55 protein-coding genes, 1 tRNA gene and 1 pseudogene (1 of these 57 only partly in view) are annotated in these 55,374 nt (G+C 72.3%); 28 read left to right on the plus strand and 29 right to left on the minus strand.

Going from position 1 to position 55,374, the window contains the following annotated elements:
- The first annotated feature begins 214 nt into the window (after positions 1–214).
- The 4 genes from ADK52_RS04070 to ADK52_RS04085 all read left to right on the plus strand — a co-directional run bounded on the left by ADK52_RS04070 (position 215) and on the right by ADK52_RS04085 (position 4,183).
- Positions 215–859: an HNH endonuclease family protein gene (locus ADK52_RS04070; RefSeq protein WP_107089969.1), complete on the plus strand. Its 645-nt coding sequence runs from the start codon at positions 215–217 to the stop codon at positions 857–859.
- A gap of 104 nt (positions 860–963) precedes the next feature.
- Positions 964–2,658 (plus strand): alkaline phosphatase D family protein, encoded by a 1,695-nt coding sequence (locus tag ADK52_RS04075; RefSeq protein ID WP_053688405.1) that lies wholly within the window; start codon positions 964–966, stop codon positions 2,656–2,658.
- 220 nt (positions 2,659–2,878) lie between these two features.
- On the plus strand, positions 2,879–3,508 hold the full coding sequence (locus ADK52_RS04080) for a DedA family protein (RefSeq protein ID WP_199828444.1): 630 nt from the start codon (positions 2,879–2,881) through the stop codon (positions 3,506–3,508).
- A gap of 165 nt (positions 3,509–3,673) precedes the next feature.
- Positions 3,674–4,183, plus strand: coding sequence for a hypothetical protein (locus tag ADK52_RS04085; RefSeq protein ID WP_053688406.1), 510 nt, complete (start codon positions 3,674–3,676; stop codon positions 4,181–4,183).
- A 24-nt stretch (positions 4,184–4,207) separates the two neighbouring features.
- Here ADK52_RS04085 and ADK52_RS04090 read toward each other — a convergent pair whose 3' ends face one another.
- Positions 4,208–4,435, minus strand: coding sequence for a DUF2277 domain-containing protein (locus tag ADK52_RS04090; protein WP_053688407.1), 228 nt, complete (start codon positions 4,433–4,435; stop codon positions 4,208–4,210).
- 15 nt (positions 4,436–4,450) lie between these two features.
- Entirely contained in the window at positions 4,451–5,083 is a 633-nt protein-coding gene (locus ADK52_RS04095; RefSeq protein WP_234343344.1) for a TRADD-N-associated membrane domain-containing protein, read from the minus strand.
- Between the two features lie 331 nt (positions 5,084–5,414).
- Between ADK52_RS04095 and ADK52_RS43315 the strand changes: the two are divergent.
- Positions 5,415–5,790, plus strand: a pseudogene (locus ADK52_RS43315) (tyrosine-type recombinase/integrase); the annotation flags it as partial.
- A gap of 63 nt (positions 5,791–5,853) precedes the next feature.
- Here the strand turns inward: ADK52_RS43315 and ADK52_RS04105 are convergent.
- Positions 5,854–5,928, minus strand: a tRNA-Val gene (locus tag ADK52_RS04105).
- A gap of 105 nt (positions 5,929–6,033) precedes the next feature.
- Between ADK52_RS04105 and ADK52_RS04110 the strand changes: the two genes are divergently transcribed.
- From ADK52_RS04110 to ADK52_RS04120, 3 genes are all read left to right on the plus strand, one after another.
- A complete protein-coding gene (locus ADK52_RS04110) occupies positions 6,034–7,278 on the plus strand; it encodes a hypothetical protein (protein ID WP_234343347.1) in 1,245 nt (414 codons plus the stop codon).
- Between the two features lie 296 nt (positions 7,279–7,574).
- The gene (locus tag ADK52_RS04115; protein ID WP_053688496.1) at positions 7,575–8,108 is read left to right on the plus strand and encodes a DUF4383 domain-containing protein; all 534 of its coding nucleotides are present in this window, start codon (positions 7,575–7,577) and stop codon (positions 8,106–8,108) included.
- 51 nt (positions 8,109–8,159) lie between these two features.
- On the plus strand, positions 8,160–8,363 hold the full coding sequence (locus ADK52_RS04120; protein WP_030160452.1) for an FmdB family zinc ribbon protein: 204 nt from the start codon (positions 8,160–8,162) through the stop codon (positions 8,361–8,363).
- A 131-nt stretch (positions 8,364–8,494) separates the two neighbouring features.
- On the opposite strand, the gene ADK52_RS04125 is transcribed toward ADK52_RS04120, so the two are convergent.
- The 4 genes from ADK52_RS04125 to ADK52_RS04140 are packed head-to-tail and all read right to left on the minus strand — an operon-like array spanning position 8,495 to position 13,798.
- Positions 8,495–9,154 (minus strand): O-methyltransferase, encoded by a 660-nt coding sequence (locus ADK52_RS04125; protein ID WP_053688408.1) that lies wholly within the window; start codon positions 9,152–9,154, stop codon positions 8,495–8,497.
- The gene (locus ADK52_RS04130; RefSeq protein WP_053688409.1) at positions 9,151–10,005 is read right to left on the minus strand and encodes a hypothetical protein; all 855 of its coding nucleotides are present in this window, start codon (positions 10,003–10,005) and stop codon (positions 9,151–9,153) included. Before ADK52_RS04130 ends, ADK52_RS04125 begins: the two co-directional genes overlap by 4 nt.
- On the minus strand, positions 10,002–12,635 hold the full coding sequence (locus ADK52_RS04135) for a phosphoribosyltransferase (RefSeq protein WP_078987937.1): 2,634 nt from the start codon (positions 12,633–12,635) through the stop codon (positions 10,002–10,004). Before ADK52_RS04135 ends, ADK52_RS04130 begins: the two co-directional genes overlap by 4 nt.
- Complete coding sequence (locus ADK52_RS04140; RefSeq protein ID WP_053688411.1) at positions 12,632–13,798, minus strand: HpcH/HpaI aldolase/citrate lyase family protein; 1,167 nt, start codon at positions 13,796–13,798, stop codon at positions 12,632–12,634. The genes ADK52_RS04135 and ADK52_RS04140 overlap by 4 nt, the downstream gene beginning before the upstream one ends.
- Before the next feature lie 194 nt (positions 13,799–13,992).
- Here ADK52_RS04140 and ADK52_RS04145 point away from each other — a divergent pair, with 194 nt between their 5' ends.
- The gene (locus ADK52_RS04145; protein ID WP_053688412.1) at positions 13,993–14,787 is read left to right on the plus strand and encodes a TerD family protein; all 795 of its coding nucleotides are present in this window, start codon (positions 13,993–13,995) and stop codon (positions 14,785–14,787) included.
- An 89-nt stretch (positions 14,788–14,876) separates the two neighbouring features.
- On the opposite strand, the gene ADK52_RS04150 is transcribed toward ADK52_RS04145, so the two are convergent.
- The 6 genes from ADK52_RS04150 to ADK52_RS04175 all read right to left on the minus strand — a co-directional run bounded on the left by ADK52_RS04150 (position 14,877) and on the right by ADK52_RS04175 (position 19,464).
- Positions 14,877–15,617 carry a Tellurium resistance gene (locus tag ADK52_RS04150; RefSeq protein ID WP_053688413.1) on the minus strand — a complete coding sequence of 247 codons (741 nt, stop codon included), beginning with the start codon at positions 15,615–15,617 and terminating at the stop codon, positions 14,877–14,879.
- 118 nt (positions 15,618–15,735) lie between these two features.
- A complete protein-coding gene (locus tag ADK52_RS04155; RefSeq protein ID WP_030160467.1) occupies positions 15,736–16,851 on the minus strand; it encodes a DUF475 domain-containing protein in 1,116 nt (371 codons plus the stop codon).
- A gap of 25 nt (positions 16,852–16,876) precedes the next feature.
- Positions 16,877–17,452: a TerD family protein gene (locus ADK52_RS04160; protein WP_053688414.1), complete on the minus strand. Its 576-nt coding sequence runs from the start codon at positions 17,450–17,452 to the stop codon at positions 16,877–16,879.
- Positions 17,453–17,609: 157 nt separating this feature from the next.
- Entirely contained in the window at positions 17,610–18,185 is a 576-nt protein-coding gene (locus ADK52_RS04165; protein ID WP_030160471.1) for a TerD family protein, read from the minus strand.
- A 238-nt stretch (positions 18,186–18,423) separates the two neighbouring features.
- On the minus strand, positions 18,424–18,882 hold the full coding sequence (locus ADK52_RS04170; protein WP_053688415.1) for a peroxiredoxin: 459 nt from the start codon (positions 18,880–18,882) through the stop codon (positions 18,424–18,426).
- 150 nt (positions 18,883–19,032) lie between these two features.
- Entirely contained in the window at positions 19,033–19,464 is a 432-nt protein-coding gene (locus tag ADK52_RS04175) for a DUF3052 domain-containing protein (RefSeq protein ID WP_053688416.1), read from the minus strand.
- 445 nt (positions 19,465–19,909) lie between these two features.
- On the opposite strand from ADK52_RS04175, the gene aceE reads away from it, so the two are divergent.
- Together aceE and ADK52_RS04185 are read left to right on the plus strand one after the other, a co-directional pair.
- Positions 19,910–22,642, plus strand: a complete 2,733-nt coding sequence (aceE, locus tag ADK52_RS04180; protein WP_053688417.1) for a pyruvate dehydrogenase (acetyl-transferring), homodimeric type — start codon at positions 19,910–19,912, stop codon at positions 22,640–22,642.
- A gap of 112 nt (positions 22,643–22,754) precedes the next feature.
- The gene (locus ADK52_RS04185) at positions 22,755–23,582 is read left to right on the plus strand and encodes a potassium channel family protein (protein WP_078987943.1); all 828 of its coding nucleotides are present in this window, start codon (positions 22,755–22,757) and stop codon (positions 23,580–23,582) included.
- On the opposite strand, the gene ADK52_RS04190 is transcribed toward ADK52_RS04185, so the two are convergent.
- Together ADK52_RS04190 and ADK52_RS04195 are read right to left on the minus strand one after the other, a co-directional pair.
- The gene (locus ADK52_RS04190; RefSeq protein WP_053688418.1) at positions 23,563–23,964 is read right to left on the minus strand and encodes a peptidase inhibitor family I36 protein; all 402 of its coding nucleotides are present in this window, start codon (positions 23,962–23,964) and stop codon (positions 23,563–23,565) included. The genes ADK52_RS04185 and ADK52_RS04190 overlap by 20 nt on opposite strands.
- Before the next feature lie 210 nt (positions 23,965–24,174).
- The gene (locus ADK52_RS04195) at positions 24,175–25,767 is read right to left on the minus strand and encodes a DHA2 family efflux MFS transporter permease subunit (protein ID WP_053688419.1); all 1,593 of its coding nucleotides are present in this window, start codon (positions 25,765–25,767) and stop codon (positions 24,175–24,177) included.
- A gap of 141 nt (positions 25,768–25,908) precedes the next feature.
- Between ADK52_RS04195 and ADK52_RS04200 the strand changes: the two genes are divergently transcribed.
- The 3 genes from ADK52_RS04200 (at position 25,909) to ADK52_RS04210 (ending at position 28,807) form a co-directional block, all read left to right on the plus strand.
- Positions 25,909–26,559, plus strand: a complete 651-nt coding sequence (locus ADK52_RS04200) for a TetR/AcrR family transcriptional regulator (RefSeq protein ID WP_053688420.1) — start codon at positions 25,909–25,911, stop codon at positions 26,557–26,559.
- Between the two features lie 168 nt (positions 26,560–26,727).
- Positions 26,728–27,879: an alpha/beta hydrolase gene (locus ADK52_RS04205; protein ID WP_053688497.1), complete on the plus strand. Its 1,152-nt coding sequence runs from the start codon at positions 26,728–26,730 to the stop codon at positions 27,877–27,879.
- A 76-nt stretch (positions 27,880–27,955) separates the two neighbouring features.
- Complete coding sequence (locus ADK52_RS04210; RefSeq protein ID WP_053688421.1) at positions 27,956–28,807, plus strand: DUF4429 domain-containing protein; 852 nt, start codon at positions 27,956–27,958, stop codon at positions 28,805–28,807.
- Between the two features lie 135 nt (positions 28,808–28,942).
- On the opposite strand, the gene ADK52_RS04215 is transcribed toward ADK52_RS04210, so the two are convergent.
- Both ADK52_RS04215 and ADK52_RS04220 read right to left on the minus strand, forming a co-directional pair.
- Positions 28,943–29,962 (minus strand): aldo/keto reductase, encoded by a 1,020-nt coding sequence (locus ADK52_RS04215; protein ID WP_053688422.1) that lies wholly within the window; start codon positions 29,960–29,962, stop codon positions 28,943–28,945.
- Positions 29,959–30,354: a MerR family transcriptional regulator gene (locus tag ADK52_RS04220; RefSeq protein ID WP_234343360.1), complete on the minus strand. Its 396-nt coding sequence runs from the start codon at positions 30,352–30,354 to the stop codon at positions 29,959–29,961. The genes ADK52_RS04215 and ADK52_RS04220 overlap by 4 nt, the downstream gene beginning before the upstream one ends.
- A 70-nt stretch (positions 30,355–30,424) precedes the next feature.
- On the opposite strand from ADK52_RS04220, the gene ADK52_RS04225 reads away from it, so the two are divergent.
- Positions 30,425–31,243 carry a serine hydrolase domain-containing protein gene (locus ADK52_RS04225; protein WP_053688498.1) on the plus strand — a complete coding sequence of 273 codons (819 nt, stop codon included), beginning with the start codon at positions 30,425–30,427 and terminating at the stop codon, positions 31,241–31,243.
- Between the two features lie 9 nt (positions 31,244–31,252).
- Here the strand turns inward: ADK52_RS04225 and ADK52_RS04230 are convergent, their stop codons facing one another.
- Positions 31,253–31,906 carry a pirin family protein gene (locus ADK52_RS04230; RefSeq protein ID WP_053688424.1) on the minus strand — a complete coding sequence of 218 codons (654 nt, stop codon included), beginning with the start codon at positions 31,904–31,906 and terminating at the stop codon, positions 31,253–31,255.
- A gap of 81 nt (positions 31,907–31,987) precedes the next feature.
- Between ADK52_RS04230 and ADK52_RS04235 the strand changes: the two genes are divergently transcribed.
- The 5 genes from ADK52_RS04235 (at position 31,988) to fabF (ending at position 36,891) form a co-directional block, all read left to right on the plus strand.
- A complete protein-coding gene (locus tag ADK52_RS04235; RefSeq protein WP_030160498.1) occupies positions 31,988–33,193 on the plus strand; it encodes a PucR family transcriptional regulator in 1,206 nt (401 codons plus the stop codon).
- Positions 33,194–33,282: 89 nt separating this feature from the next.
- The gene (locus ADK52_RS04240) at positions 33,283–34,215 is read left to right on the plus strand and encodes an ACP S-malonyltransferase (RefSeq protein WP_053688425.1); all 933 of its coding nucleotides are present in this window, start codon (positions 33,283–33,285) and stop codon (positions 34,213–34,215) included.
- A gap of 19 nt (positions 34,216–34,234) precedes the next feature.
- Positions 34,235–35,239, plus strand: coding sequence for a ketoacyl-ACP synthase III (locus ADK52_RS04245; protein WP_053688426.1), 1,005 nt, complete (start codon positions 34,235–34,237; stop codon positions 35,237–35,239).
- A 58-nt stretch (positions 35,240–35,297) separates the two neighbouring features.
- On the plus strand, positions 35,298–35,546 hold the full coding sequence (locus tag ADK52_RS04250; protein ID WP_053688427.1) for an acyl carrier protein: 249 nt from the start codon (positions 35,298–35,300) through the stop codon (positions 35,544–35,546).
- Between the two features lie 79 nt (positions 35,547–35,625).
- Positions 35,626–36,891 carry a beta-ketoacyl-ACP synthase II gene (gene fabF, locus ADK52_RS04255; protein WP_053688428.1) on the plus strand — a complete coding sequence of 422 codons (1,266 nt, stop codon included), beginning with the start codon at positions 35,626–35,628 and terminating at the stop codon, positions 36,889–36,891.
- A gap of 77 nt (positions 36,892–36,968) precedes the next feature.
- Here the strand turns inward: fabF and ADK52_RS04260 are convergent, their stop codons facing one another.
- Positions 36,969–37,463 carry a DUF3145 domain-containing protein gene (locus ADK52_RS04260; RefSeq protein ID WP_053688429.1) on the minus strand — a complete coding sequence of 165 codons (495 nt, stop codon included), beginning with the start codon at positions 37,461–37,463 and terminating at the stop codon, positions 36,969–36,971.
- A 250-nt stretch (positions 37,464–37,713) separates the two neighbouring features.
- On the opposite strand from ADK52_RS04260, the gene ADK52_RS04265 reads away from it, so the two are divergent.
- A complete protein-coding gene (locus ADK52_RS04265) occupies positions 37,714–38,622 on the plus strand; it encodes an SGNH/GDSL hydrolase family protein (RefSeq protein WP_053688430.1) in 909 nt (302 codons plus the stop codon).
- 84 nt (positions 38,623–38,706) lie between these two features.
- Here the strand turns inward: ADK52_RS04265 and ADK52_RS04270 are convergent, their stop codons facing one another.
- Positions 38,707–41,184, minus strand: coding sequence for a beta-glucosidase family protein (locus ADK52_RS04270; RefSeq protein WP_053688431.1), 2,478 nt, complete (start codon positions 41,182–41,184; stop codon positions 38,707–38,709).
- Between the two features lie 207 nt (positions 41,185–41,391).
- On the opposite strand from ADK52_RS04270, the gene ADK52_RS04275 reads away from it, so the two are divergent.
- Positions 41,392–41,970 (plus strand): TetR/AcrR family transcriptional regulator, encoded by a 579-nt coding sequence (locus ADK52_RS04275; RefSeq protein WP_053688432.1) that lies wholly within the window; start codon positions 41,392–41,394, stop codon positions 41,968–41,970.
- Here ADK52_RS04275 and ADK52_RS04280 read toward each other — a convergent pair.
- Positions 41,967–42,632, minus strand: a complete 666-nt coding sequence (locus ADK52_RS04280; protein WP_053688433.1) for a hypothetical protein — start codon at positions 42,630–42,632, stop codon at positions 41,967–41,969. The two genes, ADK52_RS04275 and ADK52_RS04280, sit on opposite strands and share 4 nt — an antisense overlap.
- A gap of 119 nt (positions 42,633–42,751) precedes the next feature.
- Here ADK52_RS04280 and ADK52_RS04285 point away from each other — a divergent pair, with 119 nt between their 5' ends.
- Positions 42,752–43,510, plus strand: coding sequence for a carbon-nitrogen hydrolase family protein (locus ADK52_RS04285; protein WP_053688434.1), 759 nt, complete (start codon positions 42,752–42,754; stop codon positions 43,508–43,510).
- 61 nt (positions 43,511–43,571) lie between these two features.
- Here the strand turns inward: ADK52_RS04285 and ADK52_RS04290 are convergent, their stop codons facing one another.
- From ADK52_RS04290 to ADK52_RS04300, 3 genes are all read right to left on the minus strand, one after another.
- The gene (locus ADK52_RS04290) at positions 43,572–45,164 is read right to left on the minus strand and encodes a DUF2142 domain-containing protein (protein WP_053688435.1); all 1,593 of its coding nucleotides are present in this window, start codon (positions 45,162–45,164) and stop codon (positions 43,572–43,574) included.
- 13 nt (positions 45,165–45,177) lie between these two features.
- Positions 45,178–46,893, minus strand: coding sequence for a hypothetical protein (locus ADK52_RS04295; protein ID WP_147420054.1), 1,716 nt, complete (start codon positions 46,891–46,893; stop codon positions 45,178–45,180).
- 249 nt (positions 46,894–47,142) lie between these two features.
- Positions 47,143–47,739 (minus strand): DUF1707 and DUF4190 domain-containing protein, encoded by a 597-nt coding sequence (locus ADK52_RS04300; RefSeq protein WP_234343363.1) that lies wholly within the window; start codon positions 47,737–47,739, stop codon positions 47,143–47,145.
- Between the two features lie 133 nt (positions 47,740–47,872).
- Here ADK52_RS04300 and ADK52_RS04305 point away from each other — a divergent pair, with 133 nt between their 5' ends.
- Positions 47,873–48,598 (plus strand): hotdog fold domain-containing protein, encoded by a 726-nt coding sequence (locus ADK52_RS04305; protein ID WP_053688437.1) that lies wholly within the window; start codon positions 47,873–47,875, stop codon positions 48,596–48,598.
- A gap of 53 nt (positions 48,599–48,651) precedes the next feature.
- Here ADK52_RS04305 and ADK52_RS04310 read toward each other — a convergent pair whose 3' ends face one another.
- The 3 genes from ADK52_RS04310 to ADK52_RS04320 form a co-directional block, all read right to left on the minus strand.
- Positions 48,652–49,578, minus strand: coding sequence for an EI24 domain-containing protein (locus ADK52_RS04310; RefSeq protein ID WP_078987947.1), 927 nt, complete (start codon positions 49,576–49,578; stop codon positions 48,652–48,654).
- An 85-nt stretch (positions 49,579–49,663) separates the two neighbouring features.
- Positions 49,664–50,086 carry an organic hydroperoxide resistance protein gene (locus tag ADK52_RS04315; RefSeq protein WP_053688438.1) on the minus strand — a complete coding sequence of 141 codons (423 nt, stop codon included), beginning with the start codon at positions 50,084–50,086 and terminating at the stop codon, positions 49,664–49,666.
- 64 nt (positions 50,087–50,150) lie between these two features.
- Positions 50,151–51,170, minus strand: coding sequence for an NADP-dependent oxidoreductase (locus ADK52_RS04320; RefSeq protein ID WP_053688439.1), 1,020 nt, complete (start codon positions 51,168–51,170; stop codon positions 50,151–50,153).
- 99 nt (positions 51,171–51,269) lie between these two features.
- Here ADK52_RS04320 and ADK52_RS04325 point away from each other — a divergent pair, with 99 nt between their 5' ends.
- Positions 51,270–51,692, plus strand: a complete 423-nt coding sequence (locus ADK52_RS04325) for a MarR family winged helix-turn-helix transcriptional regulator (RefSeq protein WP_053688440.1) — start codon at positions 51,270–51,272, stop codon at positions 51,690–51,692.
- A gap of 16 nt (positions 51,693–51,708) precedes the next feature.
- On the opposite strand, the gene ADK52_RS04330 is transcribed toward ADK52_RS04325, so the two are convergent.
- A complete protein-coding gene (locus ADK52_RS04330; protein WP_053688441.1) occupies positions 51,709–52,437 on the minus strand; it encodes an SCO2400 family protein in 729 nt (242 codons plus the stop codon).
- Positions 52,438–52,515: 78 nt separating this feature from the next.
- Here ADK52_RS04330 and ADK52_RS04335 point away from each other — a divergent pair, with 78 nt between their 5' ends.
- Entirely contained in the window at positions 52,516–53,109 is a 594-nt protein-coding gene (locus ADK52_RS04335; protein ID WP_053688442.1) for a hypothetical protein, read from the plus strand.
- A gap of 10 nt (positions 53,110–53,119) precedes the next feature.
- Here ADK52_RS04335 and ADK52_RS04340 read toward each other — a convergent pair whose 3' ends face one another.
- Positions 53,120–53,806, minus strand: a complete 687-nt coding sequence (locus ADK52_RS04340; RefSeq protein WP_053688443.1) for an esterase/lipase family protein — start codon at positions 53,804–53,806, stop codon at positions 53,120–53,122.
- 219 nt (positions 53,807–54,025) lie between these two features.
- Here ADK52_RS04340 and ADK52_RS04345 point away from each other — a divergent pair, with 219 nt between their 5' ends.
- Positions 54,026–55,063, plus strand: coding sequence for a rod shape-determining protein (locus ADK52_RS04345; protein WP_053688444.1), 1,038 nt, complete (start codon positions 54,026–54,028; stop codon positions 55,061–55,063).
- Positions 55,060–55,374 carry the 5' portion of a GAF domain-containing protein gene (locus ADK52_RS04350; protein WP_053688445.1) on the plus strand. 1,257 nt of this gene lie beyond the right edge of the window, so the window shows 315 of its 1,572 coding nt (coding positions 1–315); the start codon lies at positions 55,060–55,062; its stop codon lies beyond the right edge, outside the window. Before ADK52_RS04345 ends, ADK52_RS04350 begins: the two co-directional genes overlap by 4 nt.

The raw sequence follows: 55,374 nt of genomic DNA on the forward strand, positions 1-55,374 counted from the left end.
CCCCCCCTCCTCCCTCCCCCTCCCGGAAGCACAACCTCCGCTTAATGCAGGGAAGTTGCCCCGCCCCACACGTGACGTGCTCATGTCGCAAGCCTGTAACCTTGCGCCCGCCGCCACGCAATCTGGCGCCGCCACCATGGCCGCGCCCCTCCGGGGCTGACCGGCCACAAACCCCCCGCATTCAGGGAGCCCCCTCATGGCCCTCAAGACCCTCATACCCGCTGTCTACGCGCGTCGAATTGGCGTGCTCGCGTCAGCGGCGACCCTCGCCGCCCTCACCTCCCTCGTGAACGCGCCCGTCGCCCAGGCCGCCCCGCCCACCCCCATCAGCGCCGCGGCCGCCCGCTCCTACCTCGCCACCGTCACGCCGAAGACGGAGGGGTCCCTCAGCGGATACAGCCGCAGCCTCTTCCCGCACTGGAGCACCGTCTCCGGCAGCTGCAACACCCGCGAGACCGTCCTGAAGCGCGACGGCGTCAGCGTCGTCACCGATTCCTCCTGCGCCGCCGTGAGCGGCAGCTGGTACTCCGAGTACGACGGCGCCACCTGGACCAACGCCGCCGACCTCGACATCGACCACGTCGTTCCGCTCGCCGAGGCCTGGCGCTCCGGGGCCAGCGCGTGGACCACGTCCAAGCGCCAGCAGTTCGCCAACGACCTCACCCGCCCGCAGCTCATCGCGGTGACGGACAACGTCAACCAGGCCAAGGGCGACCTCGACCCGGGCAAGTGGCTGCCGTCGCGGACCGCCTACCGCTGTACGTACGCCCGGATGTGGGTCGAAGTGAAGCAGTACTGGGGTCTGAGCATGGACTCCGGCGAGAAGTCGGCCCTGGTGGGCATCCTCAACGGCTGCTGACACCGGCCCGACCGTTCACCCGGCCTCTCCCCCGCCAGGGGGAGGCCACGGCCCCCTTCCCCGTCGTACCGTGATCGAAGGGGCTACGGAGGAGGGGGAGTTGCATGGCCGGATTGCGTCTGGGGCCGCTGCTTCGCTACGTCGACTGGGACACGGGCGGTTCGGCCACGATATGGGTCGAGGCCGACCGCCCGTGTACGGCCGAAGTGAGGTGCGCCGACGGGGCCGGCGGCAGCGTGCGCACCTTCCAGATCGCCGGGCACCATTACGCGCTCGTGCCGGTGACCGGTCTGGCCCCGGGGAGCACGACGGCGTACGAGGTACTGCTCGACGGCATGCGCGTCTGGCCACTGCCGGGCACCGCCTTCCCGCCGAGCACGATCACCACCCCCGCCGTGGCCGCGGCCGGTCGGCCGGCCCCGGGGCTGCGCCTGACGTTCGGGTCGTGCCGGCAGGCCGCGCCGCCGGCCGGCCGGCACGGGCCGCACGGTGCGGACGCCCTCGACACGCTCGCGGCGCGGCTGGCCGCCGATCCGGATGAGGTGCGGCCGGACGTGCTCCTCCTGCTGGGCGACCAGGTGTACGCGGACCAGCTGTCGCAGGAGACCAGACGGTGGCTCGCGGCCCGGCGGGATCTGCGGGAGGCTCCCGGCGCCCAGGTCGCGGACTACGAGGAGTACACGCGGCTGTATGACGAGTCCTGGCTCGACCCGGAGATCCGCTGGCTGCTGTCCACCGTCCCCAGCCTGCAGATATTCGACGACCACGACGTCGTGGACGACTGGAACACGAGCGCGGCGTGGCTGGCGGAGATGCGGGCGACTCCGTGGTGGCAGGAGCGCGTGCTCAGCGGGCTGATGTCGTACTGGGTGTACCAGCACCTGGGCAATCTCTCGCCGGCCGAGCTCGCGGCCGACCCGCTGTACGAGGCCGTACGGGCGACCCCGGACGGTACGGATGCGCTGCGGGCCTTCGCCGCCGCGGCCGACGCCGATCCGGGCTCGGTGCGCTGGAGCTACCGGCGCGACTTCGGGCGGTCGCGGCTGCTGATGGTGGACACGCGGGCGGCGCGGGTGCTCGCCGAGGACGGGCGGGCGATGCTGGACCCCGCAGAGCAGCAGTGGCTCCGCGACAACGCCCTCGCCGGGCACGGCGGTTACGACCACCTCCTCATCGGGTCGTCGCTGCCGTGGCTGATGCCGCCGCTGATCCACGACGCGGAGGTGTGGAACGCCGCTCTGTGCCGCGGCGAGCGGGGGGAGCGGTGGGCGCGGATCGGGGAGGATCTGCGGCGGCGCAGCGATCTGGAGCACTGGGCGGCGTTCCCGGCTTCGTTCGCGGCGTTGAGCGATCTGATCGAGGAGGTGGGGACGGGGCCGCGGGCGCCTGCGACGGTGTGCGTGCTGTCCGGGGACGTGCATCATGCGTACGTGGCCGAGCCTCGAATACCCAGTACGTCCCGGGTGTTCCAGTTGACGTGCTCGCCGGTGCACAACTCGATCCACACGGCGGTGAAGTGGGGCTTCCGGCTGGGCTGGTCGCGCACGGGGCGGTGGCTGGGGCGCGGGTTCTCGCGGCACGGGCGGACGGGTCGGCCGCCGCTGAGCTGGCGGCGTACGGGCGGCCCGTGGTTCGGGAACCAGCTGATGACGCTGGCGTTGGCGGGCCGTTCGGCCCGGCTTCGTCTCGACCAGGCGCACAAGGGACGGAAGGGGCAGGCGGGCCAGTCGGGCAAGGCGGGCCAGAGGGCTGCCCGGCTGGTGACGGTCCTGGACCGGGAGCTGACGTCGGCGGACTGAACACCGCGGACGGAACCCGGCGGACGGAATACGAGGGTTCGGGCGGTACGAAGGGAGCCGACGGCGCGAGCTGACAGACTATGGGCCCGGGCAGCCCCCGGGCATACGGCGCACCAACGCCAGGCGTACGCTGTATGGCTGTCAAGCCGCTCCTGCCGCTCCCCCGCGACGTCGCGGCGCTTCATGCCGCAGCACGTCAACCGGACTGGGGAGTCCCGCCTTGTTTGAGACTCTGGGGTCGCTGACCGCGAGCCCATGGATCTACGCCGTGGTGGCGGTGTCCGTCGTGCTCGACGTCTTCCTGCCAGTGCTGCCGAGCGGGGTTCTGGTGATCACGGCCGCTGCGGCCGCGGCTGCCGCCGGTGCGGCCGGTCCGGTGGCGGTTCCGGCGCAGGTGCCCGACATCCTCGCGCTGCTGGTGATCGCCACGACATCGTCGGTACTGGGTGACATGGCCGCGTTCCGGCTGGCCCGGCACGGCGGGGCCCGGCTGGACCGGGCGATCGCCCGGTCCCGTCGGCTGACCCGCGCCCACGAGCGCCTGGGTACGGCCCTGGCCCGCGGCGGCGGCGCCCTGGTGGTGATCGCCCGCTTCGCCCCGGCCGGCCGCTCGGTGGTCTCGCTCGGCGCGGGCAAGACCCACCGCAAGGTCATGGAGTTCCTGCCCTGGTCGGTGCTGGCGGGCATGGCCTGGGCCGGGTACAGCGTGGCGCTGGGGTACTTCGGCACCCAGTGGCTCGGCGCGACCTGGCTCGGCACGGCGGTCTCCGTGATCGCCCTCTTCGCCGCGGGCGCCCTGGCGGCCTTCGTCATCCGCCGCCCCGCGTCGACCGCGGCCCCGGCGGCGTAGCGACCGCCCGGATCCCTCGGGTGGAGCAGCGGCTCACCCGTTCACCCGGCCCCGATCGCCGCCCCGGGCCCGGGCTCCTAGCGTCCACAGCACGGCGCGCAACCGAATCCGCGTCACATCCGTGCCCTGGCCGCGCCGTTTCGAGGAGCCCGAGGAGTTCTCTCCATGCCCGCCACGCCGCTCGCCCAGCCGCCGTACCGCCGTCTTCTGGCAAGGGTCGCGGCCGCGACCCTCGTCCTCGCCGCGGCCACTCCCGTCACGGTCACCCACGCCGCCTCCCCCTCCGCCGGCGTCTCCCCCACCACGGTCGCACCGGGGAGCCGGGTCAGCCTGAACGTCACCGGCTGCGGGACCAAGACCGGCACGGCCTCGTCCAGCGCCTTCGGCGACGTCCGCCTGACCCCCGGCAACCTGGAGGCCACCAACCTCTTCGGCAGCGCCACCGTCTTCAGCAACGCCAACTCCGGGACGCACACCGTCACCTTCGAATGCGGCGGCTCCGGCGGGCAGCGCGTCACCGTCCCCCTCCAGGTCACCTCCGGCGCGGCCCGCGGCGGGCTGGGCGGCAGCATCGGCGAGATGAGCCCCGGCCAGGTCGCCCTGGGCGGCGCACTGGCCGCCGGCGCCCTGGGCACCGGCATCTGGATCCTCCGCCGCCGCGCCCGCCTGACCTGAGGCACAGGAACAGGAACAGGACGCCTAGGCGGTGACGGACACCGCGCCTCTGACCTGCAAACCGTCCAGCAGGTCCCGCGTCGCCTCGGCGATCGCCTCGACGGCGGCCTCGAAGACCTCCTGATTGTGCGCGGCGGGCGCCCGGAACCCGGACACCTTCCGTACGTACTGCAACGCGGCGGCGCGGATCTCCTCCTCCGTGGCCTTCTCGGGGATGGCGGGCGGGCGCAGGGTCTTAATGGAACGGCACATACACCCACTATCCCGCTACTGGGGCAGCTCGGCGCCGGACAGTTTCATGATCAAACCTGCCTGCAGCCGCGCCCGCAGCACCGGATCCGTGACCTCCTGCAGCAGCTCGGCGGCCTGCTGCAGGGCGGCGGCGGCCCGCCGGTCCTCGCGCAGGGAGGCGGTCTGGTCGGCCATGTGCCGCAGGGCGATGTCGGCCCGCCGGTGGAAGAGCTGCCCGACGAGCGTGATGACGAGTCCCACCGAGCTGGTGACCACCCCGAGGTACAGCTCCCCGCTGGTCTCGGCCTTCCACACCGCGAGCGCCACCCCGAGCAGCAGGATGGCGGCCCCCGCCCCCGCGAACCGCTGGCTGGTGACGAAGCTGCTGCGCGCCTGCGTCAGCCCGTACGCGTAGTACTCGACCAGCACGGACGTGAACTCGGCGTCCCCGTGTCCACCCCGCCGGGCCTCCGGCAACCCCCCGACGTCGGCGTACTTCGGATCCCCCGCGACGCCCTCGGTCTCCGCCACCTGAGCCAGCAACCGCGCCCGCTCGGCATCCCGCCGCCGCTCGAACCCCTCCCTGGCCACCCGGTCCAACACGACGTACGCCACGCCGCCGGCCACGACCGCCAGCAGCCCGACACCCCCCACCACCCACTCACCCATCCCCCGACCATCCCACGCCCTCGGACGGCCGGTAAGACCTCCCACAACAACGAACCACGCGCCCACGAAGGGCAGTTGCCCCCGCTCCGGCACAACACATCAGGAGGGCAAGACCCGAGCACCCACGCCAAAGGCCCCCAACCAAGATCGCTTGGGATCCTTCGCGCTCAAGGACACGGACGATCCCAAACCACCGACATCCGCTGTGCAAGCCCGCCCAGCCCCCGCCCCGCACGCACAAAGCGAAGACCGCAACGCGTATACACGAGCGCTCCGAGTCGCCAGCGTGCACCAGCGTTGATGTCACCAATCTCCTCGGGCCTGGGCCGACATCGCCCTCGGGCTGCGGCGCGGTGAACTCGTCGGGCTCCGGTGGGAGAACGTGGGTCTGGAGAAGCGGGAGATGCGGGTTCGGAGTCAGCGGCAGCGCGTTCGCGGCGAGGCGTACGAGGACGCGGACGCGGACGCGGACGCGGACGACCCCAACGACGCCGGTTTGCGGGTGATTCGACTGCGCGACGCGCGGCACGGGACGGCGACTTTGCTGACCGCCGCCAGCGTCCGGCCGCGGGTGGTGATGGAGATCCTGGGGGCACTTGCAGATCGCCGTCACGATGAACATCTACACGCATGTGACCGACGGCAGTAGGCGGGAAGCCGTGGGGCACATGGACCGGCTGTTGCGCCGTCGGCGGCCGGCCGAGTAGGCGGTCGCCGTCACCTGCAACCGTCAAAGGCCCCCAACCGTGATCGGTTGGGGGCCTTCGCGATGGTGGGCGTGGACGGTTTCGAACCGCCGACATCTGCTTTGTAAGAGCAGCGCTCTACCCCTGAGCTACACACCCGTGGATGAGTGGACAGCCTACATGGCAGGCGCACCCCCCACGCAAACCCGCATCCGTGGGAGAGAATGGACCGGGGCATGGCGGAGGCGGTACGGGAGTGGGATTGTGACGACGGCATCCCGCCGGTGGTTCGGCGGGCGGGACGAGAGTCGGCGGGCGGACGCGCAGGCGGCGAAGGACGCCGCCGCGGCCGCGTTCTACGAGCTGGACACCGCGCAGCGGGATCTGCGGATCTCCATGGAGACCATCGCGGCCGCCGACGGGTCTCCCGCGGCGCGGCAGGCCGGGGAGGGGTTCGCCGCGCTCGGGCAGCGGATCGACCAGGTCAGCCACGTGTACATCGAGGCCGTCGACGCGCACGACCTTGATCGGGTGGACCTGGAGGGGTCCGTCGCCGCGCGGGCGCGGGAGCAGCTGACGCGGGCCCGCGACGAGCTGGTCCGGGTCAAGGGCGAGCTGGACCGCTTCGCCCAGGGCCTGCAGCCGCTGCTGGACAAGGCCGAGACGCAGCTGGCCCGGGTGGCGCCCGCGCGGGAGCGGGCCCGGGCGGCGCTGATCGCGGCGAGCACGGCGCTGGACGACGTACGGGGCAAGGGGATGCGGGCCGACGAGTTCGCGGCGCGGCTCGCCGCGCTCGGGCCCGAGCTGACCCTGCTGAACCAGGGCGCCGCGCAGCACGGGGTGCAGGAGACCGTCCAGCGCGCGGACCGGATCCTGCGGGACGCGGAGGCGATACGGGCCGAGGTGGCGCGGCTCCCGGAGCGGGCCGCGGAGATCGACCGGCGGCTGGTGAGCCTGCGGACCCGGGCGCAGGCGCTGCGCAATCGGGCGGACCGGGTGGATCCGGTCCTCAGTGAGCTGCGCCGGCGGTTCAGTGCCGCCTGCTGGCAGGACCTCCAGCAGGTGCCGGATCAGGCCGTACGGGACGTGGCGCGGGCCGAGGAGCAGCTGAGGGAGGCCGCGCGGGCGCGCGAGGAGCAGCGCTGGGCGGACGTAGCGGCATTGATCGAGGCGGTCCGGGGTGCGCTGGACGCCACCGACGAGGCGGTGTCGGCGGCGCAGGACCGGCTGTCACGGCTGGAGGCGGTGGCGCGGGATCCGCAGGCGGAGGTACAGCGGACCCGGTTCGCGATCCGGGATGCGCAGCGGCTGGCGATGGAGGGCCGCAGCGTGCCCGATCCGCGGCACGCGCGGCCGCTGGACGAGTCGGTGGCGCGGATGGAGCGGGCGCTCGCCGGGCTGGAGGAGCGGCATCCCGACTACTGGCACTTCCTTCAGGAAATGGAGCAGGTGCGGGCAGACGTGGGGCGCGTCGTCTCCGACATCCGCGGCGGGCGCGGGAACGGCTGAGTTCGACTGGGGCGGCCGGCCTCCGCTGGGGCCGGCCGGCCTCCGCCGACCCCGTCGACGTCAGCGGCGTCCGCGCTTGTCGTGGAGGGGGCGGCGGCGGATGCTGGAGGTGGTTGGAATAGGAGGGCGTGATGGCTGCCCACACTTCGCACACCCCTCGTGAGCCCGACGCACCGCCCGCGACCGCGCCCCACGCGGCCTACGGGTGCCACGAGCCCCACGAGAACTACGCGCCGTACGTGGCCCACGGGCCGATCGAGCTCCCCGCACCGCACGTCCCCTACCTGGTGCGGCGCATGGCCCGTCCCGTCAACACCCGGCTCGACGAGCACCTGCCCACCGACCACAAACTCAGCCAGGTGTACCGGGTGGGCGCGGGTCTGATGGGGCTGCTGCTGGTCGCCTTCGGGATCCTCGGCCTCATCGACCAGATCGGGTTCTTCGACACCGGCGGCGCCACGGTGCTCGCGCTGAACACCAACGGCGCGCTGAGCGTGCTGTCGATCTGCATCGGGCTGCTGCTCTTCGTCGGGATGGTGATCGGCGGGAACTTCGCCTCCACCCTCAACATCGTGCTGGGGCTGGCCTTCATCGCCAGCGGGTTCGTGAATCTGGCCCTGCTGGACACCGGGATGAACTTCCTGGCCTTCAAGATCCAGAACGTGCTGTTCAGCTTCGTCGTCGGCGTGATGCTGATGTGGTTCGGGATGTACGGGCGGGTGGGCAGCGCCCTCCCGCACGACAATCCGTACTGGCGGGCCCGCAACCCCGAGCAGGCCGCACGGGAGGACCGGGCCGCGGCGGCCGCCCGGCTCAGTCACGGCTTCTAGGCAGCTTCCATGTTTCTGGGCCGCCGTCGCCCCTGTCGGTAGCCTGGGTCCATGCCTCGTTACGAATTCCGCTGCCGGACCTGCGAAGACACCTTCGAGGTCAGCCGGCCCATGGCCGAGTCCTCCGCGCCCGCCGACTGCCCGGCCGGGCACGCCGACACCGTGAAACTGCTCTCCGCCGTCGCCGTGGGCGGGACCAGCAGCGCCCCCGCCCCGTCCGGCGGGGGCTGCTGCGGTGGCGGGGGCTGCTGCTGACCGACCGGAAAGCGCCCGGCATGTCGGACGCCCCGCACGCGCCGGACGCGCCGGACGCCCGACGCGCCGCACGCGCCGGACGCCCCGCACGCCGGACGCGCCGGACCGCGCCCGACATGCCGGAGAACCCGCTAGCGCTTGCGCGACAGGGTGAGGCCGTCCGAGATCGCCAGCAGGACCGACTCCATGCGGGTGTCCGCCGCTACGTGCTCGTTGTACGCGCGGACTCCCGCCGCCGAGCCCGTCGCGGACTCGTCCAGGACCCTGCCGTGGAACAGCGTGTTGTCCGTGACGATCAGCCCGCCCGGCCGCAGTCGCGGAACGAGCTCCTCCCAGTACGCGATCTGGCTTTCCTTGTCCGCGTCCACGTAGGCCATGTCGATGTGCGGCTCCTGCGGCATGGCGCGCAGCGTGTCCAGCGCCGGGGCGATCCGCAGGTCGATCCGGTCGGCGACGCCCGCCGCCTCCCAGGCCTCGCGCCCGTACGCCGTCCACTCCTCCGAGACGTCGCAGGCGACGAGCCTGCCGTCCGCCGGCAGGGCCTGGGCCATCGACAGGGTCGAGAAGCCGGTGAAGGTGCCGACCTCGACGATGTGGCGGGCCCCGGTCAGCCGGACCAGGAAGGCCAGCAGCGGCCCCTGCTCCTCGGCCGACTGCATGCCGGCGACGTCCGGGAACTTCTCGTACGTCGTCGCCACCAGCTTCTGCTGGACGGCGTCCAGCGGAGGGTTGTGGTCGAGCATGTAGCGGTACAGCTCGTCAGTGATCTTGGTGCTGTTGCCCTTGGTCATGCGCCCAGTGTGCCGACATCACCGGCCGGCCGGACACCCTCCCGGGCCACCGCCCGCGCGAAGGCCCGCACGATCTCCTCCCCCGCCAGCACGCCCGCCGCCGCCAGGGCCGTGACCGTCGGCGCCGTCCAGCCCGCGTCGGCCAGTTCCCCGTGCCCCGGCCGCCAGGCCGCGTCCGCCGCCAGCAGCAGGTCCGCGTCCAGCAGCGAGTCGCCGGCGGCGAGGGTCGTGGTCGCGCCCGTACGGCGGGCCACCTCGCGCATCGCCGCGCTCTTCGTCAGCGGACGCGGCACGGCGTAGATCTTGCGGCCCTGGAGGGAGACCGTCCAGCCGCGCTCGTCGGCCCACTCCGTCAGCGCCTTGACCCACTCCTGCGGCACCAGGGCGCGCTCGACGACCAGGTACGTGAACAGGTCCTCCGCGATCCGCGCCTTGCGCAGCCACGCCGGGTCCGCCGTCGCCAGCAGGTGCGCGTTCACCTCCTCCAGCGGGGCGCACTCCTGCGCCAGTCGCGCCGCCACCTGGCGCCGCCAGTCCCGGTCCGGGACCCCGTCCACCAGCAGCTGCCCGCCGTTGGCGCAGATCGCGTACGGCGCCGGGCGCCCGGGGAAGCGGATGCGCTGGTACTGCTTGCGCGTACGGGTCGTCGTCGGGACGAAGACCACCGCGGGATCGGCCGCCAGCTCGGCCAGCAGCGCCGCCGCCGTCTCCGTCATGTACGACAGCGGCTTGCTCTCGTGCACCTCGACGCACAGCAGCCGCGGGGCCACCGGGTCGGGCATGGTCAGGCCGAGCGCGGCCGCCGAGTAGATGAGGGTGCGGTCGAGATCACTGGCTACCAGGACAGTCACTTGGAGGTCACGGCCTTTCCGTCGGCGCCGGTCGCGCCACGCGTGAAGCGGGGGTGGATGAGTCCTACGCAGGTGTAGGGGAGCCCGTCGACCTCTTCCACCGGCACGCCCCGCTGCTCGGCGAGCAGCCGTACGTGGTCCAGGTCCGCCCCGGCGCCGCGCTGCGCCAGGATCTTCCACGGCACGCGCCGCAGCAGCACCCGCGTCGTCTCGCCGACGCCGGGCTTGACCAGGTTCACGTCGTGGATGCCGTACTCCTCGCTGATCCGCTCGACCGCCGCCCAGCCCTCCCAGGTGGGCGTGCGGTCGGCGGCGAGGAGCTCCTTGACCTCGGCGCCGACGGCCTCCGCCACCTCGTCGAAGCGGGCGGCGACGGTGTCGATGAAGCCGGTGGAGACATCGGCTCCGGCGAGCTCGCGGTAGAACTTCGCGCCGTGGAAGTCGGCGGGCCCGACCAGGTCGGACCTGAGGACCGTACGCGATATCAGTCCGGAAACGGTGGAATTGAGGCAGGCGGAGGGGATCAGGAAGTCCTCGCGGGTGCCGTACGTGGACACGCAGGAACCGGGGTCGGCGAGGACCACGATCTCCGGGTTGAAGCCCGGGCCCCCCGCTTCCCGGTGGGCCTCCAGCGCCGCCGCGAGCTCCCGCGTGATGGCCCCCTTGCCCGTCCAGCCGTCCACGAAGACGACGTCGGCGGGGTCGTGGTGGGCGGCCAGCCAGCGCAGGGCGTTGGGGTCGATGCCGCGGCCGCGCACGATGGAGACGGCGTAGTGCGGCAGCTCCAGGCCGTGCCGGGCCCGGGCCCAGCGGCGCATCAGGACACCGACGGGGGTGCCGGCGCGGGCCAGCGAGACGAGGACCGGGGAGGGGGACCGCTCGGCGAGGACGGTCTCGGTGACCGTGCCGACGGCCCGGGCGATACGGGCGGCGGACGCGGTCAGCGCGCTCCGGTAGAGCTCCTGGTACTGGGGTGACGGCTGGTACTCGACGGGCAGCGACTCGGCGTAGTGCGCGCCGCCGGCCTGGATGGCCTCCTCGCGCTCTTCGGTCGGGGCCTCCAGCGCCGCGCCGGAGAGGTCCTGGAGCAGCCAGCCGCAGTCCTCCGGGGCGTACGAGGAGAAGGCCGGGCCGCGCAGCGGCTCGGGCAGGATCGGCTCGGGCATGATCGGCTCCCGCCGGTCGGAGGAAACGGAAACGCCGGAGGAGCTGTCCGGGGCGTACGAGGGGACCAGCGCGAGCAGGACCCGGCCGGCGTGCGGGGCCAGGCGTGCGAGGAGCCCGTCGGGGGCGTGCAGCGCACCGGTGTCCCCGTGGGTGTCGGCGACGGCGACGACGGTGTCGAAGCCGGCGCCCGCGACGTTGTAGGCGTACCGGTCGCCGGGCCCGTCGGCGGGAGCGTCGTGGGCGGGGAAGACGAGCCGGGAACGGATGGCGTAGCCGGGGTCGTCGACGGCGAGCACGGGCGAGCGGGTGGTGGTCGAGAACCGGACCTCGGCCGCGGCCCCGGACTCCTCCAGGGCCCGCGCGAGGCGCAGCGGCGCGTACATCAGCTCCTCGTTGCCGAGTACGAGGACCCGCCCGGGCTCGGCTCCGAGTGCGTCGGCGAGCTGGCGGGCCAGCGCGGGCAGGGCCGCTTCGAGCCGGGCGCGGTGCTCGGGGGTGAAGCCGTGCCGGCCGCCGTCCGGGACCCCGGCGGGCCAGTCCAGCACGACCCGCCCGACGGGTGCCGCGGGGGTGGCGGAAGCCCCGTCCGAAACGCCCGGGGCCGGGGCGCCGGGAGCCGGAGCGCCCGGAGCCTGAGCGCCCGCAGCCGGAGCTCCCGGAGCCTGAGCACCGGCAGCCTGAGCGCCGGCAGCCTGAGCGCCCTCGGCCTGGCGCTCGTACTCCTCGACCAGTGCCTGTCCCTTGGCCAGGACCCCCTCGGGGAGGTGCACCGTCCCGGAGGCGAGGGCGATCAGGTCGACGCGCGCGCCGATCTCGGCGGCGAAGGCGGTGAGCCGCTCGCGGTCGGCCGGGGAGCGCATGTCGACGAGGGCGACCACCACGTAGTGCGTGCGGGGGTGGCGGGCGTGCAGGTCGCGGATGGTGTTCAGGACCGTGTTGCCGGTGGAGAACTCGTCGTCGACGAGGACCAGCGGTCCGCTGCCGGCCAGCAGCTTCGGGTCCTCCGGCAGCAGCAGGTGCGAGGTGGCGTGCGAGTGCGCCTCCTCGAACCCTCCGGCGGGCTCGACCCCCGGCACGGGGCGGCGGGTGGAGTGCAGGTAGGGGGCGGCTCCGAGGCCGTCGGCCACGCAGTGCCCGAGCCCGGTCGCCGTCTCGGCGTACCCGAGGACCACCGCGGCGGCGGCCTCGTCGCCCAGCAGGGCCCGCACCCGCTCGCCGAGCCCGTGTCCGGCGGCGTACACGGCCCGCGGGGACTGCGGGACGTGCTTGCCCAGCACCTGCGAGACGAGCAGGTGGGCCCGCTTCGGGTTGCGCCGCAGGGCCAGCCCGAGCAGTTCGTCCAGCCGCGGCAATCCCGGCTCGCCGGCCTCCTCCAGGCGTACGCCCAGCCGCTCGGCCACCCAGGTTCCCGACCACACCGCGTCGATCGTCTTGCCCTTCTCCGTAGTCAAGAGCCGGCTCACAGCTGGAGCCCGGCCGTGAGCAGGTCGACGAAGCCGACCTCCTCCTTCGCCACACCGAAGACCTCGGAGCGCAGCATGGTGCGCTCGGCCCAGGCCCGGTGGGGCTTCACTTCGTTCATCTTGTTCGTGTAGGCGGAGCGCATGACCCCGCCGCCGCCCCGCTCGGGGCGCAGGATGTCCTGGGCGTCGCTGAACTCCTCGTGGGAGACCACCGACAGCGCGTGGACGGGCGTGACGTGGGCGGGGTGGATGCAGGTCTTGCCGAGGAGTCCGTTGGCCCGGTCGAGTTCGATCTCGCGCAGGAGCCCGTCGAGGTCGTGCTCGATGAGGGTGGTGCGCAGTTCCTCGGCGCCTTCCTGGAGGAAGGGGCTGCGGCGCAGCTGGGGCTTGAAGAGGCGCTGCTGGTTGCGGAAGTACTCCCAGACGGGTCCGGTCACGGTGAAGCCGGTGCCGTCGGCGCGGCTGAGCACGTTCACCACGTCGGCGATGACTCCGGCGACGATCTGCACGTCGTAGGCGGTCATGTCCGGGGTGCGGCGCAGTCCGTAGACCGAGCAGAAGTCGGTGACGCCGAGGCGCAGGGCCAGGACGCGGTCGCGGTACCGGCCCACGGTGCGGGAGATGCCGGCGAGGGCTTCGACGCGGGTTTCGAGGTGGAGGAGGTCGGGGGTCTCCAGGACGGGCATGGCGTACAGCGGCTGCTGTCCGCCGGCCGCCTCGGCCTGGGCGACGGCGTCGAGGAAGGCGGTTCCGCGGCTCTCGGTGAACTTGGGTAGTACGAATCCGGCCAGTCTGCGGGCGGAGCCGCCGAGACGGCGCACGAGGTCGGGTATCTGCTCGGGGGTGCGGACCCGGATGAAGAGGAGCGGGAGCTCCCCGCCGTCGGCGTCGAGGGCGGCGAACTGGCGGACGAGGTTGTCCTCGGCGTCGGCGACCTCGGCGTCGCTGATCGAATCCTCCAGGCAGAGGACCATGGAGACGACTCCGCGGGCGGCCTGCTTGTGGACGTCCCCGGCGAGGTTCGGGCGGGTCGCGGGGCTGTAGAGGGTGGCTCCGAGGGCGGCGGCGAGAATGCGGGCGGGGGAGGCGGCGGTGAACTCGGCCGGCTCCTGGTGGAAGAGGTCCTTGCGGACAGTGGGCGATATGTGCCCGAAGTGACGCATGTGCTTCCCCCGTACTGCCTCGGCGGCCCCAGTGGCGTGGCCGGTAATAGTACGTACGAACGTGAGTCAAGAGTTCCTCAAGCACATGAAGTTCAGGTAACCCTCTTGCACAATGCCCAGGTCTTTCTTTCGCGACAAGGCCCTGCGGGGGGCCGCGTTGTTCCGCGCCGCCCCGGGAGGGCAGGATGACGGGCATGACGCACGCGATGCAGAAGGGCTCGAACATCCCGGTGACCGCCGTGGCGGTCCGGGCGGTGCTGCGCTGGACCGGCGGCCCCGAGGTGCCGGACGTCGACGCCTCGGCGCTGCTCGTGGGCCCGGACGGGCGCGTGCGCTCGGACGAGGACTTCGTGTTCTACAACCAGCCCCGGCACCCCTCGGGGGCCGTCTGGCGGCTCGGCAAGAAGCAGCTCGGCGACGGGATCACCGACGCCGTACAGGCGGACCTGCGCGCGGTGCCGCCGGTGGTGGACCGGATCCTGGTGGTGGCCTCCGCCGAGGACGTGCCGTTCCAGCAGGTCCGCGACCTGCGGATCCTGCTGTACGACGCCACGGCGACCGGTGGCTCCGAGCCGCTGGCCTTCTTCGACGTGCGCCCCGAGACCGGCGCCGAGACGGCCCTGATCTGCGGGGAGCTGTACCGCCGCGGCGACGGGTGGAAGTTCCGGGCGCTGGGCGAGGGCTACTCGAACGGTCTCGTCGGGCTGGCGACCGACCACGGGATCTCCGTGGACGAGAACGCCGCCGAGGGCGGATCCGGGACCGCCGCCCCCGCCGCCGGTCCGGCCGGCGAGGAGACGGCCCAGATGCGCCCGCCGGGTCCGCAGCAGGCGCCGCAGACGCCGCAGGCACCGGTGACGCAGGCCCCGCCGCCCGTGCAGCCGGCGTACGGGTATCCGCAGCCGGTCTCCCCGGCCCCGGTGCCGGTCCCGGGCGGCGACCCGACGTTCCGGCTGCCGGTGCAGGGCCCGCAGTTCCTCCGCCGCTGACGCGCCGCGCCTGACCGGGACCGCCGGGGATCCGGCGAGGGCCCACCGGGGACCCTGCCGGGACCGGCCGGGGACCCGCCCGGTCCCGGTCAGGCCTTGGTGCTCTTGTAGCCCCGCCCCCACTGCAGGCCCCACCCGTACAGCCGGTCCAGCTCGGCCTGGAACCCGTACACGAACTTCACCTCGCGCCGCACGATCAGCTCGCCCTTGACGTGCTCCATGGAGAGCACCGCGCAGGAGCGGGCCTGCGGCTGGCGCTCCTCCAGCGGGATCTCGATCCGCGGCCCGGTGATCGGGTAGAGGGTGATCATGGCGTGCGTGCGGTCGAAGGCCGGGGTCTGGTCGTAGATGTAGACGAACACCAGCAGCCGCTTGATCTCGTCGGCGTGGTCGAGGTTGACGAAGACCGTCTCCCCCGACGGCGCCCCGAACCGGTCGTCGCCGCTGAGCTTCACGTACGGCGGGCTGTTGATGTCCCCGTGGAAGTTGCCCAGCGGCTGGACGACGCCCCGGGTCCCGTCGGCCAGCTCGTAGAGGCAGCCGAGGTCGAGGTCGACGTTGACCATGCCCTGGGTGTGCGCCTGCACCATGTCGGGCTTGAACAGCTTGAACGGGTGGCGCAGGAGCCGGCCGCCCTCGCCCCCGCCGCGGCCGCCGATGTCGGAGCTGCGCATGCGCCAGGACAGGTTGACCCGCAGGTTCCCGTGGACCGCCCCCTGTTTAGTGAGCGACACCGTCGGATGCCGCTTGGTCAGCTCGATCGCGGCCGAACCGCTGCCCGAGTCGAACTGCAGGGCGCGGCTGCCCCTGATCCCGTCGAAGAATCCCATTTCCCCTGTCCCCCCTCATTCTGTGTAGGCGGGGCGGCCTACGCGGACGGGGCGGCCCGGCAGTCCGCAGACCAGCCCGGCCGCCCCGCAGTTGGAGCGTTCCGCATTACCGCCGTGATCATGCCTCGGCGGTGGAACCCTCCAGTTCCAGGCGCTTGTTGCGGCGCACCGAGGACCAGAAGGACCAGGCGATGAGCAGCACGCCGACGAGGCCCGTGATGACCTCGTGGATCTCGTACTGGATGGTGACGAGCAGGATCACGGCGAGCGCGCCGATGGCGTAGTGCGCGCCGTGCTCCAGGTAGACGTAGTCGTCGAGGGTGCCCTGGCGGACCAGGTAGACCGTGAGCGACCGGACGTACATGGCGCCGATGCCGAGGCCCAGGGCCATCAGCACGATGTCGTTGGTGATGGCGAAGGCGCCGATGACCCCGTCGAAGGAGAAGGAGGCGTCGAGAACTTCGAGGTAGAGGAACATGAAGAAGGCGGCCTTGCCGGCCATGGCGACGGCCGAGACGGGCTTGCCGCTCTTCTTGGCCGCTTCCTCGGCTTCGTGCTCGGCCTCTTCCTCTTCTTCGAGGCGGTTCTCGAAGTAGCCGGAGAGACCGCCGACGATCATGTACGTGATCAGGCCGGCGATGCCGGAGACCAGGACGGTCTGCGCCTTGTCCACGTGGGCCCCGCCGTGCTGGTGGGCGTTGGCGGCGAAGGTCGCGGACGTGATCAGCAGGACGATCAGCGAGATGCACGCGGACAGCATGTCGATCTTGCCGAGCTTGGCGAGCGGGCGCTCCAGCCACGCGAGCCACTTGATGTCCCGGTCCTCGAAGATGAAATCGAGGAAGATCATCAGAAGGAACATGCCGCCGAAGGCCGCGATCGCCGGATGGGCGTCCGTGACCAGCTGCTGGTACATGTCCTTGTCGTTCAGCGCCAGATCGACGGCCTCGATGGGCCCGATACCGGCGGTGACCGCGACGATCACGACGGGGAAGACCAGGCGCATGCCGAACACGGCGATGAGCACACCGATGGTGAGGAAGATCTTCTGCCAGAAGGCGTTCATCTTCTTCAGGATTCCGGCGTTGACCACCGCGTTGTCGAAGGACAGCGAGATCTCAAGGATGGACAGGATCGCGACGATCCCGAGTCCGGTCATTCCCCCGTAGAACCCCGCTGCGACCAGACCGAGCGCAGTGACTGCGAACGACCAGCCGAAGGTTTTGAGAACCACTGGCACCCCATCGTCTTGTACGGCTTTACGAAACGTTGACCCCGAAGTCTAGAGCGATGCCCCGGAGCCCCGACGCGTACCCCTGCCCCACCGCTCGGAACTTCCATTCGCCGCCGTACCGGTAGACCTCTCCGAAGATCATCGCGGTCTCGCTGGAGGCGTCCTCGGTGAGGTCGTAGCGGGCCAGTTCCTGGCCGTCCGACTCGTTGACCACGCGGATGAAGGCGTTGCTGACCTGGCCGAAGCTCTGGCGGCGGGCCTCCGCCTCGTGGATCGAGACCGGGAAGACGATCTTGTCGACCTCGACGGGCACCTTGGTCAGGTCGATGATGATCGATTCGTCGTCGCCCTCACCCTCGCCGGTGAGGTTGTCCCCCGTGTGTTCGACGGAGCCCTCGGGGCTCTTCAGGTTGTTGTAGAAGACGAAGTACGCGTCCCCCAGGACCCGGCCGTCGCGGCACAGCAGCGCGCTGGCGTCGAGGTCGAAATCGGCCCCCGTGGTCGAGCGCGCGTCCCATCCGAGACCGACCAGGACCCGGGTGAGGTTCGGTGCGGCCTTGGAAAGGGAGACGTTGCCCCCCTTGGCGAGTGTGACGCCCATGTTGTGGTCCTCCCCGGACGACGTGGTGATCGCGGCGCGCCCCGCGTGGCGGGCCGCCGGTGGAGCTCGGCGGTGCACCTCGTCGGTGCACCGTCGCAAAGCACGTCCGGCGCCGTACACACAGTGCACGGCGCCGGACGGGTGACTGCTGGCGGGCTCAGACGTTGACGCCGAAGTCCTGGGCGATGCCGCGCAGGCCGGAGGCGTAGCCCTGGCCGATGGCGCGGAACTTCCACTCCGCTCCGTTGCGGTACAGCTCGCCGAAGACCATGGCGGTCTCGGTCGAGGCGTCCTCGGAGAGGTCGTAGCGGGCGAGCTCGGAGTTGTCGGCCTGGTTCACGACGCGGATGTACGCGTTGCGGACCTGGCCGAAGCTCTGCTGGCGGCTCTCGGCCTCGTAGATCGAGACCGGGAAGACGATCTTGGCGACATCGGCCGGGACGCCGGCCAGGTTCACCTTGATCGCCTCGTCGTCGCCCTCGCCCTCACCGGTGGTGTTGTCACCGGTGTGCTCGACCGAGCCGTCCGGGCTCTTCAGGTTGTTGAAGAACACGAAGTTCGAGTCGTTGGCGACCTTGCCCTGGTCGTTGGTCAGGATCGCGCTGGCGTCGAGGTCGAAGTCGACACCGGTGGTGGTGCGAGCGTCCCAGCCCAGACCGACGATGACCGCCGTCAGATTCGGCGCGGCCTTGGTCAGCGAGACGTTTCCGCCCTTGCTGAGGCTGACTCCCACGGGTCCTCCATTGGGTTCATGTGTGGGGCGGTGCCCCGTCGTGCGGTTTCTACCGGGATCAACGCTTCGATCCTAGTGACGGGTTCCCGCCTGTCGGCGTCTTTCCCGGTGAACAGTTCGCGGAACCCGCCCGAAGTGCGGCGATCGCGCGACGGCCCGACGGGTCCGGAGCCCCTCGGGGGCTCCCGGTGGGTCTCCGGTGGCTCCCGGGGACCGTCCGAGGTGCGTCAGAGGTGCGTCAGAGGCTGTCGAGGGCCTTGATGTACTCGTTCAGGTCACGCGCGTCGGGCAGGCCGTTGACGACGGTCCAGCGCACGATGCCGTCCTTGTCGATGATGAAGGTGCCGCGGACCGCGCAGCCCTTCTGCTCGTCGAAGACCCCGTACGCGCGGGAGGTCTCGCCGTGCGGCCAGAAGTCCGAGAGCAGCGGGTAGTCCAGGTTCTCCTGCTCGCCGAAGACGCGCAGGGTCGGCACGGAGTCGTTGGAGACCGCGAGGAGCTGGACGTCGTCGTTCTGGAACCGGGGCAGCTGGTCGCGCAGCTCGCACAGCTCGCCGGTGCAGACACCGGTGAAGGCGAACGGGTAGAAGAGCAGCACCACGGCCTTCTCGCCGCGGAAGTCGGAGAGCCGCACGGTGGCGCCGTGGTTGTCCTTGAGCTCGAAGTCCGGGGCCTTGCTGCCGACCTCGATCGCCATCTCTCGCATCCCTTCGTTCCTGCATCCCTGCGTTGGGCTGTTCGGGTGGGTCCAGCCTAGGCCGACCAGGGGCCCGGAACGCACGCACCCCGCCGACCGGAACGGATTCCGGCGGGCGGGGTGCGTGTCCGCTTGGCTGCGGGGCGCGGCTCAGCGCTTGGTCTTGGCGGTGGCCGTCTTGGGCGTCACCAGCTTGGTGGCGGCCCATTCCTTGCCGACGCTGACGCTCCTGGTCTGCGACAGGCCGGCCGTTTCGGCGGCCTCGCTGATGTCGCTGGCCTCGACGTAGCCGTCACGGCCCGTCTTCGGGGTCAGCAGCAGGATCAGGGCGGCGTCCTCGACCAGCTCGGTGGCATCGACCAGCGCATCCGTCAGATCGCCGTCGTCCTCCCGGAACCACAGCAGGACCGCGTCTGCGACGTCGTCGTACTCCTCGTCGACGATTTCGCCGACGTGCTCCTCGACGGCATCACGGAATTCCTGATCGACGTCGTCGTCGTAGCCGATCTCCTGGACCACCTGTTCGGACTGGAAACCCAGCCGGGCGGCCAGGCTCTCCGCGTGGTCCGCGGTCGCGCTCACGGGGTGCCTCCTGCTCATGTTCGGTGAATGTCTTCGGCGGCGCGCGTACGCGCAGCATTGGGCGTAGTCCACACGGGCGCGGCGGATCGCGCAAGTACCCGGCCGCCGAGACCGTCGAAACGGTGACGATTGCGGCCGTCTCGCCGCAACTTTCAGCCTCCCCGTGTGGACGTCTGGTGATTCATCCCACACCATTCCAGCTCATTCGGCATCATCGGCGACGCTGAGCGGCTTTCCTACCTGTTTGAGGGACGAACGGTCTTACGAGCCCGCTGATCTTCCTGGGCGTAGGGTGGCGATCGGCCGGACCTGACGCTCATGGCGCCCGAATCTCCGCGGACTCCAGTGATTACCCAGTGGTACGGGTGACGATTCCGACCGAGCGTAAGACGATGGGAGGCGGCGAAACCCCATGGCACGACTCCCCTGACAGCGAAGGAACAGCGTGGCTTCCGCATCCGATCGCAATCCGATCATCATTGGCGGCCTGCCGAGCCAGGTCCCGGACTTCGATCCGGAGGAGACGCAGGAGTGGCTCGACTCCCTGGACGCAGCCGTCGACGAGCGGGGCCGTGAGCGCGCCCGCTATCTGATGCTGCGGCTGATCGAGCGGGCCCGCGAGAAGCGCGTGGCCGTGCCCGAGATGCGCAGCACGGACTACGTCAACACGATCGCCACCAAGGACGAGCCGTTCTTCCCCGGCAACGAGGAGATCGAGCGCAAGGTCCTGAACGCCACCCGCTGGAACGCGGCCGTCATGGTCTCGCGCGCCCAGCGTCCGGGGATCGGCGTCGGCGGCCACATCGCCACGTTCGCCTCCTCCGCCTCCCTCTACGACGTGGGCTTCAACCACTTCTTCCGGGGCAAGGACGAGGGCGACGGCGGCGACCAGATCTTCTTCCAGGGCCACGCCTCCCCCGGCATCTACGCGCGCGCCTACCTCCTGGACCGACTCTCCGAGCAGCAGCTCGACGCGTTCCGGCAGGAGAAGTCGAAGGCCCCGTACGGTCTGTCCAGCTACCCGCACCCGCGGCTGATGCCGGACTTCTGGGAGTTCCCGACCGTCTCGATGGGTCTCGGCCCGCTCGGCGCGATCTACCAGGCCCGGATGAACCGGTACATGGAGGCGCGCGGGATCGCCGACACCTCGAAGTCACACGTTTGGGCGTATCTCGGCGACGGCGAGATGGACGAGCCGGAGTCGCTCGGCCAGCTGTCGATCGCCGCCCGCGAGGGCCTGGACAACCTGACCTTCGTCGTGAACTGCAACCTGCAGCGGCTCGACGGCCCGGTGCGCGGCAACGGCAAGATCATCCAGGAGCTGGAGTCGCAGTTCCGCGGCGCCGGCTGGAACGTCATCAAGCTGATCTGGGACCGCTCCTGGGACCCGCTGCTGGCGCAGGACCGCGACGGCATCCTGGTCAACAAGATGAACTCGACGCCGGACGGCCAGTTCCAGACGTACGCGACCGAGACCGGCGCGTACATCCGCGACCACTTCTTCGGCGACGACCAGCGGCTGCGGGCGATGGTCGAGAACATGAGCGACCAGCAGCTGCTGCACCTGGGCCGCGGCGGCCACGACCACAAGAAGATCTACGCGGCGTACGCGGCGGCCAAGGCCCACAAGGGCCAGCCGACGGTGATCCTGGCGCAGACGGTCAAGGGCTGGACGCTCGGCCCGAACTTCGAGGGCCGCAACGCGACGCACCAGATGAAGAAGCTGACGGTCGACGACCTCAAGCGCTTCCGCGACCGCCTGCACATCCCGATCACGGACGCGCAGCTGGAGGGCGGCGCCCCGCCGTACTACCACCCGGGCCCGGGTTCGCCGGAGATCCAGTACATGCACGACCGGCGCAGCTCGCTGGGCGGCTACGTGCCGACCCGCGTGGTGCGGGCGAAGCCGCTGCAACTGCCGGACGAGAAGACGTACGCGGCCGCCAAGAAGGGTTCGGGCCAGCAGTCGATCGCCACGACGATGGCCTTCGTGCGCATCCTGAAGGACCTGATGCGGGACAAGGAGATCGGCAGGCGGTTCGTGCTGATCGCCCCGGACGAGTACCGCACGTTCGGCATGGACGCGTTCTTCCCGAGCGCCAAGATCTACAACCCGCTGGGCCAGCAGTACGAGGCGGTCGACCGCGACCTGCTGCTCGCGTACAAGGAGTCCCCGACCGGCCAGATGCTGCACGACGGCATCTCGGAGGCGGGCTGCACGGCCTCGCTGATCGCCGCGGGTTCGGCGTACGCGACGCACGGCGAGCCGCTGATCCCGGTCTACGTCTTCTACTCGATGTTCGGTTTCCAGCGCACGGGTGACCAGTTCTGGCAGATGGCCGACCAGCTGGCGCGCGGTTTCGTCCTGGGTGCGACCGCCGGCCGGACCACCCTGACGGGTGAGGGCCTCCAGCACGCCGACGGCCACTCCCAGCTGCTGGCGTCGACCAACCCGGGCTGTGTGGCGTACGACCCGGCGTACGGGTACGAGATCGCGCACATCGTCCAGGACGGCCTGCGCCGCATGTACGGGCCCGAGGCCGAGGACGTCTTCTACTACCTGACCGTCTACAACGAGCCGATCCAGCACCCGGCCGAGCCGGCCGGCGTGGACGTGGACGGCATCCTCAAGGGCATCCACCGGGTGTCCGCGGGCTCGGCGGGCTCCATCGGGGCGCAGATCATGGCCTCGGGCGTGGCCGTGCCGTGGGCGCTGGAGGCCCAGCGGATCCTGGCCGAGGAGTGGAACGTCCGGGCGGACGTCTGGTCGGCGACCTCCTGGAACGAGCTGCGCCGCGAGGCCGTCGAGGTGGAGGAGCACAACCTGCTCCACCCGGAGGAGGAGCAGCGCGTCCCGTACGTGACGCGGAAGCTGTCGGGTGCCGAGGGGCCGTTCGTGGCGGTCTCGGACTGGATGCGGTCCGTCCCGGACCAGATCTCGCGGTGGGTGCCCGGCGCGTACACCTCGCTGGGTGCGGACGGCTTCGGCTTCGCGGACACGCGCGGCGCGGCCCGGCGCTTCTTCCACATCGACGCGCAGTCGGTGGTGCTGGCGGTGCTGACCGAACTGGCCAAGGAGGGCAAGATCGACCGTTCCGCGCTGAAGCAGGCGGTGGACCGGTACCGGCTGCTGGACGTCTCGGCGGCCGACCCGGGCGCCGCGGGCGGCGACGCGTAGCCTCCGCGGCGCCGCGGGCGGCGACGCGTAGCCTCCGCGGAGGGGCTTCGAGGCGGGTCCCCGGCAGTGCCGGGGACCCGCTTCGCTTTACCAGTTCCTTACGATGCTCCGTATGAAGGAACCCTCCCGCCAGCTGCGGTGGGAGCGGCGGAGCCAGACCCCGCTGCTCGTGCTCGCCGCGGCCTTCGCCGTCGCCTACGCCGTGCCGATCGTCGTGCCCGACGCGAACGCGGACGTGCACCGGGCGTGCACGGTCACCGAGTGGGTGGTGTGGGGGGCCTTCGCCGCCGATTACCTGATGCGGCTGGGCCTGTCGACGGCGAAGAGGGCGTTCGTGCGGACGCACTGGCTGGACCTGGGCGCGGTGCTGCTGCCGATGTTCCAGCCGCTGCGGCTGCTGCGGCTGGTGTCCACGCTGCTGCTGGTGGGCCGGCGGGCCCGGATGGCCCCGCAGATCCGGCTGACCACGTACGTGGCGGGGGCGGTGGTCGGGCTGCTGATGTTCGGCTCCCTCGCCGTGCTGAGCGTGGAGCGGGACGCCCCCGACGGCAACATCAAGAACTTGGGCGACGCCGTGTGGTGGAGCTTCACCACCATGACCACCGTCGGGTACGGGGACCACTCCCCCACCACCGGGCTCGGCCGGATCATCGCCGTGGGGCTGATGCTGTCGGGGATCGCGCTGCTGGGTGTGGTGACCGCCAACATCGCGGCCTGGTTCATCTCCCGGTTCGAACGCGACGACCGGGTGGAGCGGGCGCAGACCGCCGCGATCACCGAACTGGCCGCGGAGGTACGGGCGCTGCGCGCCGAGATCGGGCGCCTCGGCGGGACGGCCGCTCCGGGCGCGGGGGCCGCTCCGGGCGCGGGGGCCGACGTACCGGCCCAGGTGCCCGAAGCGGCCCCGGCGGCGGATGCCGCTACCGCTCCCACACCTTGAAGGCCCTGACCAGGTAGGGGGATTCGGGCAGCCGGACCCCGTCGCCGGGATACGTCTGGAACTCGCCGGTCTCCGCGCACTCGGCCGACTGGTAGGTGGTCACCGGTCGCCCGATGCGGTTGACCAGCGACTGGGCGCTGGTCCCGGCGGGCAGCGCCGTACAGCTGTTGATGTCCAGGGTGCTCAGCTCGTGGGCGTGGCGGGTGCCCTTGAACTCCGGCTTCGCCCACAGGCACAGCTGCCCGGTGGCGCAGGCGGGCGCCTTGCCCGGCGGCGGGCCGGCGGCGTGTGCGGCGCTCGCCGTGCTCGGGATGAGCGCGGCGAGGGCCAGGACGGCCGCGGCCAGGACGGTGGTGGACCGTGCGGGTGAACTCGTACGCATGACGGGTCAACTCCTCGTGGACGACGGCACCCCGGACCGGTTCCGGAGCGCCTCGGTCACCACGCTGACCTGCGAGGACGGCCGGGCGGAAGGGGCCGGCGGCCGGTCCACCCGGATAGGCGACAGCCCCGCCGGAACCGTCCGGCGGGGCTGTCGTACGTCCGCGGTTGACGCCCGCGCGAGGGCGCCGGAGCCGTGGGACGGCCCGGATCAGATGTGCGCCGCGCCCGCCCCCGCGGCGGCGTTCTCGCCGCGCTTGGTGAAGCACGCGACGACCGCGGCGAGCACCGCGACGCAGCCGGCGACGGTGAAGGCGGTGCTCATGCCGTCGACGAACGTGTCGTGCGCGACCTTGGTGATCGTCTCGACGGCCTCGGCCGGGGTCCCCGGCTGGACCGGGGCGATCCCGACCTGGACCCCCTTCTCGGCGAGGTCCAGCTGCTCGGGGGTGAGAGCGGGCAGGTTCGCCCGCGTCCAGTTGTCCCCGAACGAGTTGCCGACGGTGGTGGCCATGACCGCGCCGAGGACGGCGGTGCCGAGGCTGCCGCCGACCTGCATGGCGGCCTGCTGGAGCCCGCCCGCCACGCCGGAGAGCTCCAGCGGGGCGTTGCCGACGATGACCTCGGTGGCGCCGACCATGACGGGCGCGAGGCCGACACCGAGGAGGGCGAACCAGAGCGACATCTGCAGGGTGCCGGTGCCCGGGGTCAGCGCGGACATCCCGAAGCAGGCGACGGCGGTCGCGACCATGCCCGTGACCAGCGGGATCCGCGGGCCGACGGCGGTGATCGCTGCTCCGGCCAGCGGCGAGCCGATGATCATCATGCCGGTCAGCGGCAGCAGGTGCAGGCCGCTGTCGACGGGGCTCATGCCGTGCACGTTCTGCAGGTAGAAGGTGACGAAGAACAGGCCGCCCATGAAGGCGAAGGCCATCAGCACCATGAGCACGGTGCCCGCGGACAGCGGGAGCGAGCGGAACATGCCGAGCGGGATCAGCGGCTCGGAGACCCTCGACTCCCAGACGGCGAAGAGCACGAAGCAGACCGCGGAACCGATGAGGAAGAGCAGGGTGCGGGTGTCGCCCCAGCCCCACTCCGAGGCCTTGATCAGCGCCCAGATCAGCGAGAACATCGCGACCGACAGCAGCAGGATGCCGACGGCGTCGAAGGACTTCGGGGCGTTCTCGGCGCGGTGGTCGAGCAGGATGAACAGGCCGAAGGCCAGGGCGATGATGCCGACGGGCACGTTGATGAAGAAGACGGACTGCCAGCTGACGTTCTCCACCAGCAGGCCGCCCACGATGGGCCCGGCGGCCGTCGAGGCGCCGATGACCATGCCCCAGATGCCGATGGCCATGTTGAGCTTCTCGGCGGGGAAGGTGGCGCGCAGCAGGCCCAGCGCGGCGGGCATCAGCAGTGCGCCGAACAGGCCCTGCGCCACGCGGAAGGCGATCACGTACTGGACGCCGGACGAGAGGCCGATCGCGGCGGAGGCCGCCGCGAATCCGGCGATGCCTATGAGGAACGTCTGGCGGTGGCCGAAGCGGTCGCCGAGCTTTCCGGCGGTGATCAGTGAGACCGCGAGGGCGAGCAGGTAGCCGTTGGTGATCCACTGGACGTCGGCGAGCGAGGCGCCGAGGTCCTTCTGGATCGCGGGGTTGGCGACGGCGACGATCGTGCCGTCGAGGGTGACCATCATGACGCCGATCGCCACGGCGAAGAGGGTCAGCCAGGGATGGCCGCGCAGACCGGTGCGGGCCGGAGCCGGACCCGATTCCTTGGCGAGCGTGATCTGACTAGTCATGCGGACAGGCTAGTGACAGCGACTGACACTTCACAAACGGCTTAACGAGGCAGTGGCTGTCAGGTCGGTCACAGGTACCCTGACCGCTCACTCAGCGTCAGATTCGGCAGGCTGGGCCTGCGGAAAGGACACCCCTCGGTGATGACCGACGAGCGGCCGGCGCCTGTACCGGCGCCCGGACTGCGCGAACGCAAGAAGCGGCGCACCCGGGACGCGCTGCTGCGCGCCGCCCTCCTCCTCTTCGTCGCGCAGGGGTACGAGCACACCACCGTCGACGAGATCACCGATGCCGTGGACGTCTCCCAGCGCACCTTCTTCCGGTACTTCGCCAACAAGGAAGAGGTCGCCTTCGCCGTCCAGGACCTGGTCGAGTCGCACTTCGTCGCCGCGCTGCGCGCCCGGCCGCCCGCCGAGGGCCCGCTCGAAGCCCTGCGCGGCGCGCTGCTCGCCGCCTGGGACACCCTGGACGAGGCCCTCTCCGAGGTGGTGCCGGTCGACCTCTACATGCAGACGTACCAGCTCATCGAGTCGACCCCGGCGCTGCTGGCCGTGCACCTGCGCCGCTCCACCGAGCTGGAGGAGCGGATCGCCCGGCTGATCGCCGAGCGCGAGGGACTGGACGTGGACGCGGATCCGCGGCCCCGGGTGGTGGTCGCCGCCTTCTCCGGGGTGATGAGGGTCACCGGGCGGCTGTGGGGGCAGGGCGAGGACGCCAGCGTGGCCTCGATCCGGCGTATGACCGAGGCCTGCCTTGACCAGATCGGCCCGGCGCTGGCCGCGGAGTGGCGCTGAACACCCGTACGGGCTCGCACGGTCGGCCGTGAACCCGGTCACCCTGGGCGCCGTGGCCGGATCCGGTCTCCTACGCTGGTCCCAGTGAACCTGCCCGGCCTCGCCCACTCCACCGCCGTCGGCGCCGACCCGCGCCCCGCCGCGCTGCGCACCCTGCTCGCGCTCGCGGTGGTCTTCATCATGCTGGCGACCACCGGCTGGACCGCGGTGCACCGCCCCGACGCGGGCACCACCCTGCGGACCGCCGCCCTCGCCTCCTGGGCCTCGGCCCGGATCGACGGCCGCCCCGTGCCGCCCGCCGACGCCCCCGTACGGACGGTGGCGCGGTTCTTCGCCGGCCTCGACGGATCCCAGCGGGCCCGGCTGGCCGAGGGGTACCCCCTGGTCGTCGGCAACCTCGACGGGGCCCCCGCGGCGCTGCGCTACCGGGCCAACCTGCGCGGCCTGGAGCTGGCCGAGCGGGCGGAGGAGGCCCGCAGCCGGGACGTCAGCCTGACCCCGGCCGACCGCACCACGGCCGGCCGGCGCGCCCACCGCTTCGAGTCCCTGGCCCAGCCGGGCCGGCAGATCCTCGCCTTCGACCCGACCGGCGGCGGCCGCGTCGCCGAGGTGTTCGGCGACCTCGACCGGGCGCACCGGATCTCGGTGGTCGTCCCCGGCGTCGACACCGACGTGCTCACCTTCGAGCGCACCCAGCGCCGCCTCATCGCGCCCGCCGGGATGGCGCAGTCGCTGTACGAGGCCCAGCGCGCGCAGGCTCCCGGCAGCCGGACCGCGGTCATCGCCTGGGCCGGCTACACCGCGCCCACCGGGGTCGGCATGGACGCGGCAACCGGCCGGATGGCGGTGGACGGAGCCGTACGCCTGGAGTCCCTGACGGCGGCGCTGCCCGGGGACGCGAGCGTGGCGCTGTTCTGCCACAGCTACGGCTCGGTGGTGTGCGGGGTCGCCGCGCACGCGCTGCCGGCGTCGGTGACGGACGTGGTGGTGGCGGGCAGCCCGGGGATGCGCGCGGAGTCGGCGGCCGGCCTGCACACGTCGGCCCGGGTGTGGGCCACGCGGGACGCCGGGGACTGGATCGCGGACGTACCGCACCTGGAGGTCGGCGGGGTCGGCCACGGGGCGGACCCGGTGTCGCCGGACTTCGGATCGCGGGTGCTGTCCTCGGCCGGAGCGAAGCTCCACACCGGCTATTTCGAGCCAGGCACCGGATCCCTGGACAACTTCGCCAAAATCGGAACCGGCGCGTTCGGTTCCGTCACGTGTGTCACCGGCGACGATGCTTGCCGGCGTGGAATTTCCGGGACAGACGGGGACTGACACGTGTAGAGCCCTGGAAAACGGGCTTCGCACCGAGGGGGGACGCACGGGGGTGCGTCCCTTTACCATGTGCCGCATGGGTGACGTACTGGCCGGAAATCATGCCGTCTGGGAGTTCGACTCGGACTCGGTGCTCATCCGCTTCGCACGGGGGATAAGAACGCCGAGGACGCCGAGGCTCCTGCACGCCCTCGGGGAGCGGCGCATCCCCTTCGAGGCGTTGGCGGGGGTGAGCGTGAGCGCGGCCGGATCCGGGGGGAGACGGGACGCGGTGGTCCTGCGCGCCGTGCCGCGGGCGGGCGCGGATCCGCTGATGGAGGCCGCGGGCGGGCAGTTGCGGGAGGTCTGCGATCCGTACCGGCTGGTGCTGCCGGGCGACCGGGCCGGGCAGGCCGCCGAGTTCGCGGACGCCGTACGGGCCCGGCTGGGCCCGGAGGCCGCCGAGCCGGCGGAGCGCTTCCTGGTCCAGGTGCCGCAGCCGCCGCTCCAGCTGAAGGCGTACGACGCGCGGCTCGGCTTCGACGGCTCGGCGGTCACCTTCCACTGGTCGCGCACGGGGGCCACGAGCACCAAGTGGAAGGCGGGCGACCAGCGTTACCCGCTGACCGCGCTGACCGGCGTCGAGTGGAGCTCCCCGGAATCCCCGGGCGGCCACCTGCGGCTGCTGGTGCGGGACGCGGCGGCCGACCCGCGGCCCGACCACGACCTGGCGGCCGCGGTGTTCGCCGTCGGGTACGGGTCGGTGCACGAGTCGCTGCCGTTCGCGGCGGCCGTCCTCGCGGCGCTGCGCGGCCGGGCCCCGGTGGCCTCGGTCCCGGCGACCCGTACGGACGAACGCCTGCAGCACCTGGGCGAGTTGTACAGCGCGGGCCTGCTGACGGACGCCGAGTACGCGGCGCTGCGCGACCGCTTCGCCGCCGAGGCCTGACGCGCGGCCGGCTGCCCGCGCCGACCGTCCGCGACCGGCCGGCCCGCGACGGACTGTCCGCGACCGGCCGGCGCCGCCCTCCGCGGCCGCCGACGGGAGGCCCCCCGTCGGCGGCCGCGGCCGACGCGAGACGACCTAGCCCTCGCGGCCCGCGGACGTCCAGGTCATGTCCGGGTAGCGGTCGCCGGAGACATGGGCGGCGATCGGCTCCAGCAGCGCCAGCTCCGCCGGCGTCAGCGTGATCCGGGTCGCGGCGGTGTTCTCCGCGAGGCGGCCGGTCTTGCGGGTGCCCGGGATCGGAACCACGGTCAGCCCGTGCACCTGCGCCCGCTGGTGCACCCAGGCCAGCGCGATCTGCGCCGGGGTCGCCCCGTGCGCCTGCGCGATCTCCCGCACCGGCGCCAGCAGCTCCGCGTTCGCCTTGGCGTTGTCACCCGTGAACCGGGGCTGGAAGCGGCGGAAGTCCGCCGCCGAAAGGTCCGCCGCAGCGTCCGCGAACGAGCCGGTCAGGAAGCCGCGCCCGAGAGGGGAGTACGGCACGAAGGCCACGCCCAGCTCCGCCGCCGCGCCCACCGCGGTGCGCTCCACGTCCCGGCTGAACAGCGACCACTCCGACTGGAGCGCCGCGATCGGGTGCACCGCGTACGCCTCGCGCAGCTCGGGACCGGTGACCTCGCTGAGCCCCAGGTGGCGCACCTTGCCCTCCTGCACCAGCTCGGCCATCGTGCCCACCGACTCGGCGAACGGCACGGCCGGGTCGCGCCGGTGCATGTAGTAGAGGTCGATCACATCGGTCCCGAGCCGGCGCAGGCTGTCCTCCACGGCCTGGCGGATGTACGCGCGGTCGTTGCGGATGCCGCGGTGCTGCGGGTCGTCGGTGCGCTCGATGCCGAACTTGGTGGCGAGGGTGATCTCGTCGCGGTGCTCGGCCACGAACGGCGCGATGAACTTCTCGTTGGCGCCGCGTCCGTAGCTGTCCGCGGTGTCGAAGAGGGTGACCCCGGTGGCCAGGGCCGCTTCCAGGGTGTCGCGGGCCCTCGCCTCGTCGGTCTCCCCGTAGAACTCGCTCATGCCCATGCAGCCGAGGCCCTGGATGCCCACCAGCGGGCCTCCCTTGCCGAGTTCTACCTGCTCGATGGTGGTGTTCTGCGTCATGTGCGTGTCGCCTTCCCCGCGGTCGTGCCCTTGGCATACATGTCGATCTTGAAGTCCAGTACGGCGAGCGCGTCGCTCAGCTCCGTCATCCGCGCACGCACCTCGCGCCGCGTCTGCTCCAGCAGTTCGCGCCGCTGGTCGACGGTGTGCTCGCCCTCGCGCACCAGTTCGGCGTAGCGGACCATGTCGGCCACCGACATCCCGGTGGCGCGCAGCTTGCCCACGAAGGCCAGCCAGTGGAGGTCCTTGTCGCTGAACCGGCGCTGTCCCGAGTGGGAGCGGTCCACGTGCGGCATCAGGCCGATCCGCTCGTACCAGCGCAGCGTGTGCTGGGTCAGACCGGTCCGGGCCTCGACCTCGCTGATCGTGTACCGCGTCTCCGTCAGGCTCATGACGACCACGCTAAAACCTTGGAGTGCACTCCAAGCAAGTAGGCTCGGCCGCATGGAGAGCGTGGAGACCCTGCAGAGCCTGCGGACCATCGAGAACTGGCCGGTACCGACCGCCGCGGCGGCCGTGGTGCGCGCCGACGGGAGCCTGGCCGGCTCCCACGGGCCCCTGGACCACCGCTTCGCGCTGGCCTCGGTGACCAAGCCCCTCGCCGCGTACGCCGCGCTCGTCGCGTACGAGGAGGGGGCGATCGAGCTGGACGAGCCGGCCGGGCCCGAGGGTTCGACGGTCCGTCACCTGCTCGCGCACACCAGCGGACTGGCGTTCGACGAGCACCGCGCGATGGCCGCCCCCGGTACGCGCCGGCTGTACTCGAACGCCGGTTTCGAGGTGCTCGGCGATCACATCACCAAGGCCACGGGCATCCCGTTCGCGGAGTACGTGCACCAGGCGGTGTTCGAGCCGCTCGGCATGGCGTCGACCACGCTGGAGGGCTCGCCCGCCAAGGACGGGGTCTCGACGGTCTCCGACCTCGTCCGGTTCGCGGCCGAGCTCCAGGCCCCGCGCCTGCTGGACGTGCGCACGGTCGCGGAGGCCACCTCCGTGGTCCACCCGGGGCTCAAGGGGGTGCTCCCGGGGTACGGGATCCAGTCCCCCAACGACTGGGGGCTCGGCCTGGAGATCCGCGACGGCAAGTCCCCGCACTGGACGGGCGCCTCGTCCTCGCCGCGCACGTTCGGCCACTTCGGGCAGGCCGGCACCTTCCTGTGGGTGGACCCGGACGCCCGCGCCGCGTGCGTGGCGCTGGCCGACCGCGCCTTCGGCCCGTGGGCCGTGGAGGCCTGGCCCCCGTTCACCGACGCGGTCCTCGCCGAGCTCGCCGCCCGGTAGGCCCGGACGCTACGGCAGCTCCCAGATCAGCAGCTCGCCCGGGGATCCGGCGACGATCTCCAGGCCTTGTTCCCCGGTGATCCGCGCCGCGTCCCCGGGGCCGAGTTCCTCCCCGTCCAGCCGCAGGTCCCCGCGCACCACGTGCAGGTAGACCCGCTCCGCCGCCGGTACGGCGATCCGCTCGCCCGCGCCGGGACGGCGCACGTGCAGGACGGCGCCGGCCGCGGGGATCTCGTACGGGGTCCCGTCCTCGATCCGCCGGACCAGCGCGTACGCGGGCTCCCCGCCCGCGGCCAGCGGCGCGAGCCACATCTGCACGAAGCGCAGCGGCGCCGCGCCGTCGTTGCGCTCGATGTGCCGGGCGCCGGATCCGGCGGCCAGGTGCTGCACGTCGCCGGGCCGGACCACGGTGCTCTCGCCCGTGCTGCCCTTGTGCGTGAGCTCGCCCTCGACGACCCAGGTGACGATCTCGGTGTGGCTGTGCGGGTGCTCGTCGAAGCCGGCGCCCGCGGCGAGCCTCTCCTCGTTGCAGGCCATGACCGGGCCGAAGCGCAGATTGTCCGGATCGTAGTGCGGGCCGAACGAGAAGGCGTGCGCGGTCGTGATCCCGGCGTCCGGATCCCCGCCCGCGTACCGGTCGGCCCCTCGGCGTACGTCAATCATGGAAGTCACCGTAGCCCCCCGGTGGAGGGCCGCCACGGGACCGGACTCCGCGCCGCCGTCCCGATAAGGCAGTCTTGTCCCGTGCCCCAACCCGAACGTGAGCATTCCCCCGCGCATCCCGCTCCCGCCCATCCGCACGCCGCGACGCTGCGCCGACTGGAGAAGTCCTCCGGCCGGCTCGCCGCGAACGCGATCGCGCGCATGGACGAGACCCTGCCGTGGTACCGGGCGATGCCCCCGGAGAACCGGTCCTGGATCGGCCTCGTCGCGCAGGCCGGCATCGCCGCGTTCACGGAGTGGTTCCGGCACCCGGAGACTCCTCAGGCGATCTCCACGGACGTCTTCGGGACGGCTCCGCGCGAGCTGACCCGGGCGATCACCCTGCGCCAGACGGTGGAGATGGTCCGGACGACGATCGAGGTCATGGAGACCGCGATCGAGGAGGTCGCGGCCCCGGGCGACGAGTCGATCCTGCGCGAGGCGCTGCTGGTGTACGCCCGGGAGATCGCGTTCGCGACGGCCCAGGTGTACGCGCAGGCCGCCGAGGCGCGCGGGGCGTGGGACGCCCGGCTGGAGTCCCTGGTCGTGAACGCGGTGCTGTCCGGCGAGGCGGACGAGGGCGCGCTGTCGCGGGCCGCCGCACTTGGCTGGAATTCGCCGGAGCACGTGTGCGTGGTGCTCGGGACCGCGCCGGAAGGCGACAGCGAGCTGACGGTCGAGGCGATCCGGCGCGCGGCCCGGCACCACAAGCTCCAGGTCCTCACGGGTGTGCTCGGCGACCGGCTGGTGGTGATCGCGGGCGGCAGCGACAACCCGATCCAGGTGGCGAAGTCGCTGATCGGACCGTTCGCGGCGGGCCCGGTGGTGGCCGGTCCGGTGGTTCCGGATCTGCTGAACGCGACCAAGTCGGCGCAGGCCGCGGCGGCCGGGCTGAAGGCGTGTACGGCCTGGCAGGACGCCCCGCGGCCGGTGCTGGCGGACGATCTCCTGCCCGAGCGCGCGATCGCCTCGGATCCCTCCGCCCGGGAGCAGTTGGTGGAGGAGATCTACAGACCGCTGGAAGAGGCGGGGTCGGCGTTGCTGGAGACGCTGAGCGTGTATCTGGAGCAGGCGAGCAGCCTGGAGGGGGCGGCACGGATGTTGTTCGTGCACCCGAACACAGTGCGCTACCGGCTGCGACGTGTGACCGACGTCACCGGCTGGTCACCGTCCGATGTCCGATCCGCGTTCACGCTGCGGATCGCCTTGATCCTCGGGCGTCTGGCCGACGGCGATCAGCAGTCCTAGACTTTTGTCGGACATCAACAATTACCCCGACGGTTCTTCGTCCCTGTCCCCACGGGCGGCGGGGACCGTCCACAAGAGAGAGTGTGAGGGTGCTCGTACTCGTCGCTCCCGGCCAAGGCGCACAGACGCCCGGCTTCCTGACTCCCTGGCTCGACCTCCCCGGCGCCGCTGACCGCGTCGCCGCATGGTCCGACGCCATCGGGCTCGACCTTGCCCACTACGGCACGAAGGCGGACGCGGACGAGATCCGCGACACGGCGGTGGCTCAGCCGCTGCTGGTGGCCGCCGGTCTCCTGTCCGCTTCGGCCCTGGCCCCTTCCGATGGGCACGGCCGTACGGCTTTCGGAGCCGTCGCGGGCCACAGCGTCGGCGAGATCACCGCCGCCGCGTACGCCGGTGTGCTGTCCGACGCGGACGCGCTGTCGTTCGTACGGACCCGCGGTCTGGCGATGGCCGAGGCCGCCGCCGTCACCGAGACGGGCATGGCCGCAGTGCTCGGGGGCGACCAGGCCGTGGTCGTCGCGCACCTGGAGAAGCTGGGTCTGACCCCGGCGAACATCAACGGCGCGGGCCAGATCGTCGCCGCAGGAACGATGGAGCAGATCGAGGCCCTGGTGGCCGAGAAGCCCGAGGGCTCCATGAAGGTCGTCGCCCTCAAGGTCGCGGGCGCCTTCCACACGCACCACATGGCTCCCGCGGTCGCCACGCTGGAGCAGGCCGCGCAGGCCCTCGCTCCGGCCGACCCGGAGCTGAAGTACGTCTCGAACAAGGACGGCCACGTCGTCACCACGGGCGCCGACGTCGTCGCCCGCCTGGTCGGCCAGGTCGCGAACCCGGTCCGCTGGGACCTGTGCATGGAGACGTTCGGCGAGCTGGGCGTCACCGGGATCATCGAGCTCAGCCCGGGTGGCACTCTGACGGGTCTGGCCAAGCGCGCGCTCAAGGGCGTGCCGACCGTGGCCCTGAAGACCCCGGACGATCTCGAAAAGGCCGCCGCGCTCGTCGCCGAGCACGCGGCCTGAGAGAAGGAGCCCACACAGCATGTCGAAGATCAAGCCTGCCAAGGGCTCCCCGTACGCCCGCATCCTCGGCGTCGGCGGCTATCGCCCGACCCGCGTGGTCTCCAACGAGGTCATCCTGGAGACGATCGACTCGTCCGACGAGTGGATCCGCTCCCGCTCCGGCATCGCGACCCGGCACTGGGCCTCGCCCCAGGAGACCGTCGCCGCGATGTCGGTGGAGGCCTCCGGCAAGGCGCTGGCCGATGCCGGTGTCTCGCCCGAGCAGATCGGCGCCGTGATCGTCTCGACGGTCTCGCACTTCAAGCAGACCCCGGCCGTCGCGACCGAGATCGCGCACCGGATCGGCGCGGTCAAGCCCGCCGCGTTCGACATCTCCGCGGGCTGCGCCGGCTTCGGCTACGGCCTGACGCTGGCCAAGGGCCTCGTCATCGAGGGCTCGGCCCAGTACGTCCTCGTCATCGGCGTGGAGCGGCTGTCGGACCTGACCGACCTGGAGGACCGCGCGACGGCCTTCCTGTTCGGCGACGGCGCCGGCGCCGTGGTCGTCGGCCCCTCGGACGAGCCGGCCATAGGCCCCACGGTGTGGGGTTCCGAGGGCGACAAGTCCGAGACGATCAAGCAGACCGTGCCGTGGGACGAGTACCGCAGCACCGACAGCGACCAGAAGTTTCCGGCCATCACGCAGGAGGGTCAGGCGGTCTTCCGCTGGGCCGTCTTCGAGATGGCCAAGGTGGCCCAGCAGGCGCTCGACGCGGCCGGGATCACCGCCGAGGACCTGGACGTCTTCATCCCGCACCAGGCAAACATGCGGATCATCGACTCGATGGTGAAGACTCTGAAGCTGCCGGAGCACGTCACGGTCGCCCGTGACGTGGAGACCACCGGCAACACGTCGGCCGCCTCGATCCCGCTCGCTATGGAGCGGCTCCTGGCGACCGGAGCGGCGAAGAGCGGCGACACCGCGCTCGTCATCGGCTTCGGGGCGGGACTCGTCTACGCCGCGACGGTCGTTACCCTCCCCTAGGGTCCGGGAACCACATCCCGCCCCGCTTCACCCCAGTTAGCTATAGAAGGAGCGCCACATGGCCGCCACGCAGGAAGAGATCATCGAGGGTCTCGCGGAGATCGTCAACGAGATCGCCGGCATCCCCGTCGAGGACGTCGAGGCCGGCAAGTCGTTCACCGACGACCTGGACGTCGACTCGCTGTCCATGGTCGAGGTCGTCGTCGCCGCCGAAGAGCGCTTCGAGGTCAAGATCCCGGACGAGGACGTCAAGAACCTCAAGACGGTCGGCGACGCCGCGGACTACATCCTGAAGCACCAGGCCTGAGCCTGACGAGCGTTTGTCGCCACCTGGCGGTGGCGCCGTGACAATTCAGCACCCCCTTAGACGTGGAGAAAGAATTCCTGTGAGCCCGACCAATCGCACCGTGGTCGTCACCGGTATCGGCGCAACCACTCCGCTGGGTGGCGACAGCGCTTCGACCTGGGAAGGTCTGCTCGCCGGCCGGTCCGGCGTCTCGCCCCTGGAGGGCGAGCGCTTCGCCGAACTGCCGGTCCGCATCGCCGCACAGGCCGCCGTGGACCCGAGCGAGGTACTGCCCCGCCCGCTGGCCCGCAAGCTCGACCGCTCGGCGCAGTTCGCCCTCATCGCGGCCCGTGAGGCCTGGGCGGACGCGGGTTACACCGCTCCCGCCGGCGAGGACGAGACCATCGCCCCCGAGCGTCTGGGCACCGTGATCGCCTCCGGTATCGGCGGCGTCACCACCCTGCTCGACCAGTACGACGTACTGAAGGAAAAGGGTGTGCGCCGGGTCTCCCCGCACACCGTCCCCATGCTCATGCCGAACGGCCCGTCGGCCAACGTCGGCCTGGAGGTCAACGCCCAGGCGGGCGTGCACACTCCGGTCAGCGCGTGCGCCTCGGGCGCCGAGGCCATCGGCTACGCCGTCGAGATGATCCGCACCGGCCGCGCCGACGTGGTCGTCGCGGGCGGCACCGAGGCGGCGATCCACCCGCTGCCGATCGCCGCGTTCGCCAACATGATGGCGATGTCCAAGAACAACGAGAACCCGCAGCAGGCTTCCCGCCCGTACGACAAGGCCCGCGACGGCTTCGTCCTCGGCGAGGGCGCGGGCGTCGTCGTCCTGGAGTCCGCCGAGCACGCCGCCGCGCGCGGCGCCCGGGTCTACTGCGAGGTGCTGGGCCAGGGGCTGTCCGCGGACAGCCACCACATCGCGCAGCCGGAGCCGACCGGCCGCGGTGTCGCGGCCGCGGTGCAGAACCTGCTGGACAACACGGGTCTCGACCCGGCCGAGCTGGTCCACCTGAACGCGCACGCCACGTCGACCCCGCAGGGTGACACGGCCGAGCTGAAGGCCCTGCGCAAGGTCCTGGGCGACGACCTCGACCACATCGCGATCTCCGCGACCAAGTCGATGACCGGCCACCTGCTGGGCGGCGCCGGCGGTATCGAGACCGTCGCGACCGTGCTCGCGCTGTACCACCGGATCGCCCCGGCGACCATCAACGTCGACGACCTCGACGATGACATCGACGCGGACATCGTCGTCGGCGAGCCGCGCAAGCTGCCGGCCGACGGCCCGATCTCCGCGATCAACAACTCGTTCGGCTTCGGCGGCCACAACGTGACGCTGGCGTTCCGCAGCGTCTAGTCGACGAGCAGTACGTACGAAAGGGCCCGCCCGGCACGCGCCGGACGGGCCCTTTCCGCATGCCCCGGACCCGGGACTCAGACGACCTGGTGGAGCCAGCGGACCGGGGCGCCCTCGCCCGCGTAGCGGAAGGGCTCCAGCTCGTCGTCCCAGGGCTTGCCGAGCAGTTTGGCGATCTCCGCCTCCAGGTCGCTCTCACCGCGCGCGGACCGGGCGAGGGCGGCGCGCAGCCGGTCCTCGGGGATCAGGATGTCGCCGTGCATGCCGGTGACGGCGTGGAAGATGCCAAGCTCCGGGGTGGAGCTGTAGCGCTCGCCCTCGGCGGTGGGGCAGGGTTCCGCGGTCACCTCGAAGCGCAGCAGGTGCCAGCCGCGCAGCGCGGACGCGAGCTTCGACGCGGTGCCCGCTTCGGCCTGCCACGAGAACTCGGCTCTCCAGGTGCCGGGGGAGGCGGGCTGCCTGATCCAGTCGAGGTTCACCCGCACCCCGAGCACGCCCGCGACAGCCCATTCCACGTGCGGGCAGAGCGCGCGCGGAGCGGAATGCACGTACAGAACTCCACGTGTCGTCACCGGGACCTCCAGTGTGGGACGAGGTCGGGAATAAACTCCAGAAAACGGACAGTATGTGACGTGATGTAATGTAACGGAAATTATTTGACATTGCGCTACGGGACCTGCGGCCGAAACGCCACGGGAAAAAGCTACCGTGCGCCAGGGGTCATGGTGTGACGTACGGTCGGTCCGAGGCTGCCAAACGCAGAGCATTCACTCAGCAGGACGCCCCCGGAGGACGCGGGGCGACGAGGAGGGAAACCACCCGATGCGCACCACCGCCACGCGACGCCGCGCGCGCACGTCCCGGCGCCGGACCCTCGCGGGCGCGGGCGCGGCGGCGGCCCTCCTGGCCGGGATGCTGACCGGGTGTCAGTCGGGCGGGTCGGACACGGAGGGTGAGCGGGGGGCGCAGGCCGGGCCGCGCTGGAACACCGCGCCCGCCTCGATCGCCGCCGTCGGCGATTCCATCACGCGGGGTTTCGACGCCTGTTCGGTCCTGGCGGACTGCCCCGAGGTCTCCTGGGCCACCGGGAGCGATCCCGCCGTCCACTCGCTCGCCGCCCGGCTGCTCGGGGATGCCGAGGTGCCGGCGCGCAGTTGGAACTACGCGGTGACGGGTTCGCGGATGGCGGACCTGGCGGGGCAGCTGGCCTCGGCCGCGGAGCACAAGCCCGACCTGGTCACGGTGATGGTGGGCTCGAACGACGCCTGCCGGCCGACGGCTTCGTCGATGACGCCGGTGGCGGAGTTCCGCGCCGGGTTCGAGAAGGCCCTCGCCGGCCTGCGCACGGCCTCCCCCACGTCCCAGGTGTACGTCTCCAGCGTGCCGGACCTGCAGCGGCTGTGGGAGCAGGGCAAGGACACCCCGGTGGTGCGGCAGATCTGGAAGCTGGGGATCTGTCAGTCGATGCTGGCGGACCCGCTGTCGGCGGCCGAGGGGGCGACGGCCCGGCGCGAGCAGGTGCGCGCGCGGGTCGTCGAGTACAACGAGGCGCTCCGCGAGGTCTGCTCGAAGGACGCGCTGTGCCGCTACGACGGCGGCGCGGTGTTCCAGTACCCGTTCTCGGCGGAGCAGTTGAGCCGCTGGGACTGGTTCCACCCGGGCAAGGACGGGCAGGCCCGGCTCGCGGAGCTGGCGCACCGCCAGGTGACGGCGGCCGAGCCGCCGCGCTGACGTGGGGCGCACGGGGACCGGGGGCGGGTGTCAGGGCCCGCCCCCGGTCCGGTTCATGGGTGGTTTCCGGCCAACCCGGAGGTACTAGACCTCCAGGGTCGCCGTCAGCCGCGTGTCACCGTGGGCGCGGCTCGCGCGGACCTCGTAGGCGCCGCCGATCCGCCGCCAGCCGCCGACCCCCTCGTCCCACACCTCGAAGGCGCGGGCGGGCAGGACGATCTCGGCCTCGACGCTCTCGCCGGGGCCCGCCTCGACGCCCGCGAACGCGGCCAGCCAGCTCTCCGGACGCTCCGGTGTGTCGCCCCGCGCACCGTCGGACGCCTCGGCGGCGGAGGCGAGGTAGACCTGGACGACCTCGCGGCCGGGCCGGGTGCCGGTGTTGGCGACGCGGACCCGGGCGGTGGTTCCGGTGACCTCCAGGGACTCGTACGCCCAGTCGGTGTAGCCGAGGCCGTGCCCGAACGGGAAGGCGGGGGCGATGCCGTGGCGCTCGTACGCCCGGTAGCCGATGAAGAGGCCCTCGGTGTACTCCAGGCGCCCCTCGGCCGGGATCACCTCGGTGACCGGCGCGTCGGCGAACCGCGCGGGCCAGGTGGTGGGCAGCCGCCCGCCCGGCTCCGCGAGCCCGAGCAGTACGTCGGCCAGCGCGGCCCCGCCCTCCTGCCCGGGGAACCAGGTCAGGAGTACGGCGGCCACCTCGTCCCGCCACGGCAGCTCGACCGGGGAGCCGGCGTTGACGACGACCACGGTGTTCGGGTTGGCGGCGGCGACGGCGCGCACGAGGTCGTCCTGGCGGCCCGGCAGGGAGAGGTCGCGCCGGTCGAAGCCCTCGGACTCCACGCGCTCGGTGGTGGCGACGACCACGACGGCGGTGTCGGCGGCGCGGGCCGCGGCCACGGCCTCGGCGATCAGCTCGTCCGCGTCGCGCTGCGGGCCGAGGTGGAGCAGCGAGAACATGATCGCCTTGAGCGGCAGGGTGCTCGTGTCGGGGACCTGGAAGGTCAGCGAGACCTCGACGGGCGCGCCCTCGGCGAGCGTGACGCGGGCGCGTTCGCTGGGGGCGCCGAAGAAGGCCTCGAAGGGGTCGGCCTCGTTGCCCATCGCCTGGACGCCGTCCCAGAGGGTCTCGCCGCCGACGGCGAGGGTGAACGCGCCGAGACCGCGGGTGCCGAAGGCGTGCTCGCCGCCCTCGCGCGGCACGAACGTACCGGTGACCTCGATGCTCGCCATGGTCTCGTACGAGGCGCCCGCCGGCAGGTCGTCGCCGATCCACTGGACCTGGCCGGTCGGCAGGCTGCCCTCGCCGAGGACGGCGCCGGAGGCGTCACGGCAGATCGCGCGGAGCTCGAAGCCCTTGTCGGCGGGGGTGAGTTCGTCGGAGGGGTCGGCTCCGACGGCGAAGGTCAGGGCCCCTTCCGGGAGGACGGCGGTCAGCCCGTCCAGCGGGGAGACGATCCGCTCGGGGAAGACGGTGGCCGACCCGCCGCCGAGGACGCGGGCGTCGCGGGCGGCGGCGCCGAGCAGGGCGACGGTGCGGCCGGGGGCGGCGTCCAGCGGGAGGGCCCGCCGCTCGCCGGACACGGTCTCGTTGCGTACGAGGACGAAGCCGCGCGCGGCGAGCTCGCGGGCCAGCGCCTGCCCGTCGATCGGGGCCGGGGCCTCGGTGACGACGGCCGGCGCGCCCTCCAGGATCCCGACGCGGGCGGCGAGGCGCAGGACGTTGCGCACGGCCTCGTCCACGGCGGACTCGGGGACCTCCCCGGCCCGGACGGCCGCGGCGAGGGCGGGTCCGTAGACGGTCTGCGGTCCGGGCATGGCGACGTCGAGGCCGCCGAGGATGTCGCCGGTGGTGGAGCGGGCGGCCATCCAGTCGGAGACGTTGTACCCGTCGAAGCCCCATTCGCCGCGCAGGACTTCGTTCACCAGGTACTGGTGCTCGGTCATCGTCGTGCCGTTGACCTGGTTGTACGCCGTCATGATGCCCCAGGGGTGGGCGCTGCGGACGATGGCCTCGAAGGGTGCCAGGTACAGCTCGCGCAGCGGGCGCGGGGCGATGACGCTGTCGACGGTGAAGCGCTCGGTCTCGGCGTCGTTGCCGACGAAGTGCTTGACGGTGGTGCCGACACCGCCGTCCTGGACGCCGTTCACGTAGCCGGTGCCGATGGCGCCGGTGAGGTACGGGTCCTCGGAGTAGCACTCGAAGTGCCGGCCGCCGAGCGGGGAACGGTGCAGGTTGACGGTGGGGGCGAGGAGGACGTGGACGCCCTTGCGGCGGGCCTCCTGGGCGAGGAGCCGGCCGGCGCGGCGGGCGAGCGCGGGGTCCCAGGCGGCGGCGAGCGCCGTCGGGGAGGGCAGGGCGATGGACGGGTCGTCGGCGGTCCAGCGCACGCCGCGGACCCCGATGGGGCCGTCGGACATGACCAGGGACTTCAGCCCGATCTCGGGAACGGCGGGCAGGGACCACATGTCCTGGCCGGCCAGCAGGCGGGCCTTGGTGTCGAGGTCCAGCTTGCCGAGCGCCGCCTCTACGGCGTCGTGGCGGACCTGATCGGCATCGGTCACGGCCGTGCCTCCTCGTTGAGTGCGGGTGCGGGTGGGCGCGGTGCGGGGCGGTGCGGTGCTGCGGTGCGGGGGTGGGGGTGTCCCCCATCGTGGACCCGATACCGGTAGAGCGGTAGGGTTCGTAATGTGTTCGTGATATTCCGATAACGTACGTACGGTCCCGCCGCCGAAGCGGGACGCGGCGTGAGCGGAAGAGGTGCCGGGGCGATGGCCAGGGCGAGGAGCGAGGAACGGCGCGGCGACATCGTCCGCGCGGCGGTCGAGGTGATCGCGGAGCGCGGCTACCGCGGCGCGTCGCTGGGCGCGGTCGCCGAGCGCGTCGGCCTGACCCAGCAGGGGCTGCTGCACTACTTCCCGACCAAGGAGGCGCTGCTGGTCGCGGTGCTGGAGGAGCGCGACCGCTGGGACACCGGCGGCGGCTCGCGCGCCTCGGCCGGCACCTGGCGCCTGGACCTGCTGGCCTCGCTGGTGGACTACAACGCCATGCGTCCCGGCATCGTGCAGACCTTCTCGGCGCTGCTGGGCGAGAGCGTCACCGACGGGCATCCGGCGCGGGAGTTCTTCACCGAGCGCTACGCGCAGGTGCGCTCCGAGATGGCGGCGGTGCTGCGCGCCGAGTTCGGGGACCGGCTGCCCTCGGGCCTCACCCCGGAGCAGGCGGCCCCGCTGCTGACCGCGGTCATGGACGGCCTCCAGTACCAGTGGCTGCTCGCCCCGGAGTCGGTGGACATGCCGGCCGCTTTCCGCTCGTTCCTGACCCTGCTGCGCGGCCCGGAAGCGGGCTAGGGACCGACGGCCTGCGGACGGCCCATCAGCGGGTCGTGGACGGCGCAGGGCGGGCGCCGGGCCGGGGCGGGGACCCGGTAGTAGACCCGGTCGCGCAGGCGTCCCGTCCAGGGCTCCCGCTCCGAGCGCCGCTTGACCAGCAGGTGGCGGCTGCTGCCCTCCTCCAGGTGGGAGCGGTACGCGGCGAGCAGCGGGTCCGCGGGGCCGAGGAAGTCCCGGATCTGCTCCTCCACCAGGCAGAACGGGCAGTCCGGGCCGGGCACGAGGTGGAACTGGCGGCCTTCGGGGTGCGCGTCGTCGGCGAAGGCGGTCAGGGCGAGCGCGCCGCTGAACATCACGCACACGCCCACGACCTGGGGGCCGGGGGCGCCGGCCGCCTGCCGGATCAGGGCGCGGAAGGCTTCGGTGTCGACCCGCTGGATACGGGCCGCCAGGGTCCGCACCGCCGCCAGCAGGCTGTGGACCGCGGCCGCCAGGGACACCAGGGCGACGGCGAGCACGGCCCAGGCCGGCCCGGTGGCGGCGAGCAGCCACAGCACGCCCGCGTTCAGGAGGGCCATGAGGAGCACGGCGACCCGCAGCCCGGCGCCGCTCGTGCGGACCAGGCGGTACGACACGACCAGGAAGGCGCCGGCGAGGACCGGGTGGATCCAGTCGGGCATCAGCCGATCCTCCGTCAACTCCGGTGAGTGCGCGGACCGTTACAGCATCACGCGGCCGCGCCTCCTCGTCGACCCCCGTACCGGCCGGGCATTCGGGGCCGTACTGGCATGCTGGGTCCGTGAAGATCGCAGCAGCGCAGCTCAGCTGTACACCGGCCGACATACCCGCCAACACGGAGCGGAGCCTCGCGCTCGCCGCCGAAGCCCGGGCACAGGGCGCGGAGCTCGTCGTGTTCCCCGAGCTCACCCTCACCGGCTACGAGTTGGAGGCCCTGGCCGCCGACCCCGGGCTGTGGCTGGCGGACGCCGACGACCCCCGGCTGGATCCGCTGCGCTCCGCCGGCATCGCCGTCGCGGTCAACGCCGCGCTGCGCACCGCCGGTCCGCTGCCCGTCCTCGCGACCCTGGTCTACGGGGCGGACGGCGGGCACGTGACGACGTACGCCAAGCAGCACCTCTACGGGGCCGAGCAGAGCGTGTTCGCGGCCGGCGGGAGCCCGGGCCGCTTCTCCCTCGGCGGGATCCGCTTCTCGCTCGGCGTCTGCTACGACAACCACTTCCCGCAGCTCACCGCCGGCGCGGCGGCGGACGGCTGCCGGGTCCACCTGGCGAGCTCCCTGTACGGGACGGGCGACGGCATCCGGGAGCGGGCCACCGTGTACCCCGGGATCGCCGAGGAGCACGGCCTGTACGTCGTCCTCGCCAACCACGTCGGTCCGGCGGGCCCGTGGACCGGCTGCGGGCGCTCCGCGGTCTGGGCCCCGGGTGGCGCGCTGCTGGCCGAGGCGGACGACCGTACGGCCTCCGTGGTGACGGCCGAGGTGGCGGCGGCCGGAGCGGCGGCGGCCGACGTGGCGACGGCCGGGACCGGCGCCTGAGGGCCCGCCGGCCCGCCGGCCCGCCGGTCCGGCTGCGTGCCGGTCCGGCGGCCGAGCCCCGTCAGCCGATCGCCGGGACCTTCGAGTGCCGCCCGGAGCGGGTGCCGTGCTCCCGCTCCGCGGGAGTCTCCACCGCGGCGGGCTCGCGGTCCCGCACCAGCGCGGGCAGCACCAGGGCGAACGCCGCCGCCGTGTACACGCCGGTCCACAGCACCCAGCCGCCGGGCGGTGCCCAGTGCGCCGAGAACGGCACCCACGGCCCGTTGACGCCGACCGCGAAGCGCCGCAGCGCCCAGAAGAACGCCGCCGCGTTCGCCAGCGCCAGCCCGGCGACGCCGAAGCCGACGAGCCGGCGCCACGGGAACCCCCGCTCGGGCGCGCGGCTCGCGCAGATCAGCACCGCCATCAGCGGAAGGCCCACGGCGAACGGCAGCAGGTAGCGGCCCTGCCAGACCATGCCGAGCTGCTCCGCCTGGGAGGCCTGGGCCACCACCGGCACCACCACGATGGCCACGAGCATGCCGACCAGCGCCACCGCCTCGCGCAGCCGCCCGTACGCCAGCCCCAGCGCGGTGACGACCGCGATCACGCCCAGCCAGACCAGCCAGGTGAAGGCGGGCGCCGGGGTGTCCAGCCAGCCGAAGTAGCCGAGCATCTGGTGGACGTACGTCTCGGTGTTGCCGAAGGTCTGCCGGGCGGCTTCCCTGGCGGTGAGCGTCTTCGGCGTGTTGATCACCGAGTTGTCGGGATGCGCCCGCGCCCAGAGCAGCGCACCGGCCGTGGCCAGCCCGAGCAGCGCGGTCCAGACCCACAGGGCCTTGTAGCGCAGCACCGAGCGCAGGACGCCGCGGTGGGCGAGCAGCAGGCCGAAGAAGACCGCCCCGGCGAACCAGATCAGCCCCAGCGGGCGGATGTTGATCAGCACGAGCCCGCCGATGCCCACCCGGGCCAGCCGCCGGTTGAGCAGCCGCGGATCGGGCGACATCAGGATCGACAGCAGGGCAGTCCACACGAGGACGCCCGCGGCGATCTCACCGCCGCTGGGATTGACCATGCCGGCCATGTACAGGGCCATCGGCGTGGCCGCGGTGAACACGCCGAGCAGCGCCACCGAGCGCCGGCGCCGCCACTCGCCGGCCGTGACCACGGCACTGGCCAGCAGGGCCGAGCACAGCGCCGCCGACATCAGCCGCATCAGGTACAGCCCCTTCGGGCCGTCGACGAGCAGGCTCGGCCAGCCGGTCACGAGGTAGTACGCCGGGTGGTAGCGGCCGGCCGCGGTGGTGACCTGGACGGTCTTCTCCGAGTGCCCGATCGCGGGCGCGCAGGAGGCGGGCTTGTCCTCGTGCCAGGCGTAGCACTCGTGCTGCTTGGGCAGCGGCTTGTACCACTCGGGGAGCTGCACCCCGGTCTCGGCGAACTTGCCCTCGATGCCCGCCACCATGTGCGGGACCATCACCTCGGGGCCGCCGATCTGGCCCCGGGCGACGGCAGCCGCGCGGATGAAGTGGGCGTGTTCGTCCGGGGAGCCGCCGAGCGGGGTGGCGGCGGACCAGGAGGCCGCGAGCGTGAAGAACAGCGCGAAGGCGATGGCCCAGAGCCGCTTCGGGGTCCGGGCCGACCAGTCGGCCAGGCGCGTCAGTGCGGAGATCATCGCTTCCTTCTGATCATCGGATGTAGCTCAGCCAGCTCTGGTCGCCGTCCTTGGAGCACTCGCCCTTCGGCGCGAACTTCGGGCACGTCCCGTCCTGCTGCCGGATCGTGTGCGAGACCCAGGGCAGGATCCGGTAGGTGCCGTCCTGCGCCGGCATGTAGCGGTCGGACATCGAGGAGGAGACCGTGCCGAGCAGCAGGAGCAGGGCGCAGAGGGTGCCGATCACGGCGCCCTCGCGGCCGGGGAAGCCGGTACGGCCGGCGGCGGGTGCAGACGGCTCCCCGTCGGCGGGCGCGGTCGCCCCGGACGCCGTGCGCCGCTCGGCCAGCTTCAGCGAGACCAGGTGCGCCACCAGCGCGCACAGGATCAGCCCGCAGTACAGCAGCTGGTTGTTGGTGCGCGTGTACAGCTGGACCGTCTGCGTCTCGTACATGTGCGAGGCGATGTACATGCGCATGACCCACGCGCTGATGAACATCGCGGCGATGGTGACGACCAGCGGCTTGCGCAGGCCCAGCCAGATCGCGGCGCCCAGGCACACGAAGGTCAGCAGGGCGAACAGTCCGACCCCGCCGAACTCCCCCGGCGGCGGCCAGTCGCCCACCTTGCCGGGCATGTCCGTGCGCCACATCAGGTAGTAGGCCGGGTCGGTGAAGTTGTCGAAGCGGAAGTTGTAGTCCTTGGTGGTCTGCCCTTCCTTCAGCATGACCATCAGGTAGCGCCCGGCCACCACCAGGAACGCCGCCAGGGCGCTGCCCATGAAGGCCGCGCCCTTGAGCCGGCCGGTCTTCCACGGGAAGTACAGCAGGGCGGCGAAGAGCACGCCGGCCGCACTCCACAGGAACCAGCCCGAGTACGTGAGGAACAGCACGCCCAGCACCGCGCCGAACCCGGCGCCCTTGAGCAGCAGCGGGCGCCAGCTCTCCGTACCGCTGCGGCGCAGCGCCACGACCATCGCCACCAGCACCGGGATCAGCAGGACGAGCACGGTCTGGCTGTACGGCTTGTACGAGTCTATGAGCGCGAACGCGGGCACGACGCCGAAGGCCAGCGCCCGGACGGGGCTCAGCAGCATCCGCCAGGCGAGGTAGACGAGCGGACCGAAGGCGGCGGCGCCGAGGATCTGGAGGTCCTTGAACGCGTACGCGGTGTTGCCGCCGTGGAACCACTCGGCGTAGTAGCCGAGGGTGTAGAGCGGCATCGGCGGGTAGACCGGCGAGCCCGAGGGCTGACCGTTCGCGACGGCATGGGCCCATTCGACGATGCGGCCGCTGTCACCGTTGAGGCCGAACATCGGCCACGGCGTGCCCAGCAGCGCGACGACCGCGCCCGCCGCGACGAAGCCGCTGGCCAGGCCGGCGAGCGCCGCGGCGGCCAGGCGCGTGGCGAGGTCGAAGTGGCGGCCGCCGCGCAGCCGCATCGCCAGCACCACGGCGCCGATGAAGAGCAGCCCGACCAGCGCGAACCGCAGCTGGATCGCGGCCAGACCACTGACCTGCGCGATCCGGTTGAGCGGGTTGAGCTTGAAGCCGCGTGCCAGCAAGGGGAGGACCAGTGCCGCGGCGAACGCCACGGCGGCTTCCAGCAGCAGGAGCCCGCCACGGGAGCGCGGGGTGCGCCGCGGGGCCCGGTCCGCATCCGAGGCCTTCGAGCTGCCGGGGGCGTTCGCGGCCGGTCCGCTCGGGGGAACGGGGCGCACGGCCGCCGACCCCTCGGTACTGACTGTCACTGACGGTGTCCCTACTGCTGGTCGGTGCTCGGCGCGACGGCCGGTCGTCGTTCTCGGCGATCCAATGCCCGGATCCGGGCCCACGGCTTCGGCGCCCGGAAGCTCCGACGGCTCCGGACGACGGCGGCGGGCGGCGGACTCAAGGACGGTGTGGGACAGCCTCGGCTCTTGCCGCCACGCATACTATCGGTCCGCCCTTGGCGGGTACCGGTCCCGGAAGGACGGCGTCAGCCGGCCGGGACGAACCGGTCAGTTGAGCGCCCCGAGTCCGGCGAGCAGGAAGAGCAGCACCCAGCCGCCGACCGACAGCCAGCCGAGCACCAGGCCGATCGTCGCGAGCCCGTCGCCCTCGTCTCCGCGCGCGCGGATCTGCGCCTTGGCGACGTGCCCGGTCGCCACGGCGCCCAGGCCCGCGGCGCCGAGCGTCGGCAGGCTCAGCACGCCGAGCGCGAGCGAGGTGATCGCCATCCCGTTGACGCGGCGGGCGGGCAGGGGCATGGGCAGCGGAACCGGCATCGGCATCGGCGCCGGCCCGTACGCGGCGGGCAGCCCCGCCGCGGCGGCGCCGAACGGGCCCGGCATCGGCCCGGCCGGCAGGTCCGCGACCAGCTGCGCGAGCTGACCGTACGTCTGCGCCTTGTACGCGGCGTCGAAGCGCTGCCCGTACTCCTCGCGGGAGAGCCGGCCCTCGGCGTACGCGGCCTTGAGCACGTCCACCGTCCGGTCCCGGTCGGTGTTCGAGGCGCGCATCGCGGACTGCGCGGTGGGTACGGGCTGCCACGGCTGCCCGTACGACTGCTGCTGCGGGCGGACCGGATACGGCTGCCCCCACGGCTGTTCGGCCATCCGGCCACCTCCGAAGCCCCTGCGCGCGGTACGCGTCTCTCCAGGATGGAGGACGAACGCGCCGCCACGATAGTTGCGGGGCCGCCTGGCCCACACCTGTGACGAGGACGACGTGTGTGATGGGGTGGCGGGCATGACCGACTTCGAGACGATCACGGTTCCGGCCCACCTCAGCGGATATCCCGGGGTGGCCTTCGGCGGTTACGTGGCCGGGGTGCTGGCTGCGCGGGCGACCGCGAAGACCGTACGGGTGGACTTCCGCCGGCCGGTGCCCACGGCCGCCCCGGTCGGGCTCGCCGCGACCGCCGACGGTGGCGCCCTGCTGGTGGACGGCGAGCTCCTGCTGGCGGCGGCGAGCCCCGCCGAGCCGGCTGTGGAGGCCCCCGAGCCCCCGTCCTGGGAGCAGGCCTCGGCGGCGGCGGACGCCTACCGGGCGGCGCCCCCGGACGGGATGGTCGACTGCTTCGGCTGCGGTCTGCACCGCACCCCCGACACCGGACTGCGCCTGCACTGCGGCCGGGTCTCCGGCGGCCCGCTGGTCGCCGCCGCCTGGACCCCGGGCCCCGCGCTCGGGGACGCGGACGGACTGCTGCCGACCGAGCTGGTGTGGGGCGCGCTGGACTGCCCGGGCAACGCGGCCGGGCGGCTGCTGGACGACCGGCGGGCCGGGGCGGTCACGGCAGCCCTGACCGCGCGGCTGCTGCGCCCGGTGCCGGTCGGCGCCGGCCTCGTCTCGTACGCCTGGCTGCTCGGCAGCGAGGGCCGCAAGTACCGCGTGGGCACGGCCCTGGCCACCGCGGACGGCGACCTGTGTGCGGTCGGCGAGGCCCTCTGGGTGGAGCCCCGCGCGCAGTCCTAGGGGTGTCCGCGCAGTCGTGGGCCAGGCAGGACTGCGCGGACACCGCCTGGGGGCTACTGCGCGTACGGGTTCTGCTGCGGCGCCGGGTACCGGGGCTCGGCGGCGTACGGCCCTGCGTACGGGGACTGCTGTCGCGGAGCCGGATGCGCCGGATGCGCCGGATGGCCGGGCTGCCCGGGCCGGCCCTGCCGAGCCGCCCCGTCGGCCGGGTCCTCGGCCCCGTCCCCGTCGGCCTGCTCCTCGTCCTCGCCGCGCAGCTCCCGGGCCATGAGCGTGGCCCCCGCCACCGCACCCGGCATCAGGAACACGGCGACCAACGGCACGAGGAATGCCAGGACCAGCGGGACTCCGAAGCCGAGCACCATCGCGCGGCGTCCGCGCAGCAGGGCCAGCCGGTCCTTCAGCTCCACCTCCCGGCGCTGGAGCGCCACGGCGGTGAGCTCCTCGGTGAGGAAGAAGCCGGACACGCAGAACCCGATGGCCGGGATCACGGTCTGTCCGACGACGGGGATGAAGCCCAGCGCGAAGAGCAGGATCCCGTACAGCAGCACCCGGCCGAGCACCTTGATGCTGTCCCGGGCCGAGATCCACAGCTCCCGCCACAGCGGCAGCCCGGACTCGGGGGCGTCGCCGCCGACGCTGCGGTCGACCTGCTCCGAGAGGGACTCGTAGAACGGCTGGCCGATCAGCAGGGTCACGGCGGTGAAGGTGATCACCGCGACGAACAGGCCGAGGCAGAAGACCAGCGCGGTGAGGAAGCCCCGGAACAGCCCGAGCCACGGCGCGGACCAGTCGTCGGCGAAGGGCGTGGCCCAGGAGGTCAGGTCGTCGGCGCCGTAGCCGAGCCCGATCAGCGCGCCGGCGTACAGCACGAGCGACACCAGCCCCGGCAGCAGGCCGAAGCCCAGCCAGCGGCCGTGTCGCAGCACCCATCTCTGTCCGGCCAGCAGATGGCCGAATCCCCCCGCAAGATCACGCATGGGTCCAGCTTAGAACGGGGGCCGGACACGGCGAAGGCCGCACCCCGCGGAAGCGGGGTGCGGCCTTCGGCGAGCGCGAGCCGGATCAGACGGCGAGCTCGACCGTGATGTTGCCGCGGGTCGCCTTGGAGTACGGGCAGACCTGGTGGGCCTTCTCGATGAGGTCCTTGGCGGTGGCGGCGTCCACGTTCGGGATCGAGGCGGAGATCTTGACGATCAGGCCGAAGCCGTCGTCGTTCTTGCCGATGCCGACCTCGGCGGTGACGGTCGAACCGGAGATGTCCGCGTTCTCGTTGCGGGCGACGACGCCGAGCGCGCCCTGGAAGCAGGCGCTGTAGCCGGCGGCGAACAGCTGCTCCGGGTTGGTGCCGGCGCCGCTGCCGCCCATCTCCTTCGGCGGGTTCACGACGACGTCGAGCTGGCCGTCGGTGGTCGCGACGCGGCCGTCACGGCCGTTCTCGGCGGTGGCGACGGCGGTGTACAGGACGTCGGACTGCTGGATGGACATGCGAAGAGATCCTCCTGGTAATCGCCGTGACTCGCGCCCACGATCACGACGGCGTGGGGTGAGCCTAGCCGGTGAAAGAAACGATCATCTTTCCGGTGTTGTCACCGCGCAGCATGCCGAGGAAGGCCTCGGTCGCGTTCTCCACGCCCTCGACGACGGTCTCGTCGGCCACGAGCTCACCGGAACGCAGCCAGCCGGCGACGTCCTGGACGAACTGCGGCTGGAGCCCGGCGTGGTCGCCGACGAGCACGCCCTGGAGGCGCAGTCGCTTGCCGATGACCAGGGCCAGGTTGCGCGGGCCGGGGGTCGGCTCGGTGGCGTTGTACTGGGCGATCGCCCCGCACAGGGTGGCGCGGCCGTGCACGTTCAGGGAGGAGATGGCGGCCTCCAGGTGGTCGCCGCCGACGTTGTCGAAGTAGACGTCGATGCCCTCGGGGGCGGCCTCCTTCAGCTGCTCGCCGACGGGGCCGTTCTTGTAGTTGAAGGCGGCGTCGAAGCCGTACTTCTCCGTGAGGAGCGTCACCTTCTCGTCCGAGCCGGCCGAGCCGATGACCCGGGCGGCGCCCTTGATCTTCGCGAACTGGCCGACGAGGCTGCCGACCGCACCCGCCGCGCCGGAGACGAAGACGGAGTCGCCCTCCTTGAAGGAGGCCACCTCGAAGAGGCCGGCGTAGGCGGTCAGGCCCGGCATGCCGAGCACGCCGAGGTAGGCGGAGAGCGGGGCGAGCGCGGCGTCGACCTTGGTGGCGTGCTGCGCGGGCACGTCGGCGTACTCGCGCCAGCCCAGGCCGTGCAGCACGTGGTCGCCGACCTCGAAGCCCTCGGCGGCGGAGGCCACGACCTCGCCGACCGCGCCGCCGTCCATCGGCTTGTCCAGCTGGAACGGCGGGACGTAGGACTTCACGTCGTTCATGCGGCCGCGCATGTACGGGTCCACGGACATGTGCAGGTTGCGCACCAGGATCCGGCCGGGGGCCGGGGCCGTGACCTCGACCTCGCGCAGGGCGAAGTCCTCGGCGACGGGCCAGCCCTGCGGACGGCGGACGAGGTGCCACTCGCGGCTGACGGCAGGGATCTCAGACATGTGCGCTCCCGAATCGAGGAATCGACGAATACTTCAGTAGGTGAAACAACCATGCGCCTGGATATTTCATGTTGTCAAGTAAATGGGTACTCTGGATCCATGCCCAGTCGTCGCGCAGATCCCCTGACCCTTGAGGTTGTCGAGCTCATCGGCTCCGTCGTGGCCCGCTACCACGAGGAGTACGAGGACGCGGCAGCCAGCCACCAGCTCACCGGTGCCCAGGCGCGGGTACTGAACCTGCTGTCCCTGGAGCCGATGCCGATGCGCCGGATCGCGCAGCAGCTGAAGTGCGAGCCCTCGAACATCACGGGCATCGTGGACCGGCTGGAGTCGCGCGGCCTGGTCGAGCGCAGGCCGGACCCGGCGGACCGCCGGGTGAAGCTGGCCGCCCCGACGCAGGAGGGCCTGCAGACCGCGGACCGGCTGCGCGAGTCGCTGGACTTCGCGCGCGAACCGCTGGCCGGACTGTCCACGGCCGAGCGGGCGGTCCTGCGGGACCTGCTCAAGCGGATGCTGGGCTGAGCGAGCGTCCGGCCGCTCAGCAGAAGAAGATGAACCAGCAGCCGGTCTTGGTCGGCGCGGGGCTGGGGCTCGGCGACGGCGGCTGCGCCGACCCGGAAGCGCTCGGCGAGGGCTTCCCCGACTGACTCGGCTTTACGGACGGCCCCGGCCCGGTGGCCCCTTTGGTCGGCCCGGGCTTCCCCGATGCGGAGGCCGACGCCGTCGGACCCGGCTGCGCGGACCCCTCGGCGGACGCCCCCGGCTCGGCCGGCTGCGTACCGCCGGCGGTGGCCTTCGCGGACCCGGACGCCTTCACCGGCTTCAGCGCCGTGGGCGCGGCGGGAGTCCCCTTGCCGCTCGGCAGCGGACCCGGATCCTGCGGGCCGTTCCCGTCGGTGAGCTCCACCTGTGCGGCCCGGTCGGTCTTCTGCCCCTCGGTGACGATCCGGGCCAGCGCGACCGTGCCCCCGACCGCGAGCGCCAGGCCCAGCCCGAGCGTCAGCAGGGTCCGGCGGCGCCTGCGGTGCGTGGCGCGGCGCCGCGATCCGGCCCGGCCGCCCCGGTCCGCACCGGACAGCACGACGAGCGAGTCCGCGAACGGGTCCGCGAGCGGGGCGCCGGCCTCGGACCGCGCGGAGCCGTAGGGGGCGGCGGGCACGGCGGACACCCCGGGCGCGGCGGGCGGCAGGTACTCGACCGGGGTTCCGCAGCCGGCGCACGCCAGGGCGCCGTTCAGGTGCCTCCGGCACGCGTGGCAGTAGTCCATGACGTCCGCACGCTACGTGGTCCCGCGCAACATCCGTATCGCGGGTTCGTGGAGGTCCTGTGTGGAATCGTGGCCTCCATGACCCCGTCCGCACCCTCGGGACCCTTCGGTCCGGCCGCCTTCCAACTGGTGCTTCTGCGTCGGATGGCGGACTTCCAGCCGGACCTCGCCGAGCAGGCGCGCCGGCGTCTCGGCGCCTCGCTCGCCGAGCAGCGGGAGGCCAACAAGCGCTGGCAGGCGATGGTCCGCTCGCCCCGCTCGCGCGGTGCGCTGGCCCGCTACCGCTCGGTGCTCGGGCCCCCCGAGTCCGCGGCCGCCCGCGCGATCGGCGATCTGGAGTGCGAGGCCCTGCTGTGGCCGGTGCCGCTCTGGCCGGACCTGCGCTTCGAGGTGCTGGCCGCGCCGGACGGGGCGGTGTGGAACGAGTGGCTGGTCCGGGCCCCTGGCGCGCGGGGGCCCGTACTGGAGTCACCGCAGGACCTGGCGCCCTGGTCGGCCACGGTGGACGAGGTGGCGCGGGCCTTCGCCCCGGTGCGCCCGATGGAGGGGACGGCGCCGACCCGGTGGCGCCTCGCGTTCAGCGCGCAGGGCCGGCCGTGCGTGGCGGAGTTCACGTACGGCCTGCTCCAGCGCGTCGCGGTCGACGGGGTCGAGGTCCAGGCCGCGCCCTGAGCGGCGGGCCCTAGGAGGCGAGGAAGGACCTGACGCCCGCCGAGGTGGCGTCGTCCCCCAAGAGGTCGTTGTGCTTCAGGCAGCCGACCGGCGTGTTGGCCGCCCCGGTGAGCGGGACGCTGTCGTCCGGGTTGACGACCTCGTCGCAGTTCGACCAGAACGTCGCGTACTTCACCGCGCCCGGGGTCTCGTCCCCCGCGTTCAGGTTCTTCACGACGTACGAACCGGGGGTCATGTCCCGGCAGGCCTGGTCCCACAGGGCGCAGGCCCACGCCGTGGAGGTGCCGTGGTTGGGGCCGGCCAGTGAGACCCAGTGGTCCACGGTCGCGGTGCCGCCGCCGAACTTCACGTACCAGCGGCCGACCAGCGAGCCGAGCGAGTGCGCCACGATGTCGACCCTGGCGGCGCCGGTCTGCCGACGGACCTGGTCGACGTACGCGCCGAGCTGTCCGGCCACGACCTCGTTGACGGACCGGTGCGTGTCGTAACCCCATGAGAAGAGCTCCGAGTCCGCGTACCCGGCGGCGCGCAGGTCCTCGCGCAGACCGCCCCAGACGCCCGGATCCGCGTTGTAGCCGTGGACGAAGACGACGGGGTTGTGCGGCTGCACAGGGGCGGCGGCCTGGGCCGGGGAGGGTGCGAGCAGCGCCAGGCAGAGCGTCAGGAGTGCGAGCAGTTTCTGGCGGGGCGTCAGCATGGGGTCCCCTTTACCTTGTTACGCGCGAGTAGCGCGTTCAGTGGCGGCATCGTGCTGCCTGTCGGTACAGAAATCCACCCCCGTGCAGCACCTCTCGCCCCGTGCGACACACCCGGCCGGAGCAGCCCAACGGGCGGTTTGACCCATTCGCCCGAGAAGATATGAAATGCAACCGGCAGTCGCCGGACTCTTGCGCCAGCGCTCTCGGGAGGATCTGCCGTGACCGTCAGTCTTGAGCAGTTGCGCCGCTGCCACGTCGCCGTCGACCTGGGAGCAGCCAGGACCCGCGTGTACGTCAAGGGCGCCGGCCTGGTGGTCGACGAGCCCAGCGTCGCCGCCGTCAACACCCGCACCGGCGCGCTCATCGCGGTCGGGACCTTCGCCGAACGGATGACCGGCCGCACGCCCGACTACATCCGCGTCGTCCGCCCCGTCTCCGGAGGCACCGTCGTCGACATCGAGATGGCCCAGCGGATGCTGCGCCACCTGCTCGGCGAGAAGCTGCGCCGCGCCCTGCGCCGCAAGCCCCGGCTGCGGGCCGCCGCCTGCACCCCGCACGACGCCGACCCGCTCGCGCAGCGGGCCGCCGTCGAGACGATGGTCGGGCTCGGTGCCCGCCGCGTCGAACTCGTCGACACCCTGATCGCGGCGGCCGTCGGCTGCGGCCTGCCCGTGGAGCAGCCGACCGCGACGATGATCATGGTGTGCGGAGCCGCCGCCACGCAGGTCGCCGTCCTCTCCCTCGGCTCGATCGTCACCGCCCAGCGGATCCCGGTCGGCGGCGAGGCCATCGACCACGCCGTCGTCCAGCACCTGCGCCACGCGCACGAGCTGATGCTGCCCAGCCAGGCCGTCCGGCCGCTCCAGGTGGCCCTGCACGGCAACGGCATCACCGGAGGGGGCCCCGCCTCCACCCTCATCCACGGCCGCGACGTGGCCACCGGACTGGCCCGCTCCGTCCACGTGGACACCGCCGCCGTCCGGGACGCCATCCACACCCCGCTGACCGCCGTACTCGACGGCATCGGCAAGGTCCTCCGGGACTGCCCGCCGGACCTGGTCGCCGATCTGACGGACCGGGGGATCATGATGGTGGGAGGCAGCGCCCTGCTGCCGGGCCTGGACCAGATGCTGCGCGACGCCACCGGCATGCCCGTCGCCATCGCGGAACGGCCGGACGTGTGCGCCGTGCTCGGTCTCGGCATGATGCTCGAAGGGAAGATCGCCCCGATGGTCCTCAACCCGCTGGCCGAATGACGAACGCGGCGCCCGAGCCGGCCGATCCCGCGGAACGGGCCAGTCTGCCCGTACTCCTGGAGGCGGTGCTCAGCGTCGGCTCCGAACTGGAGCTGCGGGCCACCCTCCAGCACATCGTGGACTCGGCGACCGAGCTGTGCGAGGCCCGGTACGGAGCGCTCGGGGTCATCGACCCCGAGCGCCTCCGGCTGACCGAGCTGTACACGGCCGGACTCGGCGAGGCGGAGCGCGCCGCGATCCCCCGGCTGCCCGACGGGCGTACGGGCCTGATCGGAGCGCTGATCACCGATCCGCGCCCGCTGATGCTGGAG

Origin of the sequence: Streptomyces sp. WM6372 (genome assembly GCF_001279655.1) — a bacterium.
Classification (GTDB): Bacteria; Actinomycetota; Actinomycetes; order Streptomycetales; family Streptomycetaceae; genus Streptomyces.

Bases quoted from the DNA above. Each gene is read 5' to 3' on its own strand.
- ADK52_RS04075 (WP_053688405.1), top strand. From the start codon at position 964: ATGGCCGGATTGCGTCTGGGGCCGCTGCTTCGCTACGTCGACTGGGAC.
- ADK52_RS04085 (WP_053688406.1), top strand. From the start codon at position 3,674: ATGCCCGCCACGCCGCTCGCCCAGCCGCCGTACCGCCGTCTTCTGGCA.
- ADK52_RS04090 (WP_053688407.1), bottom strand. From the start codon at position 4,435: ATGTGCCGTTCCATTAAGACCCTGCGCCCGCCCGCCATCCCCGAGAAG.
- ADK52_RS04095 (WP_234343344.1), bottom strand. From the start codon at position 5,083: ATGGGTGAGTGGGTGGTGGGGGGTGTCGGGCTGCTGGCGGTCGTGGCC.
- ADK52_RS04115 (WP_053688496.1), top strand. From the start codon at position 7,575: ATGGCCCGTCCCGTCAACACCCGGCTCGACGAGCACCTGCCCACCGAC.
- ADK52_RS04120 (WP_030160452.1), top strand. From the start codon at position 8,160: ATGCCTCGTTACGAATTCCGCTGCCGGACCTGCGAAGACACCTTCGAG.
- ADK52_RS04125 (WP_053688408.1), bottom strand. From the start codon at position 9,154: ATGACCAAGGGCAACAGCACCAAGATCACTGACGAGCTGTACCGCTAC.
- ADK52_RS04140 (WP_053688411.1), bottom strand. From the start codon at position 13,798: ATGCGTCACTTCGGGCACATATCGCCCACTGTCCGCAAGGACCTCTTC.
- ADK52_RS04145 (WP_053688412.1), top strand. From the start codon at position 13,993: ATGACGCACGCGATGCAGAAGGGCTCGAACATCCCGGTGACCGCCGTG.
- ADK52_RS04150 (WP_053688413.1), bottom strand. From the start codon at position 15,617: ATGGGATTCTTCGACGGGATCAGGGGCAGCCGCGCCCTGCAGTTCGAC.
- ADK52_RS04160 (WP_053688414.1), bottom strand. From the start codon at position 17,452: ATGGGCGTCACACTCGCCAAGGGGGGCAACGTCTCCCTTTCCAAGGCC.
- ADK52_RS04170 (WP_053688415.1), bottom strand. From the start codon at position 18,882: ATGGCGATCGAGGTCGGCAGCAAGGCCCCGGACTTCGAGCTCAAGGAC.
- ADK52_RS04185 (WP_078987943.1), top strand. From the start codon at position 22,755: ATGAAGGAACCCTCCCGCCAGCTGCGGTGGGAGCGGCGGAGCCAGACC.
- ADK52_RS04190 (WP_053688418.1), bottom strand. From the start codon at position 23,964: ATGCGTACGAGTTCACCCGCACGGTCCACCACCGTCCTGGCCGCGGCC.
- ADK52_RS04195 (WP_053688419.1), bottom strand. From the start codon at position 25,767: ATGACTAGTCAGATCACGCTCGCCAAGGAATCGGGTCCGGCTCCGGCC.
- ADK52_RS04200 (WP_053688420.1), top strand. From the start codon at position 25,909: ATGACCGACGAGCGGCCGGCGCCTGTACCGGCGCCCGGACTGCGCGAA.
- ADK52_RS04210 (WP_053688421.1), top strand. From the start codon at position 27,956: ATGGGTGACGTACTGGCCGGAAATCATGCCGTCTGGGAGTTCGACTCG.
- ADK52_RS04215 (WP_053688422.1), bottom strand. From the start codon at position 29,962: ATGACGCAGAACACCACCATCGAGCAGGTAGAACTCGGCAAGGGAGGC.
- ADK52_RS04220 (WP_234343360.1), bottom strand. From the start codon at position 30,354: ATGAGCCTGACGGAGACGCGGTACACGATCAGCGAGGTCGAGGCCCGG.
- ADK52_RS04230 (WP_053688424.1), bottom strand. From the start codon at position 31,906: ATGATTGACGTACGCCGAGGGGCCGACCGGTACGCGGGCGGGGATCCG.
- ADK52_RS04245 (WP_053688426.1), top strand. From the start codon at position 34,235: ATGTCGAAGATCAAGCCTGCCAAGGGCTCCCCGTACGCCCGCATCCTC.
- ADK52_RS04250 (WP_053688427.1), top strand. From the start codon at position 35,298: ATGGCCGCCACGCAGGAAGAGATCATCGAGGGTCTCGCGGAGATCGTC.
- ADK52_RS04265 (WP_053688430.1), top strand. From the start codon at position 37,714: ATGCGCACCACCGCCACGCGACGCCGCGCGCGCACGTCCCGGCGCCGG.
- ADK52_RS04275 (WP_053688432.1), top strand. From the start codon at position 41,392: ATGGCCAGGGCGAGGAGCGAGGAACGGCGCGGCGACATCGTCCGCGCG.
- ADK52_RS04280 (WP_053688433.1), bottom strand. From the start codon at position 42,632: ATGCCCGACTGGATCCACCCGGTCCTCGCCGGCGCCTTCCTGGTCGTG.
- ADK52_RS04290 (WP_053688435.1), bottom strand. From the start codon at position 45,164: ATGATCTCCGCACTGACGCGCCTGGCCGACTGGTCGGCCCGGACCCCG.
- ADK52_RS04300 (WP_234343363.1), bottom strand. From the start codon at position 47,739: ATGGCCGAACAGCCGTGGGGGCAGCCGTATCCGGTCCGCCCGCAGCAG.
- ADK52_RS04305 (WP_053688437.1), top strand. From the start codon at position 47,873: ATGACCGACTTCGAGACGATCACGGTTCCGGCCCACCTCAGCGGATAT.
- ADK52_RS04310 (WP_078987947.1), bottom strand. From the start codon at position 49,578: ATGCGTGATCTTGCGGGGGGATTCGGCCATCTGCTGGCCGGACAGAGA.
- ADK52_RS04315 (WP_053688438.1), bottom strand. From the start codon at position 50,086: ATGTCCATCCAGCAGTCCGACGTCCTGTACACCGCCGTCGCCACCGCC.
- ADK52_RS04320 (WP_053688439.1), bottom strand. From the start codon at position 51,170: ATGTCTGAGATCCCTGCCGTCAGCCGCGAGTGGCACCTCGTCCGCCGT.
- ADK52_RS04325 (WP_053688440.1), top strand. From the start codon at position 51,270: ATGCCCAGTCGTCGCGCAGATCCCCTGACCCTTGAGGTTGTCGAGCTC.
- ADK52_RS04330 (WP_053688441.1), bottom strand. From the start codon at position 52,437: ATGGACTACTGCCACGCGTGCCGGAGGCACCTGAACGGCGCCCTGGCG.
- ADK52_RS04335 (WP_053688442.1), top strand. From the start codon at position 52,516: ATGACCCCGTCCGCACCCTCGGGACCCTTCGGTCCGGCCGCCTTCCAA.
- ADK52_RS04340 (WP_053688443.1), bottom strand. From the start codon at position 53,806: ATGCTGACGCCCCGCCAGAAACTGCTCGCACTCCTGACGCTCTGCCTG.